General features: G+C 56.6%; 74 protein-coding genes (1 of these 74 cut by a window edge). 13 read left to right on the top strand and 61 right to left on the bottom strand.

The window, feature by feature from the left end:
* Positions 1–261: 261 nt before the first annotated feature.
* A complete protein-coding gene (locus ACRAWE_RS22020) occupies positions 262–804 on the top strand; it encodes a gamma carbonic anhydrase family protein (protein WP_004929699.1) in 543 nt (180 codons plus the stop codon).
* A 38-nt stretch (positions 805–842) separates the two neighbouring features.
* Here the strand turns inward: ACRAWE_RS22020 and aroE are convergent, their stop codons facing one another.
* The 5 genes from aroE to dprA are packed head-to-tail and all read right to left on the bottom strand — an operon-like array spanning position 843 to position 4,387.
* Positions 843–1,661, bottom strand: coding sequence for a shikimate dehydrogenase (gene aroE, locus ACRAWE_RS22025; protein WP_432525891.1), 819 nt, complete (start codon positions 1,659–1,661; stop codon positions 843–845).
* Positions 1,662–1,672: 11 nt separating this feature from the next.
* On the bottom strand, positions 1,673–2,242 hold the full coding sequence (gene tsaC, locus ACRAWE_RS22030; protein ID WP_432525892.1) for an L-threonylcarbamoyladenylate synthase type 1 TsaC: 570 nt from the start codon (positions 2,240–2,242) through the stop codon (positions 1,673–1,675).
* A 7-nt stretch (positions 2,243–2,249) separates the two neighbouring features.
* Positions 2,250–2,795, bottom strand: a complete 546-nt coding sequence (locus tag ACRAWE_RS22035; RefSeq protein WP_019456195.1) for a DNA topoisomerase family protein — start codon at positions 2,793–2,795, stop codon at positions 2,250–2,252.
* A gap of 25 nt (positions 2,796–2,820) precedes the next feature.
* Complete coding sequence (smg, locus tag ACRAWE_RS22040) at positions 2,821–3,294, bottom strand: DUF494 family protein Smg (protein ID WP_025160381.1); 474 nt, start codon at positions 3,292–3,294, stop codon at positions 2,821–2,823.
* Entirely contained in the window at positions 3,266–4,387 is a 1,122-nt protein-coding gene (gene dprA / locus ACRAWE_RS22045; RefSeq protein ID WP_432525893.1) for a DNA-protecting protein DprA, read from the bottom strand. Before dprA ends, smg begins: the two co-directional genes overlap by 29 nt.
* Before the next feature lie 133 nt (positions 4,388–4,520).
* Here dprA and def point away from each other — a divergent pair, with 133 nt between their 5' ends.
* The 5 genes from def (at position 4,521) to mscL (ending at position 9,341) form a co-directional block, all read left to right on the top strand.
* A complete protein-coding gene (gene def / locus ACRAWE_RS22050; protein ID WP_015379260.1) occupies positions 4,521–5,030 on the top strand; it encodes a peptide deformylase in 510 nt (169 codons plus the stop codon).
* A 17-nt stretch (positions 5,031–5,047) separates the two neighbouring features.
* The gene (gene fmt / locus ACRAWE_RS22055; protein ID WP_432525894.1) at positions 5,048–5,992 is read left to right on the top strand and encodes a methionyl-tRNA formyltransferase; all 945 of its coding nucleotides are present in this window, start codon (positions 5,048–5,050) and stop codon (positions 5,990–5,992) included.
* Between the two features lie 72 nt (positions 5,993–6,064).
* A complete protein-coding gene (gene rsmB / locus ACRAWE_RS22060; protein ID WP_063918413.1) occupies positions 6,065–7,354 on the top strand; it encodes a 16S rRNA (cytosine(967)-C(5))-methyltransferase RsmB in 1,290 nt (429 codons plus the stop codon).
* A 55-nt stretch (positions 7,355–7,409) separates the two neighbouring features.
* The gene (gene trkA / locus ACRAWE_RS22065; protein ID WP_004929716.1) at positions 7,410–8,786 is read left to right on the top strand and encodes a Trk system potassium transporter TrkA; all 1,377 of its coding nucleotides are present in this window, start codon (positions 7,410–7,412) and stop codon (positions 8,784–8,786) included.
* A 138-nt stretch (positions 8,787–8,924) separates the two neighbouring features.
* Positions 8,925–9,341 carry a large-conductance mechanosensitive channel protein MscL gene (gene mscL / locus ACRAWE_RS22070; RefSeq protein ID WP_015379263.1) on the top strand — a complete coding sequence of 139 codons (417 nt, stop codon included), beginning with the start codon at positions 8,925–8,927 and terminating at the stop codon, positions 9,339–9,341.
* Between the two features lie 57 nt (positions 9,342–9,398).
* Here the strand turns inward: mscL and ACRAWE_RS22075 are convergent, their stop codons facing one another.
* From ACRAWE_RS22075 to fkpA, 42 genes are all read right to left on the bottom strand, one after another.
* Positions 9,399–9,605 (bottom strand): alternative ribosome-rescue factor A, encoded by a 207-nt coding sequence (locus ACRAWE_RS22075; RefSeq protein ID WP_004929720.1) that lies wholly within the window; start codon positions 9,603–9,605, stop codon positions 9,399–9,401.
* 75 nt (positions 9,606–9,680) lie between these two features.
* Positions 9,681–10,112: a Zn(2+)-responsive transcriptional regulator gene (gene zntR, locus ACRAWE_RS22080; protein WP_016930321.1), complete on the bottom strand. Its 432-nt coding sequence runs from the start codon at positions 10,110–10,112 to the stop codon at positions 9,681–9,683.
* Positions 10,100–10,486: a DUF1992 domain-containing protein gene (locus ACRAWE_RS22085; RefSeq protein WP_432525895.1), complete on the bottom strand. Its 387-nt coding sequence runs from the start codon at positions 10,484–10,486 to the stop codon at positions 10,100–10,102. The genes zntR and ACRAWE_RS22085 overlap by 13 nt, the downstream gene beginning before the upstream one ends.
* Before the next feature lie 149 nt (positions 10,487–10,635).
* Positions 10,636–11,025, bottom strand: a complete 390-nt coding sequence (gene rplQ / locus ACRAWE_RS22090) for a 50S ribosomal protein L17 (protein WP_004929726.1) — start codon at positions 11,023–11,025, stop codon at positions 10,636–10,638.
* A 40-nt stretch (positions 11,026–11,065) separates the two neighbouring features.
* Positions 11,066–12,055 carry a DNA-directed RNA polymerase subunit alpha gene (locus tag ACRAWE_RS22095; RefSeq protein ID WP_002919219.1) on the bottom strand — a complete coding sequence of 330 codons (990 nt, stop codon included), beginning with the start codon at positions 12,053–12,055 and terminating at the stop codon, positions 11,066–11,068.
* Between the two features lie 25 nt (positions 12,056–12,080).
* A complete protein-coding gene (gene rpsD, locus ACRAWE_RS22100; protein ID WP_004929729.1) occupies positions 12,081–12,701 on the bottom strand; it encodes a 30S ribosomal protein S4 in 621 nt (206 codons plus the stop codon).
* Between the two features lie 30 nt (positions 12,702–12,731).
* Entirely contained in the window at positions 12,732–13,121 is a 390-nt protein-coding gene (gene rpsK / locus ACRAWE_RS22105) for a 30S ribosomal protein S11 (protein ID WP_004929731.1), read from the bottom strand.
* Positions 13,122–13,137: 16 nt separating this feature from the next.
* Positions 13,138–13,494 (bottom strand): 30S ribosomal protein S13, encoded by a 357-nt coding sequence (gene rpsM / locus ACRAWE_RS22110; protein WP_004929734.1) that lies wholly within the window; start codon positions 13,492–13,494, stop codon positions 13,138–13,140.
* A 148-nt stretch (positions 13,495–13,642) separates the two neighbouring features.
* Positions 13,643–13,759 (bottom strand): 50S ribosomal protein L36, encoded by a 117-nt coding sequence (gene rpmJ / locus ACRAWE_RS22115; protein WP_002227352.1) that lies wholly within the window; start codon positions 13,757–13,759, stop codon positions 13,643–13,645.
* A gap of 33 nt (positions 13,760–13,792) precedes the next feature.
* Positions 13,793–15,124 (bottom strand): preprotein translocase subunit SecY, encoded by a 1,332-nt coding sequence (gene secY / locus ACRAWE_RS22120; protein ID WP_004929740.1) that lies wholly within the window; start codon positions 15,122–15,124, stop codon positions 13,793–13,795.
* Positions 15,125–15,131: 7 nt separating this feature from the next.
* Positions 15,132–15,566 carry a 50S ribosomal protein L15 gene (gene rplO, locus ACRAWE_RS22125; protein WP_004929742.1) on the bottom strand — a complete coding sequence of 145 codons (435 nt, stop codon included), beginning with the start codon at positions 15,564–15,566 and terminating at the stop codon, positions 15,132–15,134.
* A gap of 3 nt (positions 15,567–15,569) precedes the next feature.
* A complete protein-coding gene (gene rpmD, locus ACRAWE_RS22130) occupies positions 15,570–15,749 on the bottom strand; it encodes a 50S ribosomal protein L30 (protein ID WP_048232028.1) in 180 nt (59 codons plus the stop codon).
* Between the two features lie 6 nt (positions 15,750–15,755).
* A complete protein-coding gene (rpsE, locus tag ACRAWE_RS22135; protein ID WP_004929747.1) occupies positions 15,756–16,256 on the bottom strand; it encodes a 30S ribosomal protein S5 in 501 nt (166 codons plus the stop codon).
* A 14-nt stretch (positions 16,257–16,270) separates the two neighbouring features.
* A complete protein-coding gene (gene rplR / locus ACRAWE_RS22140) occupies positions 16,271–16,624 on the bottom strand; it encodes a 50S ribosomal protein L18 (RefSeq protein WP_004929748.1) in 354 nt (117 codons plus the stop codon).
* 9 nt (positions 16,625–16,633) lie between these two features.
* Positions 16,634–17,167: a 50S ribosomal protein L6 gene (gene rplF / locus ACRAWE_RS22145; RefSeq protein WP_004929751.1), complete on the bottom strand. Its 534-nt coding sequence runs from the start codon at positions 17,165–17,167 to the stop codon at positions 16,634–16,636.
* 14 nt (positions 17,168–17,181) lie between these two features.
* A complete protein-coding gene (gene rpsH / locus ACRAWE_RS22150) occupies positions 17,182–17,574 on the bottom strand; it encodes a 30S ribosomal protein S8 (protein WP_004929753.1) in 393 nt (130 codons plus the stop codon).
* A 30-nt stretch (positions 17,575–17,604) separates the two neighbouring features.
* The gene (rpsN, locus tag ACRAWE_RS22155; protein WP_019456186.1) at positions 17,605–17,910 is read right to left on the bottom strand and encodes a 30S ribosomal protein S14; all 306 of its coding nucleotides are present in this window, start codon (positions 17,908–17,910) and stop codon (positions 17,605–17,607) included.
* Positions 17,911–17,923: 13 nt separating this feature from the next.
* Positions 17,924–18,463 (bottom strand): 50S ribosomal protein L5, encoded by a 540-nt coding sequence (gene rplE, locus ACRAWE_RS22160; protein WP_004929756.1) that lies wholly within the window; start codon positions 18,461–18,463, stop codon positions 17,924–17,926.
* Positions 18,464–18,477: 14 nt separating this feature from the next.
* Positions 18,478–18,792 carry a 50S ribosomal protein L24 gene (gene rplX / locus ACRAWE_RS22165; RefSeq protein WP_019456185.1) on the bottom strand — a complete coding sequence of 105 codons (315 nt, stop codon included), beginning with the start codon at positions 18,790–18,792 and terminating at the stop codon, positions 18,478–18,480.
* 9 nt (positions 18,793–18,801) lie between these two features.
* Complete coding sequence (gene rplN, locus ACRAWE_RS22170) at positions 18,802–19,173, bottom strand: 50S ribosomal protein L14 (RefSeq protein ID WP_000613954.1); 372 nt, start codon at positions 19,171–19,173, stop codon at positions 18,802–18,804.
* Between the two features lie 172 nt (positions 19,174–19,345).
* Positions 19,346–19,600 carry a 30S ribosomal protein S17 gene (gene rpsQ, locus ACRAWE_RS22175; RefSeq protein ID WP_004929760.1) on the bottom strand — a complete coding sequence of 85 codons (255 nt, stop codon included), beginning with the start codon at positions 19,598–19,600 and terminating at the stop codon, positions 19,346–19,348.
* Positions 19,601–19,792 (bottom strand): 50S ribosomal protein L29, encoded by a 192-nt coding sequence (gene rpmC / locus ACRAWE_RS22180; protein WP_004929762.1) that lies wholly within the window; start codon positions 19,790–19,792, stop codon positions 19,601–19,603.
* A complete protein-coding gene (rplP, locus tag ACRAWE_RS22185) occupies positions 19,792–20,202 on the bottom strand; it encodes a 50S ribosomal protein L16 (protein WP_004929764.1) in 411 nt (136 codons plus the stop codon). The genes rpmC and rplP overlap by 1 nt, the downstream gene beginning before the upstream one ends.
* A 12-nt stretch (positions 20,203–20,214) precedes the next feature.
* The gene (gene rpsC, locus ACRAWE_RS22190) at positions 20,215–20,913 is read right to left on the bottom strand and encodes a 30S ribosomal protein S3 (RefSeq protein ID WP_004929766.1); all 699 of its coding nucleotides are present in this window, start codon (positions 20,911–20,913) and stop codon (positions 20,215–20,217) included.
* Between the two features lie 17 nt (positions 20,914–20,930).
* Positions 20,931–21,263: a 50S ribosomal protein L22 gene (gene rplV, locus ACRAWE_RS22195; RefSeq protein WP_002223844.1), complete on the bottom strand. Its 333-nt coding sequence runs from the start codon at positions 21,261–21,263 to the stop codon at positions 20,931–20,933.
* A gap of 14 nt (positions 21,264–21,277) precedes the next feature.
* The gene (gene rpsS, locus ACRAWE_RS22200) at positions 21,278–21,556 is read right to left on the bottom strand and encodes a 30S ribosomal protein S19 (RefSeq protein ID WP_004929772.1); all 279 of its coding nucleotides are present in this window, start codon (positions 21,554–21,556) and stop codon (positions 21,278–21,280) included.
* A 14-nt stretch (positions 21,557–21,570) separates the two neighbouring features.
* A complete protein-coding gene (rplB, locus tag ACRAWE_RS22205; RefSeq protein WP_004929775.1) occupies positions 21,571–22,395 on the bottom strand; it encodes a 50S ribosomal protein L2 in 825 nt (274 codons plus the stop codon).
* An 18-nt stretch (positions 22,396–22,413) separates the two neighbouring features.
* Positions 22,414–22,716 (bottom strand): 50S ribosomal protein L23, encoded by a 303-nt coding sequence (gene rplW / locus ACRAWE_RS22210; protein WP_004951179.1) that lies wholly within the window; start codon positions 22,714–22,716, stop codon positions 22,414–22,416.
* Positions 22,713–23,318, bottom strand: a complete 606-nt coding sequence (gene rplD, locus ACRAWE_RS22215) for a 50S ribosomal protein L4 (protein ID WP_004929779.1) — start codon at positions 23,316–23,318, stop codon at positions 22,713–22,715. The genes rplW and rplD overlap by 4 nt, the downstream gene beginning before the upstream one ends.
* Before the next feature lie 10 nt (positions 23,319–23,328).
* Positions 23,329–23,958 carry a 50S ribosomal protein L3 gene (rplC, locus tag ACRAWE_RS22220; protein WP_015379265.1) on the bottom strand — a complete coding sequence of 210 codons (630 nt, stop codon included), beginning with the start codon at positions 23,956–23,958 and terminating at the stop codon, positions 23,329–23,331.
* Positions 23,959–23,990: 32 nt separating this feature from the next.
* Positions 23,991–24,302 (bottom strand): 30S ribosomal protein S10, encoded by a 312-nt coding sequence (gene rpsJ, locus ACRAWE_RS22225; protein WP_001181005.1) that lies wholly within the window; start codon positions 24,300–24,302, stop codon positions 23,991–23,993.
* Between the two features lie 381 nt (positions 24,303–24,683).
* Positions 24,684–25,160 carry a bacterioferritin gene (gene bfr, locus ACRAWE_RS22230; protein WP_432525897.1) on the bottom strand — a complete coding sequence of 159 codons (477 nt, stop codon included), beginning with the start codon at positions 25,158–25,160 and terminating at the stop codon, positions 24,684–24,686.
* 73 nt (positions 25,161–25,233) lie between these two features.
* Positions 25,234–25,428: a bacterioferritin-associated ferredoxin gene (gene bfd / locus ACRAWE_RS22235; RefSeq protein WP_071532885.1), complete on the bottom strand. Its 195-nt coding sequence runs from the start codon at positions 25,426–25,428 to the stop codon at positions 25,234–25,236.
* Positions 25,429–25,560: 132 nt separating this feature from the next.
* Positions 25,561–26,745: an elongation factor Tu gene (tuf, locus tag ACRAWE_RS22240; RefSeq protein ID WP_057523900.1), complete on the bottom strand. Its 1,185-nt coding sequence runs from the start codon at positions 26,743–26,745 to the stop codon at positions 25,561–25,563.
* A 70-nt stretch (positions 26,746–26,815) separates the two neighbouring features.
* Positions 26,816–28,930: an elongation factor G gene (gene fusA, locus ACRAWE_RS22245; RefSeq protein ID WP_025159914.1), complete on the bottom strand. Its 2,115-nt coding sequence runs from the start codon at positions 28,928–28,930 to the stop codon at positions 26,816–26,818.
* 93 nt (positions 28,931–29,023) lie between these two features.
* Positions 29,024–29,494, bottom strand: coding sequence for a 30S ribosomal protein S7 (gene rpsG / locus ACRAWE_RS22250; RefSeq protein WP_004956203.1), 471 nt, complete (start codon positions 29,492–29,494; stop codon positions 29,024–29,026).
* 96 nt (positions 29,495–29,590) lie between these two features.
* On the bottom strand, positions 29,591–29,965 hold the full coding sequence (rpsL, locus tag ACRAWE_RS22255; protein WP_004930426.1) for a 30S ribosomal protein S12: 375 nt from the start codon (positions 29,963–29,965) through the stop codon (positions 29,591–29,593).
* A gap of 143 nt (positions 29,966–30,108) precedes the next feature.
* Positions 30,109–30,396, bottom strand: a complete 288-nt coding sequence (gene tusB / locus ACRAWE_RS22260) for a sulfurtransferase complex subunit TusB (RefSeq protein WP_019456119.1) — start codon at positions 30,394–30,396, stop codon at positions 30,109–30,111.
* 9 nt (positions 30,397–30,405) lie between these two features.
* Positions 30,406–30,765 carry a sulfurtransferase complex subunit TusC gene (gene tusC, locus ACRAWE_RS22265; RefSeq protein WP_063918427.1) on the bottom strand — a complete coding sequence of 120 codons (360 nt, stop codon included), beginning with the start codon at positions 30,763–30,765 and terminating at the stop codon, positions 30,406–30,408.
* A 7-nt stretch (positions 30,766–30,772) separates the two neighbouring features.
* Positions 30,773–31,162: a sulfurtransferase complex subunit TusD gene (gene tusD, locus ACRAWE_RS22270; RefSeq protein ID WP_019456121.1), complete on the bottom strand. Its 390-nt coding sequence runs from the start codon at positions 31,160–31,162 to the stop codon at positions 30,773–30,775.
* Positions 31,162–31,884, bottom strand: a complete 723-nt coding sequence (locus ACRAWE_RS22275; protein ID WP_019456122.1) for a helix-turn-helix transcriptional regulator — start codon at positions 31,882–31,884, stop codon at positions 31,162–31,164. The genes tusD and ACRAWE_RS22275 overlap by 1 nt, the downstream gene beginning before the upstream one ends.
* Before the next feature lie 347 nt (positions 31,885–32,231).
* The gene (gene fkpA / locus ACRAWE_RS22280) at positions 32,232–33,071 is read right to left on the bottom strand and encodes an FKBP-type peptidyl-prolyl cis-trans isomerase (protein WP_019456123.1); all 840 of its coding nucleotides are present in this window, start codon (positions 33,069–33,071) and stop codon (positions 32,232–32,234) included.
* Between the two features lie 356 nt (positions 33,072–33,427).
* Between fkpA and ACRAWE_RS22285 the strand changes: the two genes are divergently transcribed.
* Entirely contained in the window at positions 33,428–33,655 is a 228-nt protein-coding gene (locus tag ACRAWE_RS22285; RefSeq protein ID WP_019456124.1) for a protein SlyX, read from the top strand.
* Between the two features lie 15 nt (positions 33,656–33,670).
* Here the strand turns inward: ACRAWE_RS22285 and ACRAWE_RS22290 are convergent, their stop codons facing one another.
* The 7 genes from ACRAWE_RS22290 to kefG all read right to left on the bottom strand — a co-directional run bounded on the left by ACRAWE_RS22290 (position 33,671) and on the right by kefG (position 40,808).
* The gene (locus tag ACRAWE_RS22290) at positions 33,671–34,843 is read right to left on the bottom strand and encodes a MalY/PatB family protein (RefSeq protein ID WP_432525898.1); all 1,173 of its coding nucleotides are present in this window, start codon (positions 34,841–34,843) and stop codon (positions 33,671–33,673) included.
* Position 34,844: 1 nt separating this feature from the next.
* The gene (gene nhaC / locus ACRAWE_RS22295) at positions 34,845–36,284 is read right to left on the bottom strand and encodes a Na+/H+ antiporter NhaC (RefSeq protein ID WP_063918411.1); all 1,440 of its coding nucleotides are present in this window, start codon (positions 36,282–36,284) and stop codon (positions 34,845–34,847) included.
* A 122-nt stretch (positions 36,285–36,406) separates the two neighbouring features.
* Entirely contained in the window at positions 36,407–37,435 is a 1,029-nt protein-coding gene (locus tag ACRAWE_RS22300; protein ID WP_019456127.1) for a LacI family DNA-binding transcriptional regulator, read from the bottom strand.
* A 92-nt stretch (positions 37,436–37,527) separates the two neighbouring features.
* The gene (slyD, locus tag ACRAWE_RS22305; protein ID WP_004930407.1) at positions 37,528–38,115 is read right to left on the bottom strand and encodes a peptidylprolyl isomerase; all 588 of its coding nucleotides are present in this window, start codon (positions 38,113–38,115) and stop codon (positions 37,528–37,530) included.
* 112 nt (positions 38,116–38,227) lie between these two features.
* Positions 38,228–38,431: a YheV family putative zinc ribbon protein gene (locus ACRAWE_RS22310; protein ID WP_015379274.1), complete on the bottom strand. Its 204-nt coding sequence runs from the start codon at positions 38,429–38,431 to the stop codon at positions 38,228–38,230.
* A gap of 14 nt (positions 38,432–38,445) precedes the next feature.
* On the bottom strand, positions 38,446–40,254 hold the full coding sequence (gene kefB / locus ACRAWE_RS22315) for a glutathione-regulated potassium-efflux system protein KefB (RefSeq protein WP_019456128.1): 1,809 nt from the start codon (positions 40,252–40,254) through the stop codon (positions 38,446–38,448).
* Between the two features lie 2 nt (positions 40,255–40,256).
* Positions 40,257–40,808, bottom strand: coding sequence for a glutathione-regulated potassium-efflux system ancillary protein KefG (gene kefG / locus ACRAWE_RS22320; protein ID WP_025159909.1), 552 nt, complete (start codon positions 40,806–40,808; stop codon positions 40,257–40,259).
* 129 nt (positions 40,809–40,937) lie between these two features.
* On the opposite strand from kefG, the gene ACRAWE_RS22325 reads away from it, so the two are divergent.
* Positions 40,938–42,851, top strand: coding sequence for an ABC transporter ATP-binding protein (locus tag ACRAWE_RS22325; RefSeq protein WP_019456130.1), 1,914 nt, complete (start codon positions 40,938–40,940; stop codon positions 42,849–42,851).
* 3 nt (positions 42,852–42,854) lie between these two features.
* Here the strand turns inward: ACRAWE_RS22325 and tauD are convergent, their stop codons facing one another.
* The 6 genes from tauD to ACRAWE_RS22355 form a co-directional block, all read right to left on the bottom strand.
* A complete protein-coding gene (gene tauD / locus ACRAWE_RS22330; RefSeq protein ID WP_063918410.1) occupies positions 42,855–43,703 on the bottom strand; it encodes a taurine dioxygenase in 849 nt (282 codons plus the stop codon).
* A complete protein-coding gene (gene tauC, locus ACRAWE_RS22335) occupies positions 43,700–44,536 on the bottom strand; it encodes a taurine ABC transporter permease TauC (RefSeq protein WP_019456132.1) in 837 nt (278 codons plus the stop codon). Before tauC ends, tauD begins: the two co-directional genes overlap by 4 nt.
* Positions 44,533–45,300, bottom strand: a complete 768-nt coding sequence (gene tauB, locus ACRAWE_RS22340) for a taurine ABC transporter ATP-binding subunit (RefSeq protein ID WP_019456133.1) — start codon at positions 45,298–45,300, stop codon at positions 44,533–44,535. Before tauB ends, tauC begins: the two co-directional genes overlap by 4 nt.
* A 9-nt stretch (positions 45,301–45,309) precedes the next feature.
* Positions 45,310–46,305 carry a taurine ABC transporter substrate-binding protein gene (tauA, locus tag ACRAWE_RS22345; RefSeq protein ID WP_432525899.1) on the bottom strand — a complete coding sequence of 332 codons (996 nt, stop codon included), beginning with the start codon at positions 46,303–46,305 and terminating at the stop codon, positions 45,310–45,312.
* A gap of 114 nt (positions 46,306–46,419) precedes the next feature.
* Positions 46,420–47,202, bottom strand: coding sequence for a PhzF family phenazine biosynthesis protein (locus ACRAWE_RS22350; RefSeq protein ID WP_019456135.1), 783 nt, complete (start codon positions 47,200–47,202; stop codon positions 46,420–46,422).
* 10 nt (positions 47,203–47,212) lie between these two features.
* A complete protein-coding gene (locus ACRAWE_RS22355; RefSeq protein ID WP_019456136.1) occupies positions 47,213–47,815 on the bottom strand; it encodes a LysE family translocator in 603 nt (200 codons plus the stop codon).
* A gap of 119 nt (positions 47,816–47,934) precedes the next feature.
* On the opposite strand from ACRAWE_RS22355, the gene ACRAWE_RS22360 reads away from it, so the two are divergent.
* From ACRAWE_RS22360 to ACRAWE_RS22370, 3 genes are all read left to right on the top strand, one after another.
* Entirely contained in the window at positions 47,935–48,915 is a 981-nt protein-coding gene (locus ACRAWE_RS22360) for a hydrolase (protein WP_432525900.1), read from the top strand.
* A complete protein-coding gene (locus ACRAWE_RS22365; RefSeq protein WP_019456138.1) occupies positions 48,912–49,145 on the top strand; it encodes a YheU family protein in 234 nt (77 codons plus the stop codon). Before ACRAWE_RS22360 ends, ACRAWE_RS22365 begins: the two co-directional genes overlap by 4 nt.
* A gap of 151 nt (positions 49,146–49,296) precedes the next feature.
* A complete protein-coding gene (locus ACRAWE_RS22370) occupies positions 49,297–50,166 on the top strand; it encodes a phosphoribulokinase (protein WP_004930374.1) in 870 nt (289 codons plus the stop codon).
* A 38-nt stretch (positions 50,167–50,204) separates the two neighbouring features.
* On the opposite strand, the gene ACRAWE_RS22375 is transcribed toward ACRAWE_RS22370, so the two are convergent.
* Positions 50,205–50,612 carry an OsmC family protein gene (locus ACRAWE_RS22375; protein WP_004930372.1) on the bottom strand — a complete coding sequence of 136 codons (408 nt, stop codon included), beginning with the start codon at positions 50,610–50,612 and terminating at the stop codon, positions 50,205–50,207.
* A gap of 382 nt (positions 50,613–50,994) precedes the next feature.
* On the opposite strand from ACRAWE_RS22375, the gene crp reads away from it, so the two are divergent.
* Together crp and ACRAWE_RS22385 are read left to right on the top strand one after the other, a co-directional pair.
* Complete coding sequence (gene crp, locus ACRAWE_RS22380) at positions 50,995–51,627, top strand: cAMP-activated global transcriptional regulator CRP (protein WP_004090925.1); 633 nt, start codon at positions 50,995–50,997, stop codon at positions 51,625–51,627.
* 49 nt (positions 51,628–51,676) lie between these two features.
* Positions 51,677–52,525: the beginning of a YccS/YhfK family putative transporter gene (locus tag ACRAWE_RS22385; RefSeq protein ID WP_432525901.1), read on the top strand. Its footprint extends 1,230 nt past the window's final position; 849 of the gene's 2,079 nt are visible here — the first part of the coding sequence; it begins with the start codon at positions 51,677–51,679; its stop codon lies beyond the right edge, outside the window.

A 52,525-nucleotide genomic window follows, 5' to 3' on the forward strand; every position in this document is an offset into this window, starting at 1 on the left:
GGATTTTTTCTCTTTCTTCCCGGCCGCTGTGTGAAGTGAATCACTTGCGCCGTGTCGATGGAGGCGCATTATAGGGATCCGAGTTTTTTGCACAACCCCTTTTTTGATCTTTTCTTTCTGTTTGCACACTTTTCAGCCCTTCCGGGTGGATCTTGTGCGATCAGGGCCATTTTCCGCAGGATCCGGCGCTGCCGTTGGTTGTAATTCCATCGCCAGAGTCTAGTATTGCCGGTAAATATGATCCCGACGTGAGGCAGCACTATGTCCGATGCAGTACGTTCTTATCTTCAATACACCCCCAAACTCGGTCAGCGCGTGCTGATCGATCCTTCCAGCGTCGTGATCGGCGACGTCGATCTGGCGGATGACGTCAGCATCTGGCCGCTGGTCGCTATCCGCGGCGACGTCAATGCGGTAAAGATCGGCGCACGCAGCAATATTCAGGATGGCAGCGTGCTGCATGTGACTCACCGCTCCGAACATAACCCCGATGGTTATCCCCTGTTAATTGGCGAAGACGTTACCGTGGGCCATAAAGCGATGCTGCACGGCTGCGCCATCGGCAACCGGGTGCTGGTCGGGATGGGATCGATCCTGTTGGACGGTGTAGTCGTAGAAGACGACGTAATGATTGGCGCCGGCAGTTTGGTGGCGCCGGGCAAGCGTCTGGCGAGCGGCTATCTTTATATGGGTAGCCCGGCACGCCAGGTTCGGCCGCTGACCGCCGCCGAGTTGGAGGGATTGCTTTATTCTTCTAACAACTATGTACGCTGGAAAGACGAATACCTGTCGGAAGATATCTGATGGGCGCCCCGTTCCCTATAAAGAGAACGGGGTAGGATTTATGCCGCCAGCTCGCTGCGCAGCTGGCGCAAGACCGGTTCTATCTCTGGCATCACGCCGTGCCACAGCAGGAAAGCATGCGCCGCCTGCCCCACCAGCATACCCAGCCCATCGGCGTATTCCGTTGCGCCCTGCAGCTGCGCCCAGGCCAGAAATGGCGTAATGCCTTGCTGATAGAACATGTCATAGCAACGGGTTTGCGCGTTCACCACGCCTGCAGGCAACGCCGGGATCTCCCCGCTGATGCCGGACGCCGTCGCATTGATCACCAGATCGAACGCTTGCTGATCCAGTTGATCCATCGGCGCCGCCGAGATCTCCCCCAGATGCCGGAAAGCGTCGGCCAATTCCTGGGCCCGGCTGAAGGTACGATTGGTGATGGTGAGTCGGCAGCCGAAAGACAGCAGCGGCAGGATCACGCCGCGTGCCGCACCGCCGGCGCCCACCAGCAGAATGCGATCCTGCGGCCGAATCAATTGCTGGCGCTGCAGATCGGTCAACAAACCGATGCCGTCGGTGTTGTCCCCCAGCAGTTCGCCATTCGGCAATACCTTCAGGGTGTTGACCGCGCCGGCCATCGCCGCGCGCTCACTCAGTTCAGAGGCGGCCGTGTAAGCACGCTCTTTGAAGGGCACCGTAACGTTCGCCCCCAGCCCTCCGGCACGGATAAACGCCCGCAGGCTGGTTTCAAAACCGTCCAACGGCGCCAACACCGCGCCATAAGGGTGCTCAATGCCGGTCTGAGCAGCAAACAGCGCATGAATTCGCGGCGACTTGCTGTGGCCAATAGGGTTGCCAAATACCGCAAACTTCTCCATGCCCATTACCTCTAGCCCTGACGGATCTGTTCGCCGGTCAGTGCATCTCTGATCTCGGAAGGATTAAGACGGCCGCCCACCTCACCGGCCAATACCGGGAAAGCGTCGCCGAATTGCCGCGTGACTTCATCCGCACTGCGGCACGGCTCCAGCCCGCTGAGATTGGCGCTGGTCGACACGAGCGGCTTGCCGTACTGCCGACACAGCTGCTGCACCAACGGATGATCGCTGACGCGCACCGCCAGCGAGCTGAAACGCCCGGTCAGCAAACGTGGCGTCTCCGGCCGAGCGGGCAACACCCAGGTTACCGGCCCTGGCCAGCTGGCAAACATCGTCGCGCGCTGCTGTTCGCTGAGCACACTGTCATCGATATATGGCTTAAGCTGTGCATAGTCGGCGGCGATCAGAATCAGCCCCTTTTCCCACGGCCGCTGTTTCAACGCCAGCAGCGCATTGACCGCCTGTTCGCTGTCGGGATCGCAACCCAGGCCGAATACCGCTTCGGTGGGATAGGCAATAACCTGCTGTTGATGCAAAGCATCGATGATAGATAAAAGGTTCGGGCTTAATTCTGAGTTCATGATGTGATTATTCTGTAGTCGCGACGGGTTTGCCGCACAGCTTGCTGGCACAGCACAGGACGGGGCCCTTTGCCGTGCGCTTTTCCATCAGCAACGGGTAATGGCAGTAGGCGCATTCACCGGCGACGGGTTTAACATTGAGGGCGAACTGGCATTCCGGGTAACGATCGCAGGAATGAAAAACCTTGCCGTAGCGCGACTTACGCTGCAACAGCTTGCCTTGCCCGCACTGCGGACAGGTAATGGCGGTTTCGTCAGGCTTGTCGATCACTTCAGTGTGGTCGCACTGCGGATAATCGCTGCAACCGATAAACATGCCGTAGCGCCCCTGGCGCAGCACCAACGTCGCCTGACACTTCGGGCACTGTTGCCCATCCAACACCTTAACGATATGCCCATCGGCCTGTGCTTTCAGCGGCCGAATATATTGGCATTCAGGGTACTGGGAACAACCGAGGAAGGGGCCGTGGCGACCGCTACGGATCACCAGCTCGGCCCCGCATTCCGGACAGGGTTCATTTTGCCTGGCGGCAAAAATCGCGTTTTTTGTCATAACGTCTTCTATGCGCGTTATCGGCTCAATGCAGATAACCTTCGTTCACTTCAAACAACAGTTCTTCCATTTGCTGATAGGCGCTTTCATATCCGGGGATATTAAACAGCACCATCAACACGACCCATTTCAGATCTTCGAGATCGAATTCCGCATTATCCAAAGCCATAACGCGGTCGATAACCATTTCACGGGTTTCGAGGTTCAATACCTGAATCTGTTCCAGGAACAGGAGAAAACCACGGCAGCCGGCGTCCAAACGCGCACCTTCCTCTTCGGTGTAAATCCGCATCGCCAGCGGATCGGCATCCATAAAGTAAGGGGCATTCTGACCTTCTTGCAGGTCAGCCAACTTCTCAAGCCAATTCAACGCGTTGTAGATATCATCCCGATGAAACCCCGCCTGAGCGAGATCATCAGTCAGTTGATCCTGATCGACGCGCATCTCTGGTTCATTGTGGATATAAGTTTCAAACAAGTACATGAGTACGTCGAACATGGCTTGCCCTCCTTATTCGGACATAGCCGCCGGGTACAGCTGCGATCCACCCTGCTAACTCCAGCTCGAGTAACTTGATTACCACCACTGGCACAGGTTGGCCGGCACGTTCAGCGACGACGTCAACAGGTGTCACCTCATCTCCTACGTTAGCCAACACATCGGCAAATGGCAATTCAACTTCAGCCTGTGACGCACAAATAGTTGTATTTTCGTTCAGCGGCAGCCATTGAAGACCGCTTTCCAGCAATTCGGCGATATCTTTCGGCCCGGTGACCAGATGCGCGCCCTGTTGGATGAGCCAATGCGTGCCCTCGCTCATCGGGTTCCCTAATGGCCCTGGCAGAGCGAACACCTCACGCCCCTGTTCCAACGCATAGCGAGCAGTTACCAGGGTACCGCTGCGCAGCGAGGCTTCTATAACCAGAACGCCCAGACTCAGCCCGCTGATAATACGATTGCGGCGCGGAAAATGGTCGGCCAGAGGCAAGTCGGTGACTAAATGATCTGAAACCACGGCGCCGCCTTGTTCGACTATCTGTTCCGCGAGCCGACTGTGCCGGCGCGGATAGATATTGGCCAGCCCGCTACCCAACACCGCGACAGTACAGCCGCCGGCCGCCAACGCCGCGCGATGGCAAATCCCGTCGATGCCAATCGCCAGACCGCTGGTGATGGCGAAACCGCAGCGCGCCAACTCAGCGGCGAAATGGTTCGCCCATCGCTCGCCGTAATGGCTGAACTGCCGACTGCCGACCATGGCGAGCTGCGGTTGCAACAGCGCCTGCGGATCGCCCTCGATCAGCAAAAACAGCGGCGCATCGTCGATCTGGGCCAGGCGATCGGGATAACCGAGCGCCCCATAGTTCACTATGCGGTGCGCCGGCTTTTCCAACCAATGCAAGGTAGCCGTAAGATAGCCGGGATCCGCCCGGTTGAACTGTGCCCGCTGCCGTTCGTTCAATCCCAGTTCACGCAGCGCGCGATTGGGTTCGCCCCCCATTTGCGATAACTGCTGCACGATCCGACTGGCCGTCGGGGTCTGTAGCCCCGTAACCCCCCGCATCCGTAAAGCGATCTCTTCCAGCCGCATCGTCTGTTCCCTCAGCAAAAACGGTGGTATTACCAATCTGAGCAATTGGTGCGCAATGCTGTCAATCAGGTCGGGAAATGTCTAGAATAGAGGTTAAACCTCGTTCATTACTCGGATACAGATCTAAAGATATATGTCAGTCTTGCAGGTATTACATTTCCCAGACGAGCGTCTGCGCAAAGTCGCAGCGCCGGTAAAAGAAGTCAATGCAGATATCCAGCGCATCGTGGATGATATGTTTGAAACCATGTACGCAGAGGAAGGCATTGGCCTGGCTGCGACTCAGGTGGATATCCATCAGCGCATTATCGTGATCGACGTCTCCGAGAATCGCGATCAGCGCCTGGTGCTGATCAACCCGGAGCTGCTGGAAAAAAGCGGCGAAACCGGCATCGAGGAAGGCTGTCTTTCCATTCCAGAGCAGCGTGCGTTAGTGCCGCGCGCCGCGCAGGTGAAGATCCGCGCGCTGGATCGCGAAGGCAAACCTTTCGAGCTGGAAGCGGACGATCTGCTGGCGATCTGCATCCAGCACGAGATGGATCACCTGATGGGCAAGCTGTTCGTCGATTACCTGTCGCCGCTCAAGCGCCAGCGCATTCGTCAGAAACTGGAAAAAATGGCCAAGCTTCAAGCCCGCGCCTAACCGATCAGGAAATCAACGTGTCTGATTCTTTACGGATTATTTTCGCCGGAACACCAGACTTTGCAGCGCGTCATCTTGACGCGCTGTTGTCATCTGAGCACCAGATTGTCGGCGTATTTACCCAGCCCGACCGCCCGGCAGGCCGCGGCAACAAGCTGACGCCAAGCCCGGTCAAAGCGCTGGCCGAACAACACCAACTGCCGGTATTCCAGCCCAAGTCATTACGCCCCGAAGAGAACCAGCGCCTGGTGGCCGATCTCAACGCCGATGTTATGGTGGTGGTCGCTTACGGGCTGATCCTGCCGCAAGCGGTGTTGGATATGCCGCGCCTGGGCTGCATCAACGTACACGGTTCGCTGCTGCCTCGCTGGCGCGGCGCGGCGCCGATCCAGCGTTCACTCTGGGCCGGCGACAGCGAAACCGGCGTGACCATCATGCAGATGGATGTCGGCCTCGATACCGGCGACATGATGCACAAGATCGCCTGCCCGATTGAGAGCAGCGACACCAGCGCCAGCCTCTACGACAAGCTGGCTCAGCTCGGCCCGCAGGGTCTGTTGACGACGCTGCGCCAAATGGCCGACGGCAGCGCCACCCGTGAGGTACAGGACGAATCGCTGGTCACCTACGCCGAGAAGCTGAGCAAAGAAGAAGCTCGCCTGGACTGGACCCTGTCCGCCGCCCAGTTGGAGCGCTGCATCCGCGCCTTCAACCCTTGGCCTGTCAGCTACTTCATCATCGACGAGCAACCGGTGAAAGTGTGGCAGGCCAGCGTGCTGGCGGAAAGCGCCAATGCAGATCCGGGCACCGTTATCCATGCCGACAAGCACGGCATTCAGGTGGCGACCGCCGACGGCATCCTCAATCTGATCCAGCTGCAGCCCGCCGGTAAGAAACCGATGTCGGCGCAGGACCTGTTAAATTCACGTCGTGAATGGTTTACCCCGGGCAACCGGCTGTAAGCCACCCCACTGCCCGGCCGTTCATCGCCGGGCCGTTATTTTCTTAATGCCGATCGTTATCAGCTTTAGCCTATGAAAAATAATTACAATCTCCGCAGCATCGCTGCCAAAGCCATCGGCCAGGTGCTGGACCAAGGGCAGTCGCTCAGCACTGTCCTGCCGGCGCTGCAAACCTCCATCAGCGACAAAGATCGCGGGTTGCTGCAGGAACTGTGCTTCGGGACGTTACGCGTGCTGCCGCAGCTCGAATGGTGCATTCAACAATTGATGGCCAAACCGCTGACCGGCAAGCAGCGCACGCTGCACTATTTGTTGATGGTCGGCTTGTACCAGCTGCTGTATACCCGCATCCCGGCGCACGCCGTGCTGGCGGAAACCGTGGAAGGTGCGGTAGCGCTGAAACGCCCGCAGTTAAAAGGCCTGATTAACGGCGTTTTGCGCCAATTTCAACGCCAGCAGGAAGAGCTGCTGCAACGCGCCGCCAATAATGACAGCCGCTATCTGCATCCCAGCTGGTTACTAAAACGCATTCAACAGGCTTATCCCGCCAACTGGGAACAGATCGTCGACGCGAATAACCAGAAGCCGCCGATGTGGCTACGCGTCAACCGCCTGCACCACACCCGCGAAGCTTATCTGCAGCTGCTGACCGACGCCGGCATCGCCGCAGAGCCTCATGCAGACTATGCAGACGCGGTGCGTTTGCTGGCGCCTTGCGCCGTGACCGATCTGCCTGGGTTCACCGAAGGCTGGGTCACCGTACAAGATGCCTCGGCCCAGGGCTGTGTCGATCTGTTGGATCCGCAAGACGGCGAGCAGATCCTCGATTTGTGCGCCGCACCTGGCGGTAAAACCACGCATATCCTGGAAGCGGCGCCGAAAGCGCACGTGATGGCCGTCGATATCGACGAGCAACGTCTGGCGCGGGTGAAAGAAAACCTGCAACGCCTGCGTTTGCACGCGGAGGTTAAACTGGGTGATGGCCGCACTCCGCAACAATGGTGCGGCGACAAGCAGTTCGACCGTATCCTTCTGGACGCACCTTGCTCCGCCACCGGCGTGATCCGCCGTCACCCCGATATCAAATGGCTGCGCCGCGATCGCGACATCGCCGAGCTCGCCGCACTGCAGGCCGAAATCCTGGAAGCCGTCTGGCCGCATCTGAAATCAGGTGGCGTGATGGTTTACGCAACCTGCTCTATCCTGCCGGATGAAAACAGCAGCCAGATTGCCGCGTTCTTGCAGCGCCACGCCGATGCCAAGCTGGTTGAAACCGGCGATGCACAGCGGCCAGGGCGACAGAATATCCCGCATCCCGAGGATGGCGATGGCTTCTTTTACGCTAAGCTGATTAAAATGTAATTCTTCAGGGCGTACGTGCGCGCCCTAAGTCTTTCAGTGTGAAGCAGAGAACACGATGAAAATAATTATTCTTGGTGCCGGTCAGGTTGGCGGGACGCTGGCGGAAAACCTGGTGGGTGAAAACAACGATATCACCGTCGTCGATACCGATTCCGGCCGCTTGCGCCAACTACAGGATAAATTCGATTTGCGGGTGGTTCAGGGACATGGTTCCCACCCTCGGGTGCTGCGCGAAGCCGGCGCAGAAGACGCCGACATGCTGGTCGCGGTCACCAACTCCGACGAAACCAACATGATCGCCTGCCAGATCGCCTATTCTCTGTTTAATACCCCTAACCGCATCGCCCGCATCCGCGCGCCGGAATATATCCGCGAGTCGGAGAAACTGTTCCTGCCGGAAGCGGTGCCGATCGACCATCTGATTTCGCCGGAGCAGCTGGTCATCGACTATATCTACAAGCTGATCGAATACCCTGGCGCCCTGCAGGTGGTCAACTTCGCCGAAGGCAAGGTCAGCATCGCCGCGGTTAAAGCCTATTACGGCGGCCCGCTGGTCGGCAATGCGCTCTCTTCGATGCGCGAACACATGCCGCATATCGATACCCGCGTCGCCGCCATATTCCGCCAGGATCGTCCGATCCGACCGCAGGGCTCGACCATTATCGAAGCCGGCGATGAAGTGTTCTTCGTCGCCGCCTCACAGCACATCCGCGCGGTGATGAGCGAACTGCAACGGCTGGAAAAACCCTATAAGCGCATCATGATCGTCGGCGGCGGCAACGTCGGCGCCGGCCTGGCCGCCAAGCTGGAAAAAGACTACAACGTCAAACTGATCGAGCGCAATCAGCAACGCGCCGCCGAACTGGCCGAACAGCTGCACGATACCATCGTGTTCTACGGCGATGCTTCGGATCAGGAACTGCTGGCCGAAGAGCACGTCGAGCAGGTGGACGTCTTCATCGCCATCACTAACGACGATGAGGCCAACATCATGTCGGCCATGCTGGCCAAGCGCATGGGCGCCAAGAAGGTGATGGTATTGATCCAGCGCCGTGCCTATGTCGATCTGGTGCAAGGCAGCGTGATCGATATCGCCATTTCTCCCCAGCAGGCAACCATCTCCGCCCTGCTGGGACACGTGCGCAAAGCGGATATCGTCAGCGTTTCGTCGCTGCGCCGCGGCGTAGCTGAAGCGATCGAAGCGATTGCCCACGGAGACGAAAGCACCTCCAAAGTGGTCGGCCGCATCGTCGAAGACATCAAGCTGCCGCCGGGTACCACCATCGGCGCTATCGTGCGAGGCGACGACGTGATCATCGCCAACGGCAACAGCAAAATCGAACAGGGTGATCACGTCATCATGTTTATTACCGACAAGAAATTCGTGCCGGACGTTGAACGCTTGTTCCAACCGAGCCCGTTCTTCTTGTAGAACGAATTTATTAGGCGATGGTCTATAATTGCGTAGTTGTTCTCTGCCTGGGGGAGGAGATAAAACTTCTCGCCATTTGTGGCAAAGGGAAATTGCTTTGTTAAACTTGAGTTATTAATTCTGCAAGGGGTGCGTTCTATGAGTATGTTGAAAGAGTTTCGCGAATTTGCCATGCGCGGCAACGTGGTCGATCTGGCCGTCGGTGTGATTATCGGTGCTGCATTCGGCAAGATTGTTTCGTCCTTCGTGGCCGATATCATCATGCCACCGCTGGGCTTACTGATTGGCGGCGTCGATTTTAAACAGTTCCATCTGGTGTTACGTGAAGCTCAGGGCGCCGTACCGGCGGTGGTAATGAACTATGGTTCATTCATCCAGACCGTATTTGACTTTGTGATTGTCGCCTTTGCTATCTTCCTGGCGATTAAACTGATGAACAAGATGCGCCGCAAGCAGGAAGAAGCGCCGGCAGCGCCGCCAGAACCAACCGCAGAAGAGAAACTGCTGACGGAAATCCGTGATTTGCTGAGCCAGCAACAGCAGCCAAAGCTGTAAAACAGCATTAGGTTACGCCAATAAAAAGCCACCTTCATCGGTGGCTTTTTTAATGCCTTAAAACCAGAAGGCCAGTGGTAAATTATCGTTTGATAGTTTGCCACTGGCCTCCCAGTTACCGCCTTTGTTGTGTTTTTCTTTACGCCGATAGCTGCCTTTGCCTTTCACATTCTTTTCCACTCGTTGGCGGAATAGCGGGTCATGCAGCAGCGCCTCAATGGCGTTATCTTGAATCTGGCCTTTAGTGTGACGATATTTCGTCATGGTAATGCTCCTGTAAAAGGTAGGGTAATAAAACGAGCCGATAATACTGCCGGCAATATAAAAATTAAAGTGCCGTCAGCAACCTTTTTTGCCTTTATCATCGCTGGCGCCCTGCTCCAGGGCTTCCAGAATAGAACAATAGTTGCTGGTATGGGCGGTGCCGCAGCAGGCGTCACTCAAGCGTTTCAACGATTCGCGCATGCGGGTCAGCTCCGCCAACTTGCTTTCAACTTCGCTCAGGCGAGCATCGACGATCGACTTCGATTCCTGGCAGGTATGGTGTTCAGGATCAACCCGGATCGACAGCAGTTCGGCGATCGTTTCCAGAGTAAAGCCCAACTGTTTGGCATAGCGAATAAAACGCAGCCGCTGCAGGTCCTGCTCCGTATACAGGCGATAACCGCCTTCGGTGCGGACATTGTGATCCATCATGCCCTGCTTTTCATAGTAACGCACGGTATCCGGCGTCACTTCGGCGAGCTTGGCCAACTGACCTATCTTGAACATGACTTCTCCTCTCGGGTGAATTTGCCGTCCAGCGCGTGCTGATATTCGCCATGCAAGAAATCCGTGCTCATCCCAGCCTGGCACAATCGATGTTCCAGCAGTGCCATGCGCTTGCTGAGATCGACATAGTCCGGATGTTCGCTATTAATCTCTTGCAGTAAGCGAGCAACGGTTAATGCCTCTTTGCGATCTTCCAGCGCCGGCGGTAGGTAACCGGCATTTTTCAGCAAACGGTAACCGGCGCGTAGCTCGGGCGGCACCGCACTGTCATCTTCCAGCGCCAGCGGCTGCCCCTGACCGGGCAGGTTGTCGAACTCGCCTTTATCCTGGGCATCAAGGATATGACGTTCCGCCCATTGATCGAGCAATCCCATGACAGACAGCCTCAGTTAGCCTAATGAATAAGCCTTAGCATAGCGGATAGGGGCGGGGATCTTAAGCACAGCAGGGGGAATTGCGCACATTTGGCTGGATTTGGACGTAAAAAAACCGGGCAAGCCCGGTTTTTTTACGCGTCTACAGATTACTCTGCAGTTGCCACTTCTGCTTGAGACTCAGCACGATCAACCAGCTCGATGTATGCCATCGGCGCGTTGTCGCCTGCGCGGAAGCCACACTTCAGAATGCGAGTGTAACCACCGGCACGGCTCGCGAAACGCGGGCCCAGCTCGTTAAACAGTTTTGCCACGATCTCGTTATCACGAGTACGGGCGAATGCCAGACGACGATTAGCTACGCTGTCGGTCTTGGCAAGAGTAATCAGCGGCTCAACAACGCGACGCAGCTCTTTTGCTTTTGGCAGGGTCGTCTTGATGATCTCATGACGAACCAAAGAGCCGGCCATGTTACGGAACATAGCCTGGCGATGGCTGCTGTTACGGTTCAGTTGACGACCACTCTTACGATGGCGCATGACCTTATCCTTCTCAGTAAAACCTTAACCTGTGATCCGGTTACTCGTCAGCAATGCTTGCCGGCGGCCAGTTTTCCAGGCGCATGCCCAGAGACAGACCACGTGAGGCCAGCACGTCTTTAATCTCGGTAAGAGATTTTTTACCCAGGTTTGGCGTTTTCAGCAACTCAACCTCGGTACGCTGTACCAGATCACCGATGTAGTGGATAGCTTCTGCCTTGAGGCAGTTAGCAGAGCGGACAGTCAATTCCAGATCGTCAACAGGGCGCAGCAAGATCGGATCGAACTCTGGTTTCTCTTCTTTAACTTCCGGCTGACGTACATCACGCAGGTCAACGAAAGCTTCAAGTTGTTCAGCCAGAATGGTGGCCGCACGGCGGATCGCCTCTTCAGGATCGATCGTGCCATTGGTCTCCATCTCGATGACCAGCTTATCCAAGTCAGTACGCTGTTCTACACGCGCAGCTTCAACATTGTAGGCGATACGCTCTACAGGGCTGTAGCAGGCGTCAACCAACAGACGACCGATTGGGCGCTCATCTTCTTCCGAATGAATTCGGGCAGAAGCCGGCACATAACCGCGACCGCGCTGAACTTTGATACGCATGCTGATAGCCGCGTTCTCATCAGTCAGGTGGCAAATCACGTGCTGAGGCTTGACGATTTCGACATCACCATCATGGGTGATGTCGGCAGCGGTCACAGGGCCAATGCCAGATTTATTCAGGGTAAGAATAACTTCGTCTTTGCCTTGAACTCTCACCGCCAGCCCTTTCAGGTTGAGCAGGATCTCCAGGATATCTTCCTGTACGCCTTCTTTGGTGCTGTACTCATGCAGTACACCATCAATCTCAACCTCGGTCACCGCGCAACCCGGCATAGATGAAAGCAGAATACGGCGCAGTGCGTTGCCAAGAGTATGGCCAAAGCCACGCTCTAAAGGCTCAAGGGTCACCTTGGCGTGCGTCGAACTGACTTGCTCGATATCTACCAGGCGCGGTTTTAGAAACTCTGTCACAGAACCCTGCATTGTGTCCTCTCTTTGGTACTAAGCTTTACTTGGAGTAAAGCTCGACGATCAGGTGTTCGTTAATGTCCGCAGACAGATCGGTACGTTCAGGCATACGCTTGAACACGCCTTCCATCTTAGCAGCATCAACTTCCAGCCAAGTCGGCTTTTCACGCTGCTCAGCCAGCTCCAGAGAAGCTTTAACACGAGACTGCTTTTTAGCTTTCTCGCGGATGCTGACTACGTCATTCGGAGATACCTGATAAGAAGCGATGTTAACAACGCGACCGTTTACCATAACTGCTTTGTGGCTAACCAGCTGACGTGACTCTGCACGAGTAGCGCCGAAGCCCATACGGTAAACAACGTTGTCCAGACGACCTTCCAGCAGCTGCAACAGGTTTTCACCGGTGTTGCCCTTCAGGCGGGTTGCTTCTTTGTAATAGTTGCGGAATTGACGCTCCAGAATGCCGTACATACGACGAACTTTCTGCTTCTCACGCAACTGAACACCGTAATCAGACAGACGCGGTTTACGCGCACCGTGCTGACCAGGTGCTTGTTCAATTTTACACTTGGAATCGATCGCGCGAACGCCAGACTTAAGGAACAGGTCTGTGCCCTCACGACGGCTCAGCTTGAGCTTAGGACCCAAATATCTTGCCATTTTCTTTCTCCAACAATCCTAAAAGCTGCGTTACACGCGGCGCTTTTTCGGCGGACGACAACCGTTATGAGGGATCGGAGTCACATCAGTAATGTTAGTGATGCGGAAACCAGCCGCGTTCAGAGCGCGGATAGTAGACTCACGACCAGGACCAGGTCCTTTAACCATAACTTCCAGGTTCTTGATACCGTATTCTTTCACTGCGTCAGCACAACGTTCTGCGGCAACCTGTGCTGCGAACGGAGTGGACTTACGAGAACCACGGAAACCGGAACCACCGGCTGTTGCCCAACCCAAAGCATTACCCTGACGATCAGTGATGGTAACGATGGTGTTGTTGAAAGAAGCATGGATATGAGCCACGCCGTCAGAGACTTGCTTTCTTACACGCTTACGTGTACGAACAGGTGCCTTTGCCATTATTCAATAACCCCGATTATTTCTTGATCGGCTTGCGCGGACCCTTACGGGTACGAGCGTTGGTCTTGGTGCGCTGACCGCGTACCGGCAGACCACGACGATGACGCAAACCACGATAGCAACCAAGGTCCATAAGACGCTTGATGCTCAGGGTAATTTCACGACGCAAATCACCCTCAACGGTGTATTTGGCAACTGCATCACGAAGCTTTTCGATTTGCTCTTCAGACAGCTCACTGATCTTAACATTTTCAGCAATACCCGTAGATGCACAGATAGCCTGTGAACGGGTTTTACCGATACCGAAGATCGACGTTAAGGCGATAACGGTATGTTTATGATCAGGAATGTTAATGCCTGCTATACGGGCCACTATGCACTCCTACTATTTTATACAGCAACACCATTCTGAAAAGCCCGTTTTCAGGATACTCAAATAATGTTGCAGTGCGACATACAAAAGATTGGCTGGCTAATCTAGCCAGCTCAACCCAACTTTGCAAGAAAAATATGCGAGATAATCAGCCTTGACGCTGTTTATGCTTCGGCTCGGCGCTGCAAATCACACGAACGACACCGTTACGCTTAACGATTTTGCAGTTACGACATAATTTCTTGACGGAAGCACGAACTTTCATTTTTACTCTCCGTAACTTCTCAAACGAATCTGACTAGCGGTTATAGCCTTTCAGATTTGCTTTCTTCAATGCAGACTCGTACTGACTTGACATCATCAGAGTTTGCACTTGAGCCATAAAGTCCATGATGACGACAACCACGATCAGTAGCGAGGTACCACCAAAGTAGAATGGTACTTTCATTGCATCACGCATGAACTCCGGGATCAGGCAGATGAAAGTAATGTACATCGCGCCCACCAGGGTTAAACGCGTCATTACTTTATCGATATACTTCGCCGTTTGCTCTCCCGGACGAATTCCTGGTACGAAGGCACCGGACTTCTTCAGGTTATCTGCTGTCTCACGCGGGTTGAAAACCAACGCCGTGTAGAAGAAACAGAAGAAGATGATTGCAGACGCATAGAGTAACACATAAAGCGGTTGCCCTGGCTGCAAATACAGCGAAATCGTAGTCAGCCAGTTCCAACCGGTACCGCCCCCGAACCATGATGCAATCGTGGCCGGGAACAGAATAATGCTGGAAGCGAAAATCGCCGGGATAACACCCGCCATGTTCACTTTCAACGGTAAGTGTGTACTCTGTGCTGCATAAACACGACGACCTTGTTGACGCTTCGCATAGTTAACGACGATACGACGTTGACCACGCTCGATGAAAACAACGAAGAAGGTTACTGCAAACACCAATACTGCAACCAACAGCAGCAGGAGGAAGTGCAGGTCGCCTTGCCGCGCTTGCTCAATAGTATGGGCCACTGCCGGCGGGAGCCCCGCTACAATACCCGCGAAGATAATGATCGAGATACCGTTGCCGATACCGCGCTCAGTAATCTGCTCACCCAGCCACATCAGGAACATTGTCCCAGTTACCAGGCTCACAACCGCAGTAAAGTAGAATGCAAAGCCTGGGTTTAACACCAGGCCCTGCATACCAGGCATATTCGGCAGACCGGTAGCAATACCGATCGACTGGAATATGGCCAATACCAGCGTACCGTAACGGGTGTACTGGCTAATCTTGCGACGGCCAGCCTCCCCTTCTTTCTTGATTTCCGCCAACGCTGGATGAACCACCGTCAGCAGCTGGATAATGATCGACGCCGAGATATACGGCATGATCCCCAGAGCAAAGATAGAAGCACGGCTGAGGGCACCACCAGAGAACATGTTAAACATTTCAATGATAGTGCCTCTCTGCTGCTCAAGCAATTTGGCAAGCACAGTGGCATCGATACCAGGAATCGGAATGAAAGAGCCGATGCGGAAGACAATCAGCGCGCCGATGACAAACAAAAGTCTGCGCTTCAGCTCGCCGAGCCCGCCTTTAGCACTTTGAAAATCTAATCCTGGTTGCTTAGCCATCTGCTACTTATTCCTCAATTTTACCGCCAGCAGCCTCGATAGCAGCACGAGCGCCTTTGGTGACACGCAGACCACGCAGGGTTACCGGACGAGCGACTTCGCCAGAAAGTACAACTTTCGCGAATTCGATCTGGACACCAACTACGTTAGCGGCTTTCAGCGCGTTCAGGTCGATAACATCGCCTTCAACCAGAGCCAGTTCAGACAGACGAACTTCTGCCGTGATCATCGCTTTGCGTGAAGTGAAGCCGAATTTCGGCAGACGACGGTACAGAGGCATCTGACCACCTTCGAAACCACGACGTACGCCACCGCCAGAACGAGACTTCTGACCTTTGTGACCACGGCCGCCGGTTTTACCCAGGCCAGAACCAATACCACGACCTACACGCTTAGGCGCATGCTTGGCACCTTCAGCCGGAGACAGAGTATTTAAACGCATCTGTTACTCCTCAACTTTAACCATGTAGGAAACCAGGTTGACCATACCGCGAACAGCAGGAGTATCCTCGCGCTCTACGGTGTGACCAATACGACGCAGACCCAGACCGAGCAGAGTAGCTTTATGCTTCGGCAGACGGCCAATTGAGCTGCGAGTTTGTGTAACTTTAATAGTCTTAGCCATGGTCAATTACCCCAGAATGTCGGCAACGGATTTACCACGCTTAGCAGCGACCATTTCAGGAGACTTCATATTCGCCAGAGCGTCGATAGTTGCACGAACCACGTTGATCGGGTTGGTGGAACCATAAGCTTTAGCCAATACGTTGTGCACCCCAGCAACTTCGAGAACGGCGCGCATTGCACCACCCGCGATGATACCGGTACCTTCATGAGCAGGCTGCATGAACACGCGAGAACCCGTGTGAGCGCCCTTAACAGGGTGCTGCAGGGTGCCGCTGTTCAGCGCGACGTTCATCATGTTGCGACGGGCTTTTTCCATCGCTTTCTGGATCGCTGCTGGAACTTCGCGTGCTTTGCCGTAGCCAAAACCAACGCGACCGTTACCATCACCAACTACAGTCAGTGCGGTAAAGCTGAAAATACGGCCACCTTTTACGGTTTTAGATACGCGGTTTACCGCGATCAGCTTTTCCTGCAGTTCGCCAGCTTGTTTTTCGATGTGAGCCATCTTAAACCTCTTCCTTAGAACTGAAGGCCAGCTTCACGGGCAGCATCTGCCAGTGCCTGGACTCGACCATGATATTGGAAACCGGAACGGTCAAAGGATACTTTCGCAATCCCTTTTTCCAACGCGCGCTCAGCCAGAGCTTTACCTACGGCTGCTGCTGCGTCTTTGTTACCGGAATACTTCAGTTGCTCCGCGATAGCTTTTTCTAAAGTAGAAGCGGCTACCAGTACTTCAGAACCGTTTGGAGCAATCACCTGTGCGTAAATGTGACGCGGGGTACGATGTACCACCAGGCGGGTTGCACCCAGCTCTTGGAGCTTGCGGCGTGCGCGGGTCGCACGACGGATACGAGCAGATTTCTTATCCATAGTGTTACCTTACTTCTTCTTAGCCTCTTTGGTACGCACGACTTCGTCGGCGTAACGAACACCCTTGCCTTTGTAAGGCTCAGGACGACGGTAAGCGCGCAGATCTGCTGCTACCTGGCCAATTACCTGCTTATCAGCGCCTTTCAGCACGATTTCAGTTTGGCTTGGGCATTCAGCAGTGATACCTGCCGGCAGCTGGTGATCGATAGGGTGAGAGAAGCCCAGGGCCAAATTCACCACGTTGCCTTTAACGGCAGCACGATAACCAACACCTACCAGTTGAAGCTTTTTGGTGAAGCCTTCGGTAACACCAACAACCATTGCGTTCAGCAGAGCGCGCGTGGTACCCGCTTGAGCCCATGCGTTAGCAAAACCTTCGCGCGGAGCGAAAGTCAGTGCGTTAGCTTCTTGCTTCACTTCAACGGCGTCGTGGATAGTACGAGTCAACTCGCCGTTTTTACCCTTAATCGAAATAACCTGACCGTTGAGTTTTACCTCTACGCCGGCAGGAATGACGACGGGTGCTTTTGCAACACGAGACATTCTTTCCTCCCGAATTAAGCTACGTAGCAGATAATCTCGCCACCCAGACCAGCCTGGCGAGCTGCACGATCGGTCATAACACCTTTAGAGGTAGAAACAACAGCGATACCCAAACCGGCCATAACTTTTGGCAGCTCATCTTTTTTCTTGTAGATGCGCAGACCTGGACGGCTGATACGTTGAATGCTTTCTACCACAGCTTTGCCCTGGAAGTACTTCAGTACCAGTTCCAGAACAGGCTTGGCGTCGCCTTCGATTTTGAAATCTTCAATAAAACCTTCTTCCTTCAGCACGTTGGCAATTGCCACTTTCAGCTTGGAGGAAGGCATGGTGACCGCAACTTTGTTCGCGGCTTGACCGTTACGGATACGGGTCAGCATATCCGCGATCGGATCTTGCATGCTCATCTGTCTTTACTCCCGTGATTCAATTGGTAATTACCAGCTAGCCTTTTTCAAGCCTGGTACTTCACCGCGCATAGCGGCTTCACGAAGCTTAATACGGCTCAACCCGAATTTGCCCACATAACCATGTGGACGGCCAGTTTGGCGGCAGCGTTTACGCTGACGAGACGGGCTGGAATCACGCGGCAGAGTTTGCAGCTTGAGAACGGCATCCCAACGATCTTCATCGGACGCGTTCACATCAGAGATAATAGCTTTCAGTTCAACGCGTTTTGCAAAGAACTTGTCAGCTAATTTCACGCGCTTGACTTCGCGTGCTTTCATTGATTGCTTAGCCATCAGTAACCCTGCCTTACTTGCGGAACGGGAAGTTAAAAGCAGCCAGCAGCGCGCGGCCTTCATCATCAGATTTCGCAGTAGTGGTAATGGTAATATCCAAACCACGAACGCGATCGACTTTGTCGTAGTCGATTTCTGGGAAGATGATTTGCTCACGCACGCCCATGCTGTAGTTGCCACGGCCATCGAATGACTTGGCGGACAGGCCACGGAAGTCACGGATACGTGGAACAGCAATGGAGATCAGACGCTCAAAGAACTCCCACATGCGTTCGCCACGCAGAGTTACTTTACAGCCGATCGGATAGCCCTGACGGATTTTGAAGCCTGCAACAGATTTGCGGGCTTTGGTGATCAACGGTTTTTGACCGGAGATGGCTGCCAGGTCCGCTGCGGCGTTATCCAGCAGTTTCTTGTCAGCAATCGCTTCACCAACACCCATGTTCAGGGTGATCTTCTCGACCCGAGGGACTTGCATGACAGAGTTGTAATCAAACTGAGACATCAGTTGTTTGACTACCTCGTCTTTGTAGTAATCATGCAGTTTCGCCATCGTATTACTCCAAATTACTTGATAGTTTCGCTGTTAGATTTGAAGAAACGGACTTTTTTGCCCTCTTCGAATCTAAAGCCTACACGGTCAGCCTTGCCGGTAGCCGCGTTGAAGATAGCAATGTTAGAAACCTGAATTGCAGCTTCTTTTTCAACAATGCCGCCTGGTTGGTTCAGAGCCGGAACCGGCTTCTGGTGTTTCTTAACCAGGTTGATGCCTTCAACAATGACCTTGCCAGCAGACAGGACATTTTTTACTTTACCGCGCTTACCTTTGTCTTTCCCGGTAATCACGATAACTTCGTCATCACGACGGATCTTCGCTGCCATGTTCGCTCCTTAGAGTACTTCTGGTGCCAGAGAGATAATTTTCATGAACTTCTCATTACGCAGTTCACGAGTTACCGGCCCAAAAATACGCGTACCGATAGGCTGCTCGCTGTTATTGTTCAAAATAACGCATGCATTGCCATCGAAGCGAATGACAGAACCGTCCGGGCGACGTACACCCTTCTTGGTGCGCACCACTACCGCCTTCAGAACATCGCCTTTCTTCACCTTACCGCGAGGAATTGCTTCCTTGATGGTAATTTTGATGATGTCGCCGACGCCTGCGTAGCGACGGTGCGAGCCACCTAGAACCTTGATACACATTACGCGACGTGCACCGGAGTTGTCGGCGACGTTCAGCATAGTCTGTTCTTGGATCATTTTAGTGCTCCGCTAATGTCAACTACTACTTTAAAGACCCAAGTAAAAATTAGGCCGTTGAAAAGCCCCATAACCGAGGGCGCAGCATTATAACACCGCTTACTTGGTATGGGTAGAAAAAATAAACGGCTCATTTTCTGAGCCGTTTATTAAGTGAGAGCCAGCTACTCTATTACAGAATCGCTTTCTCTACAACGCGAACCAACGTCCAGGACTTAGTCTTGGACAGTGGGCGGCATTCGCGGATTTCTACCACGTCGCCGGTACCACATTCGTTGTTCTCGTCATGTACGTGCAGCTTGGTCGTACGTTTGATGAATTTCCCGTAGATCGGGTGCTTCACAGTACGCTCGATAGCAACAACGATGGATTTCTCCATTTTGTCGCTAACAACACGACCCTGCAGGGTACGGATAACTTCAGTCATTTACACACCCGCCTTTTGAGTCAGTAAAGTCTTAACGCGTGCGACGTCACGACGCACTTGTTTCAACAGGTGAGTTTGTTGCAGCTGGCCACTGGCCGCCTGCATGCGCAAGTTGAATTGCTCACGCAGCAGGTTGAGCAGCTCGGCATTCAGCTCTTCAACGCTTTTTTCACGCAGCTCTTGTGCTTTCATTACATCACCGTCTTAGTTACAAAGGTGGTTTTGATCGGCAGTTTCGCTGCTGCCAGTTTGAATGCCTCGCGGGCAACCTCTTCTGGCACGCCGTCCATTTCGTACAGGACCTTACCAGGCTGGATCAGGGCAACCCAATACTCCACGTTACCCTTACCTTTACCCATACGCACTTCCAGCGGCTTCTCGGTGATCGGTTTGTCCGGGAATACACGGATCCAGATCTTGCCTTGACGCTTAACTGCACGAGTCATTGCACGACGAGCTGCTTCGATTTGACGAGCAGTCAGACGGCCACGGCCAACAGCTTTCAGACCGAAAGTGCCGAAGCTAACATCCGTACCTTGCGCCAGACCACGGTTGCGGCCCTTGTGCACCTTACGGAATTTTGTACGCTTTGGTTGTAACATCAGCGACTCTCCTTACTTGCGGCCTTTACGCTGCTGCTTTTTAGGTTGAGCAGCCGGTTCCGGTTGTTCAACTGCAGCCATACCACCCAGGATCTCACCTTTGAAGATCCATACCTTAACGCCGATTACACCATAAGTGGTGTGCGCTTCAGATGTGTTGTAGTCGATGTCCGCACGCAGAGTGTGCAATGGAACACGACCTTCGCGGTACCATTCGGTACGTGCGATTTCAGCGCCGCCAAGACGGCCGCTTACTTCAACTTTGATACCTTTAGCGCCAAGACGCATTGCGTTCTGTACAGCACGCTTCATAGCACGACGGAACATAACGCGACGTTCCAGCTGAGAAGTGATGCTGTCAGCAACCAATTTAGCGTCGAGTTCCGGTTTACGGACTTCGGCGATGTTGATCTGTGCAGGAACGCCAGCGATGTCCGCTACGACCTTGCGCAGTTTTTCGACGTCTTCACCTTTCTTGCCGATAACGATGCCTGGGCGAGCAGTGTGAATGGTCACACGGATGCTCTTCGCAGGACGCTCGATAACGATGCGAGAAACGGAAGCTTTCGACAGTTCCTTAGTCAGGAATTGACGAACTTTAAAGTCGCTGTCCAGGTTGTCAGCGAATTCTTTGGTATTCGCATACCAAGTAGAGTTCCAAGGTTTGACAATACCCAGGCGAATACCATTAGGATGTACTTTCTGACCCATTGCTAGTCTCCAGAGTCTCAGCGATCGGACACAACCACAGTAATGTGGCTGGTGCGCTTCAGGATGCGATCTGCACGACCTTTTGCACGCGGCATAATGCGCTTCATGCTTGGGCCTTCGTCTACGAAGATTTTCGTAACTTTCAGATCATCGATGTCAGCGCCATCGTTGTGTTCTGCGTTAGCAATGGCAGACTCCAGCACTTTCTTAACCAGACCAGCAGCTTTCTTGTTGGTGTAGGTCAGAGTTTCCAGAGCTTGCGACACTTTCTTACCGCGAATCAGGTCAGCAACAAGGCGAACCTTCTGAGCAGAAGAACGAGCGTGGCGATGTTTAGCGATAGTTTCCATCTCTTCCTCCTACCTTAGCGCTTTTTAGCTTTTTTATCAGCCGCATGGCCGCGATAAGTACGAGTCGGCGCGAATTCACCCAGTTTGTGACCGACCATTTCATCGGAAACGAACACTGGTACGTGCTGACGACCATTATGGACAGCGATGGTCAAACCGATCATGTTAGGAAAGATCGTTGAACGACGGGACCAAGTGCGCAAAGGCTTCTTGTCACCGCTTTCCACCGCTTTCTCTACCTTCTTCAGCAAGTGCAGGTCAATAAAAGGACCTTTCTTGAGAGAACGTGGCATGGCTTATCCTCTAATTATTTTTTGCTACGGCGACGTACGATGAACTTATCAGTACGCTTGTTGCTACGGGTCTTCTTACCTTTGGTCTGAACGCCCCACGGAGTTACCGGGTGCTTACCAAAGTTACGACCTTCACCACCACCGTGCGGGTGATCTACCGGGTTCATCGCCGTACCGCGAACGGTAGGACGAACACCACGCCAACGTGCAGCACCTGCTTTACCCAGAACGCGAAGCATGTGTTCAGCGTTACCGACTTCACCCAGGGTGGCGCGGCAATCAGCTGGAACTTTACGCATTTCGCCGGAGCGCAGACGCAGAGTTACGTAGGAACCATCACGAGCAACGATCTGAACGTAGGCACCAGCGGAGCGAGCCATCTGGCCGCCTTTACCTGGTTTCATTTCTACGTTGTGAACCGTTGAACCAACTGGAATGTTGCGCATCGGCAGGGTGTTACCCGCTTTGATTGCAGCATCAACGCCAGATTGAATCTGGTCACCAGCTTTCAGGCCTTTCGGCGCCAGGATGTAACGGCGTTCGCCGTCTTTGTACAGAACCAGCGCGATGTTCGCGGAACGGTTCGGATCGTACTCCAGACGCTCAACCACAGCAGGGATACCGTCTTTGTTGCGCTTGAAGTCAACCAGACGATAGTGTTGCTTGTGGCCACCACCGATATGACGGGTGGTGATACGGCCATTGTTGTTACGACCACCGCTTTTGCTCAGTTTTTCCAGCAGCGGGGCATAAGGTTTACCCTTGTGCAGCTCAGGGTTAACCACTTTAACAACGTGGCGACGACCCGGAGATGTAGGTTTACATTTAACAATTGCCATTGTTCTTACTCCTCCGACTTACTCTGCGCCGCCGATGAAGTCCAGATTCTGGCCTTCTTTCAGGGTGACGTAAGCTTTTTTCCAGTCGCTACGACGACCAACACGCTGACCGTGACGTTTCACTTTCCCTTTAACTACCAGGGTGTTCACGTCTTCGACTTCGACTTCAAACAGTTTCTGCACTGCAGCTTTGATTTCTGCTTTGGTCGCGTCTTTGGCAACTTTGAGAACGATGGTGTTGCTTTTTTCCATCGCAGCGGATGCTTTTTCAGATACGTGCGGTGCACGCAGCACTTTCAGCAAACGTTCTTCACGGATCATGCCAGCATCTCCTCAACTTGCTTCACAGCATCAGCAGTCATAACCACTTTGTCGAAGGCGATCAGGCTAACCGGATCGATACCTGCTACATCGCGCACGTCAACCTTGTACAGGTTGCGAGCTGCCAGGAACAGATTCTCATCCAGTTCACCGGTCACGATCAGCACGTCTTCCAGAGCCATATCTTTCAGTTTCTGTGCCAGCAGCTTAGTTTTAGGCGCTTCTACAGAGAACTTCTCGACAACGATCAGACGATCTTGACGTACCAGCTCGGACAGGATGCTTTTCAGCGCGCCGCGGTACATCTTTTTGTTTACTTTCTGACTGTGGTCCTGTGGCTTAGCAGCAAAGGTCACGCCGCCTGAACGCCAGATCGGGCTCTTTACAGAACCTGAACGCGCACGGCCGGTGCCTTTCTGACGCCATGGCTTTTTGCCGGAACCAGTTACTTCAGCACGGGTCTTCTGAGCACGGGTACCTTGACGGGCACCTGCTGCATAAGCAACAACAACCTGGTGTACCAGCGCTTCGTTGAAATCACGACCGAAGGTAGTTTCGGAAACAGTCAGCGCGCTTTGCGCGTCTTTCAATACTAATTCCATTGCTATCCCCTTACGCCTTCACAGCTGGTTTAACGATCAGGTTGCCACCGGTTGCGCCCGGTACAGCACCCTTAACCAGCAGCAGGTTGCGCTCAGCGTCAACACGTACTACGTCCAGGCTCTGAACGGTTACGCGCTCATCACCCAGGTGGCCAGCCATTTTCTTGCCTTTGAACACTTTGCCCGGAGTCTGGTTCTGACCGATAGAACCCGGAACGCGGTGAGACAAGGAGTTACCGTGGGTAGCGTCTTGGGTACGGAAGTTCCAGCGCTTAACAGTGCCAGCAAAACCTTTACCTTTAGAAGTACCGGTAACATCGACTTTTTTAACGTCAGCGAAGATTTCTACGCTAATTTCCTGACCTGCAGCGAACTCTTGACCTTCTTCAAGGCGGAATTCCCACAGACCACGGCCAGCTTCAACGCCAGCTTTAGCGAAATGGCCCGCTTCCGGCTTGGTTACGCGGTTAGCTTTTTTGCTACCGGTGGTAACCTGAACGGCACGGTAACCGTCGGTGTCCAGGCTTTTAACCTGAGTCACGCGGTTCGCTTCAATTTCAATTACGGTTACTGGGATAGAAACGCCATCTTCAGTGAAGATACGGGTCATACCCACTTTTTTACCGACTAAACCAATCATTGTTTCAACCTCTCAATCGCTCAATGACCTGATTAACCCAGGCTGATCTGCACGTCTACACCGGCAGCCAGATCCAGACGCATCAGAGCATCAACGGTTTTCTCGGTTGGCTCAACGATGTCAACCAGACGCTTGTGAGTGCGAATCTCGTACTGATCGCGCGCGTCTTTGTTGACGTGCGGAGAGATCAGAACGGTAAAGCGCTCTTTGCGAGTTGGCAGCGGGATCGGACCACGGACTTGCGCACCAGTGCGCTTTGCAGTCTCGACGATTTCCGCGGTTGATTGATCGATCAGACGATGATCAAACGCTTTCAGGCGGATACGGATTCTTTGGTTCTGCATGAGACCAGAGCTCCAATTATTTATAAACGTAAATAATTACTCCTCACACCCATTTCGATTGATGGGGGAGTGTAATCGTCAACATATAACCCCCATATCGGGAGTATTGTTCGAAAGGCAAAAAAGGCCTGCCAATCGACTGATTCGCTAAAATCAGGCTTACCAAGATTAGGTAAGCCCGCGCATTATACGCAAAATGGCCCAGGAAGCAAGCCGCAGTTGGAAATATGCTCAGGAAATCGTCATTTTTGCGCCTTCAGCGACGGTCGCGGGATGAAGGTGGCGATCAAGGTATGAATTATGCTTGGCGGGTAGCTCCCCTGCCCCACCGTAAAAACGGTTGCCGGCAGGAGAGGCGATGACGAACGGAAGGCAGGCTTACTATTTGCGTTCTAAAATCTGGGCCTGGGCATAGTTTTGAATGCCGAGGCGAGCGATCAGATCCAGCTCGGTTTCCAGCCAGTCGATATGCTCTTCTTCATCGGCCAGAATGTCGATCATCAAATCGCGGCTGACATAATCGTGAATCGAGTCGGCGTAGACGATACCTTCGCGCAGATTCTTGGCGCCCGCCAATTCCAGCGCCAGATCGGAACGCAGCATCTCTTCAATGTCTTCGCCGATGTTCAACTTACCGAGGTCTTGCAGGTTAGGGAGCCCTTCCAGGAACAGGATACGCTCGATGTAGCGATCGGCATGTTTCATTTCGTCGATCGACTCGTGGTATTCCTTATCGTTGAGGCGCATTAAACCCCAATTCTTGAACATGCGGGCGTGCAGGAAATATTGATTGATGGCAACCAGCTCGTTGCCGAGCAGCTTGTTGAGGTGAGCAATGATCTTTTTATCGCCTTTCATAGGTAACTCCTCCTGGCCAGTTCTAAAAGTGTAGAACCTGTAAGCCAAGAGTCAAAAATAACCTTACCCTTTGTTAGGCAACTTCATGCATTGGGATGATAGCTCCGCGTTCCTCCACCATAATTTGTCTTGCCTGACGAATGCACTTTCCACAATCGGTACCAATCGGCACAAGTTCACGCAGCTGCTTCATGGTGTGGGGATTGTGCTGACGCACCGCATTACGGATCGCTTTGTCAGTCACCGCATTACACAGACATACATACATAGAGAGACTCACTTCTTAACCAATGCATTGAGTCTAAATAGGAATGGTTTTTATTTCAATTAAGATTTGTACAAATTGCATAAAAAAAGGGCACCGAAGTGCCCTTTTTTGTGTCGAAAAAATTATTCGCGATTAAGCGATAACTTTAGCAACAACACCAGCGCCTACAGTACGGCCGCCTTCACGGATTGCGAAACGCAGACCGTCGTCCATCGCGATTGGGTGAATCAGGGTTACAATCATGTTCACGTTGTCGCCTGGCATTACCATCTCTACGCCTTCTGGCAGTTCGATGGTACCGGTCACGTCAGTAGTACGGAAGTAGAACTGTGGACGGTAGCCTTTGAAGAATGGAGTGTGACGACCACCTTCATCTTTGCTCAGGATGTACACTTCAGATTCGAACTGGGTGTGCGGCTTGATAGAGCCTGGCTTAGCCAGTACCTGACCACGTTCGATTTCTTCACGTTTGATACCACGCAGCAGAACGCCTACGTTCTCACCAGCACGGCCTTCGTCCAGCAGTTTGCGGAACATTTCAACGCCAGTACAGGTAGACTTAACGGTGTCTTTGATACCAACGATTTCAACTTCTTCGCCAACTTTGATGATACCGCGCTCAACACGACCGGTAACAACGGTACCACGACCGGAGATGGAGAATACGTCTTCGATTGGCAGCAGGAACGGCTTGTCGATTGCACGCTCTGGCTCTGGGATGTAGCTGTCCAGGGCTTCGGCCAGTTCGATGATTTTCGCTTCCCACTCAGCTTCGCCTTCCAGCGCTTTCAGCGCGGAACCGCGGATTACTGGCAGGTCGTCGCCTGGGAAGTCGTAAGCGGACAGCAGTTCGCGAACTTCCATTTCTACCAGTTCCAGCAGCTCTTCATCATCAACCATGTCGCATTTGTTCATGAATACGATGATGAAAGGAACGCCAACCTGACGACCCAGCAGGATGTGCTCACGGGTCTGAGGCATTGGGCCGTCAGTCGCAGCTACTACCAGGATCGCGCCGTCCATCTGAGCAGCACCGGTGATCATGTTTTTCACGTAGTCGGCGTGCCCTGGGCAGTCAACGTGCGCGTAGTGACGAGTCGGGGTGTCATACTCAACGTGAGAGGTGTTGATGGTGATACCACGAGCTTTTTCTTCTGGCGCGTTATCGATCTGGTCGAAAGCACGTGCAGAACCGCCGTAGGTTTTAGCCAGAACGGTGGTGATCGCTGCAGTCAGGGTAGTTTTACCGTGGTCAACGTGGCCGATAGTACCAACGTTAACGTGCGGTTTTGTACGTTCAAATTTTTCTTTAGACACGGCTATATTCCTTACTATAGCGCTCTCCCCTTCTGGAGAGAGCACGGGACTTTGGTTTTAACCCTGCGGCTTATTTGCCACGGGCTTCGATTACGGCCTGAGCGACGTTGTTCGGTGCATCATCATACTTCAGGAATTCCATGGTGTATGATGCGCGACCTTTAGTCAGAGAACGCAGCTGAGTTGCGTAGCCGAACATTTCGGACAACGGTACTTCAGCGTGGATCTTAACGCCAGTCACTTCAGATTCCTGACCGCGCAGCATGCCGCGACGACGGCTCAAGTCACCGATAACGTCACCGGTGTTCTCTTCTGGAGTCTCAACTTCAACCTTCATGATAGGCTCAAGCAGAACTGGTTTCGCTTTCTTAAAGCCTTCTTTAAAGGCGATAGACGCGGCCAGTTTAAACGCCAGTTCAGAGGAGTCAACGTCGTGGTAAGAACCGAAGTGCAGACGAATACCCATGTCTACTACCGGGTAACCAGCCAACGGACCAGACTTAAGCTGCTCCTGGATGCCTTTATCAACGGCAGGGATGTATTCGCCAGGAATTACACCACCTTTGATGTCGTTGACGAACTCGTAACCTTTCGGGTTAGAGCCCGGCTCCAGTGGGTACATGTCGATCACAACGTGACCGTACTGACCGCGACCACCAGACTGCTTGGCGTGCTTACCTTCAACATCGGTAATCTTCGCGCGAATCGCTTCGCGGTAAGCTACCTGAGGTTTGCCCACGTTAGCTTCAACGTTGAATTCACGCTTCATGCGGTCAACGATGATGTCGAGGTGCAGTTCACCCATACCGGCGATGATGGTCTGGTTAGACTCTTCGTCAGTCCATACGCGGAATGACGGGTCTTCTTTAGCCAGACGGCCCAGAGCCAGACCCATTTTTTCCTGGTCAGCTTTGGTTTTTGGTTCAACGGCGATAGAGATTACCGGCTCAGGGAATTCCATACGCTCCAGGATGATTGGAGAGTCTGGATCACACAGGGTGTCCCCGGTGGTCACGTCTTTCAGACCGATCGCAGCGGCGATGTCGCCTGCGCGAACTTCTTTGATCTCTTCACGCTTGTTGGCGTGCATCTGAACGATACGGCCGAAACGCTCGCGCGCAGCCTTAACGGAGTTCAGCACGGTGTCGCCGGAGTTAACAACGCCGGAGTACACGCGGAAGAAGGTCAGGTTACCCACGAACGGGTCGGTAGCGATTTTGAACGCCAGCGCAGAGAACGGCTCGTCATCACTTGCGTGACGCTCAGCCGGAGTGTCTTTGCCATCGTCCAGGATACCGTTGATCGCAGGAACGTCAGTTGGTGCCGGCAGGTATTCGATTACCGCATCCAGCATCGCCTGTACGCCTTTGTTCTTGAACGCAGAACCACAGGTAACCAGGATGATTTCGTTGTTCAGCACGCGCTGACGCAGAGCGGATTTGATTTCTTCCTCGGTCAGCTCTTCGCCGCCCAGGTATTTTTCCATCAGCTCTTCGGAAGCTTCCGCAGCGGACTCGATCAGGTTCTGGCGCCATTCTTCAGCCAGGTCCATCATGTCAGCCGGCACGTCTTCGTATTCGAAGGTTACGCCTGCATCTTCTTCGTTCCAGTTGATCGCCTTCATTTTCACCAGGTCGATAACGCCGGTGAATTTGTCTTCTGCGCCGATAGCCAGCTGCAGAGGAACAGGGTTGGCGCCCAGACGAGATTTGATCTGGCCTACAACTTTCAGGAAGTTAGCACCCATACGGTCCATTTTGTTAACGAACGCGATACGTGGCACTTTGTATTTGTTAGCCTGACGCCATACGGTTTCAGACTGTGGCTGAACACCACCAACAGCACAGTAAACCATTACCGCGCCATCCAGCACACGCATGGAACGTTCTACTTCGATGGTGAAGTCAACGTGCCCTGGGGTGTCGATGATGTTTACGCGGTGCGGTTCGAACTGCTTGGCCATACCAGACCAGAAGGCAGTAGTCGCTGCAGAAGTGATGGTAATACCACGCTCCTGCTCCTGTTCCATCCAGTCCATGGTGGCAGCGCCGTCATGAACTTCACCGATTTTGTGGTTTACACCGGTGTAGAACAGAATACGTTCGGTAGTGGTGGTTTTACCGGCGTCGATGTGAGCACTGATACCGATGTTACGGTAGCGTGCAATGGGTGTTGTACGAGCCATTTGATTCCTCTATTCCTAGGGCGTTCAAGTTCAGTTAACCCAAGCGGGCCGATTTGACGCGCCCGCTTGGTTAGCATAACTATCGCGTGGTGATTACCAGCGGTAGTGGGCGAACGCCTTGTTGGCTTCGGCCATACGGTGAACGTCTTCACGCTTCTTAACAGCAGAACCTTTGTTCTCTGCTGCGTCAGACAGCTCGTTCGCCAGGCGCAGAGCCATGGATTTATCACCGCGTTTACGTGCAGCATCAACGATCCAACGCATTGCCAGAGCATTACGACGAACCGGGCGGACTTCAACTGGTACCTGATAAGTAGAACCGCCAACGCGACGCGACTTAACTTCTACAGTCGGGCGAACGTTGTCGAGAGCGACTTCGAAAGCTTCCAGGTGATCTTTACCAGAACGCTGAGCCAGGGTCTCCAGCGCGGTATAGACGATTGCTTCTGCAGTAGATTTTTTACCGTCTACCATCAGGATATTTACAAATTTGGCCAGCAGCTCAGATCCGAACTTAGGATCTGGCAGGATTTTACGTTGGCCGATTACGCGACGACGTGGCATGGAAATACTCCGTTGTTAATTCAGGATTGTCCAAAACTCTACGAGTTTATTTTGACATTAAAGTTAAAACGTTTGGCCTTACTTAACGGAGAACCATTAAGCCTTTGGCTTCTTCACGCCGTACTTGGAACGAGCTTGCTTACGGTCTTTAACACCGGAGCAGTCAAGTGCACCACGGACGGTGTGGTAACGCACACCTGGCAAGTCTTTTACTCGACCGCCACGGATCAGGATTACGGAGTGTTCCTGCAGGTTGTGGCCTTCGCCACCGATGTAGGAAGTTACTTCGAAACCGTTGGTCAAACGCACACGGCAAACTTTACGCAGTGCGGAGTTTGGTTTTTTCGGGGTAGTGGTATATACGCGGGTGCATACGCCACGTTTCTGCGGGCAGGCTTCCAGCGCTGGAACGTTGCTTTTAGCAGCCTTCACAGAGCGTGGTTTGCGAACCAGCTGGTTAATTGTTGCCATTAAAAAAGCTCCTGGTTTTTGCTTCGTACTAGCTTCGTAAACATGTGATAAATCCCCTCGTATGCACTACTGGCAAAGTACGAGGACGCAGAATTTTATGGCTGACCAGTATGGGTGTCAAGAAATATACAACATCACTCTCATCACCAGGCCATTTGGCTGCGGTGTTGTTCGGTTAATTCAACGAAGTGATTATAGCCGACGACAGTGATTTTGTGCGAAAAATGACCAACCAATCCCCGGGCTTCCAGGTCGTCCTGCAGCGCATAAAGGGATATGGGGGCGGCGAGCAGCAATTCAAGATGAGCGCTGCCGGCAAGGCCTGCCAGCACGCCATCCTGCAGCAGCAATAGCGCGTCGCCTTCCGCCGTCAGGCGCAGCAGCGCAGGCAGGTCACATTGGTTTGGCGAATGGCTCAGGGTATACAGCATCAGAAGATCCTAAAACGTCATCACGGTATCGTAGCCGGCCAGTTCGCGGCGCAGTTCGTCCGGCGCCAGCACCTCGGCGTCCAGCACCCAATCGGTCACCTGGCCCAGCCCGCGCTCCTGCAGCGAAGCCTGGCACAGATAGCACCGTTCCACGTCATACAGCGGCAGCACGCCGAAGGTGGCGATGTAATTGCGCGCCAAAATTTTTTCCGGCTGTTGGCCCGGCAACAGCTGCAGCACGCCGTCACCAACAAAAAACACCCCTAGATCTTCACTGAGCGCCGACGTGGCGAGCAGCGCGTCCAGCCCTTCCCTGCCGCCGGCGCCGCCATGCGGCCCGTGGGTGAAAACAAAAGCGACTCGTTTCATCATATCCTCAGAACTGCACCAGACGGTCGCAACTCAGCGACGCTTCGGCCAGGGAACCCAGCCCGCTCAGGATAAAACCTGGCTGCAGGTTGGCGTTTGCCAGCCCCTGTTGCGCCGCCTCCTGCTCATCGGAGACGCCGCGGCGCAACGCGGCGGCCACGCAGACGTTGAGCGCCACGCCGTGTTGCTGCGCCAGCTGCGCCCAAGCGCGCACCAGATCGAACTCATCGCTGGCGGGCGCGGTCAGTTGGTTGGCGTTCAGCACCCCTTCACGGTAGAAAAAGACGCTGGAAAGACGGTGCCCTTTCGCCAGCAAAGCCTGAGCGAACTGATAGGCGCTGCTGGCCTGCTGCGTGCCGTAAGCCGGGCCGGTGACCAACAGACAATAATCGAGCATCAACGGTCGCTTCCCGACAGATCGCCGCTCTTGAACTGGCGGATGTACAGATAGACGGTGTGTTTGGAGATATTCAGACGATCCGCCACCTGGTTGATCGCATCCTTGATGTCGAAGATGCCTTTCTCATAGAGGTTGAGCACCACCTGACGGTTCTTGGCGTTATTGGACACCGAGCGGTCGGCGTTCACCTCTTCGATGGTGAACTCCAGCGTCTGCGCCACCAGATCGTCGACAGAAGAGGCGAAATTCACCGACGACGGCACGTCTTGCGTGGCCGGCGGCATAAAGGTCTGCATGATCTGTGAGAACGGCACATCGAGGTTCATGTTGATGCACAGTAGGCCGATCACCCGTTGTTCGCGATTGCGAATGGCGATGGTCACCGACTTCATCAGCACGCCGCTCTTGGCTCGCGTGAAGTAGGCTTTCGACACGCTGCTGTCGTCGCCGGCCATGTCGTGCAGCATGCGCAGCGCCAGGTCGGTGATCGGCGAGCCGATTTTGCGCCCGGTGTGTTCCCCGTTGGCGATGCGCACCGCCGAACTGTTCAGGTCTTCCAGCGCGTGCAATACGATCTCGCAGTGGCCGCCGATCAGCATCGCCAGCCCGTCGACCACCGCTTCATAGGATTTCAGGATTTCATGATCCGTTTGAGTAAACGGACGTTCATTCAGCAAATCAAGTTCGCTGGCTTCGCTGGATAAAAGCGAATTCGACATCGAAGATACCACCCTCATAGATCGCCTGTGCCAGGGGGCGCAGCTAAAATCGCTCGGACCGGCTCGCGGCCGTCGTCAGACATGCGCAGCGCAGTTGGCTGAGATCGACATGAAGCGGCCGGGAACAATTTTAGGTACACGCCCTAAGGGGCAGACGCATGACTGATAAGTCAGAATTATTAGTCTAGCAAAGCGGCCGGAGCAAAGTCCTTGCGTTTGCGCGTGGTATTGACGTTAAGCCCGATGCCCGGCAGGCGTCAAGCGTTCAATGGAGAGAGAGGCGGCGGCGGCCGAAATGAAAACCGCCGCGGAGGGCATCCGCGGCGGTGGCAAACAGAGCGACGAGATTATTTCGCTTTGGCGCCTGCTTTCGCGTCAGCCGGTTTCTCGGCTTTAGCGTCGGCTTTCGGCGCCGCTTTCACGTCCAGCAGCTCAACGTCGAACACCAGCGTGGAGTTAGCCGGGATGCCCGGAACGCCGGTTTTGCCGTAGGCCAGCGCCGGTGGGATCACCAGCTTGATTTTGCCGCCTTTCTTGATGTGCTTCAGACCTTCGGTCCAGCCTGGGATCACGCCGTCCAGACGGAACGACAGCGGCTCGCCGCGGGTGTAGGAATTATCGAACTCGGTGCCGTCGGTCAGGGTGCCTTTGTAGTTCACCACTACGGTGTCGCTGTCTTTCGGCGCTTCACCTGCGCCCGGCTTCTCTACCTGGTACAGCAGACCGGATTCGGTTTTCTTCACGCCTTTTTCTTTGGCGAAGCTGTCACGGTACTTGGCGCCTTTGGTTTCGTTGTCCTTGGCGTCCTGTTCCATCTTCGCCTGAGCGGAAGCCTTCACGCGCGCTTCGAAGCCCTGCAGGGTCTTCTCGATATCGGCGTCGTTCAGCTTGCTCTTGTTGGCGAACGCGTCCTGGACGCCGGCGATCAGCTGATCTTTGTCCAGCTTGATGCCCAGCTTCTCTTGCTCTTTCAGAGAGTTGTCCATGTAACGGCCGAGAGAGGCGCCCAGTGCGTAAGCCGCTTGCTCGTCGTCGTTTTTGAACTTGCCGGTGCTTGGCGCTGCTGCCGCGTCCGCTGGTTTAGCGGCTTCTGCCGGTTTGGCGGCATCGGCTGCCATGACCTGGGTCGCATTCAGAGCAAAAGCCATGGTGGTTGCCAGAAGCGTGACTTTAAACAAAGATTTCATCCATTTCTCCAGTGTCTGAAGCAATGCCCCAAACAATCATTAGGTAAGATAACCGGGCTACTATAGCTGCCTGAAACAAAACAAAACAGTCGCACAGGTAACCAATCGAGTCAAAGTGTGACTCCCACTTTGCCAAGAAGTTTCCCATCCCGCGCTACTCACATGATAAATCAGATTTTTCTTGCAGAATATTCGGCGAGGTTAGCAAAAAACGGCATATCGAGCGCATAACTTTTCAGCACTTTACACTGCCGATCGCAACGTTGCGCGCCGACCAGAGAAATAGCGCGAGCAAACCCGGCGCCAGCTGTTACCATAGCGCCGAATCAGGATTTTATCGCGTCAGAGGTAGCCTCATGCACAATCACGACATTCAAGGTCTGCTACAGCGGCTTGAAGAACTGGAAAGCCGTCAGGCCTTTCAAGAGCTCACCATCGAAGAGCTCAACCAAACGGTCATTCAGCATCAAATGGAAATGCTGAAGATGCGCGAACACCTGCGCATGTTGACCGACAAGCTGCGTTCGACCCAAACCTCGATGATCGCCTCGCAATCGGAAGAAACGCCTCCACCGCACTATTGATAGCCCGCCATGCGCTCATTTCAGGCGCGCCAGCCCGGCGACGGCGCGCTCGAGATACTGGCGCGGGCATCCCAAATTGATGCGAATGAAGCCGCTCCCCTGCGGGCCGAAACCGCAGCCCATCGACGGTGCCAGCTTCGCCTCCTCCACCAGCGCTCGCTGCAATTCCACATCGCTCAAACCCAGAGCGCGGCAATCCAGCCAGGCGAGATAGGTTCCTTCGGCCCGGGTCAAGGTGCACCAGGGGGCGGCGGCCGCGAGCGCCTGCGCAAACCAGCGCCGATTTTCCGCCAGATAGCCGAGCAGCTCGTCAAGCCAAACCGCGCCACGTTGATAAGCCGCAGTCGCCGCCACCATCGACAGCGCGTTGAACACATCAAGGCCGTGAGCGTTCAGTCGATCAACAAACGCCTGCCGCAGCCGGGCGTTGGGGATCAGGAAATTCGAAATGCGCAGCGAGGAGAGGCCAAAGGTTTTGCTGGCGGACGTCGCCACAATCACCCTTTCGCGATAGTCCTCGTTCAGATGCAATACCGAGGTAAACGTCTCGCCGGGCAGCAGCAGGTCGGCCCAGATTTCATCGGAGATCACCGTGACGTCGTGGGCGTGACAAAGCGCCATTAACCGCTCCAGCTCATCGCGGGTCCAGCAACGGCCGGTCGGATTGTGCGGATTACACAACAGCAGCAGCGGCGGCTTACGCTGCGCCAGGCAGGCGGCCAGCCGGTCAAAATCTATCCGGTATCCCAGCGGGGTTTCCTGCAGCGGATTTTCAAGCACTTCTCGGCCGTTCATGGTGATTATCTTGGCGAACGAGCCATAGTACGGCCCCTGCACCACCACGCCGTCCCCCGGCTGGCTGAGCAGTTGGATCAGCATCGCCAACCCGGGCACCACCCCTTCAACCGAGGTGAACCACTCGCGCCGCAGCGGTAAATCGTGCCGCCTGGCGAACCAGTCGATCGCCGCCTGGTAGTAGGCGTCGTCGCGCTCGCTGTAGCCAAAGACGCCGTGTTCCACCCGCTGATGCAGCGCCTGCTGCACCTCCGGCGGGCACGGAAAGTCGAAATCGGACACCCACATCGGCAGCAGCTCGCTGCCGTCCAGTTGCAAATAGCGGTCGATGAAGTCCCACTTCACGGAGCCGGTGTTGTGACGGTCGATAATGGCGCTGAAATTAGTCGTCATGTCAGGCTTCCTTACGCTGCAAATCGTTCTGAGGCTGGAGTTTGGCGATACCGAAGCCGGTGAAGCCATAAATCAGGGCGAACACCACCGCGGCATAACATTGAATCGCCCACGGCAGCAAATCGAGCGTGCTCACTCCCAGCGTGGTCGCCATGTAGATGCCGGCGGCCGTCCACGGGATCAGCGGTTCAATGACGGTGCCCGCGTCCTCGACGGTGCGCGACAGGTTTTTATTGTCCAGCCCCATGCGACGATAGGCCCCTTTGAACAGCTCCGCCGGGATCAGCAGCGCCAGCTTGCCGTCGCTGGTCGCACCGGTCACCAGGATGGTGGTGGCAACGGTAGCGGCGATCAGTTGACCGGTGGTGTGCACCACTTTCAGCAGTCGGCTGATGATCACCGTCAGCGCGCCGGTCAGCGTCAACGCGCCGGCGAAGGAGAAGGCGCAGAACACCAGCAGGATCGTGCTCATCATCGAGAACATGCCGCCACGGTTAAGCAGGCGCGGCACGTCGGCGACGATCCCCTCGACGTTGTGGCCCTGGGCGGCGAACATCGACAGATTGAAACCGTCCATCAACGCATTCAGCCCCTGCTGCAGGCTAAAGCCCTGCAGCGCGACGCCGATGGCGATCGCCAGCGCGCAGGCGGCCAGCATGACGGGGATCACCGGCCGTTTGGTCACCGCGCCCCACAGCACCAGCACCGGCGGCAGGATCAGCAGCAGATTGAAATGGTACAGCCCCTCGAGCGCGCTGACGATTTCGGTCACTTTTTCCGGCGTAGCCACGCTGGCCACCGCGCCGGTGTGCCCGGCGATCAGGTACACCACGGCGGCCAGGATGAAGCTCGGCAACGTCGTGTACATCAGATGCTGGATATGGCTGTAGAGATCGGTATCCGCGACGATGGCCGCGAAGTTCGTCGAGTCGGACAGCGGCGAGATTTTGTCGCCGAAGTAAGCGCCGGACACCACCGCCCCAGCTGCGGCGGCCAGCGGCACGTCCAGACCTGCGGCCACGCCCATCAGCGCCACGCCCACGGTGCCGGCCGCTCCCCAGGAGGTGCCGGTGCATACCGAGATCACGCTGGTGATGAAGAACGCGGCGATCAGAATATATTGCGGGCTGATCAGCTTCAGCCCCCAATACACCATGTAAGGGATAGTGCCGCTGATCATCCAGGTGCCGATCAGGCCGCCCACGCAGATCAGGATCATGATCACCGGCATGGCCTTCGCCAGTTTGGCCACGATGGCCTCGATGATGTCGTCCCAGCGGTAGCCTTGCCACCAGGCCAACGCGGCGGCGATAGCGGCGGACACCAGCAGCAGCGGTTCAATGCGCAGGCCAAACTGGCCATAGCCGATGATGAGCAGCAACAGCATGGCCACAATCGGCAGCGTCGCCAACCCAAGGTTGAGCGTTTTCTTATTATCCATATACGGCTCCTGTTGAAGATGGGGTACTGCAACAGCGTAATGGCTTCGATCACCGGAGGATGTGAGCGCAGACAACTGCCCATGTAATCGGTTTCATGCAATAAAATTGTGTGAGCCGCCTCTCATTCACCGCGCTTGCTTTGCTCATGCGGCTCGCCCGCAGCCACGGAGTCTCGCAGGATAAGTTCGGCCGAAAAGCGGTTGTTCTGCGGCGCAACGCCGCTGCCGCTGTGGATCTGTAGCGCCAGGCGCGCGGCGCGGCGGGCCATTTTTTCGATGGGGTAATGCACGGTGGTCAACGAGGGGTGGAGATATTTCGCCAGGGCAATGTCGTCAAAGCCGACGATCGACAGCGCCTCAGGCAGCTGAATTTGCCGTTGGTGGCAGGTGCGCATCATGCCGGCGGCCATCACGTCGTTGAACGTCACCGCCGCGGTAAAGCGTTGATCGCTGCCCAAAACGCGCTCGGCCGCCAGTTCGCCCCCTCTTTCGTTGAAGGGCACGCTGATGATCCAAGCACCCGGCACCTCAATGCCGGCGGCCGCCATGGCCTGGCGGTAACCCGTTAACCGCTGTGCGCGATCGTCGATCGGCAGATCCGCCGTCACGCAGGCAATTCTTCGATGCCCCTGACGAATAAGCAATTCGGTCGCCGCCTGCGCCGCATTGGCGTTGTCGAGCCAGATGCAACGGTTGGCGATGGCGGGCAGGTAGCGGTTGATCAGCACCAGCGCGGGCGTGTGAGCAGCGTAACGCAGCAGTTCGTCCTCCCTCATGCGCGTGACGTGTGCCACGATGGCCTCACATCCCTGGTTGATGAGAAAGTCGAGGCCGCTTTTTTCCAGCTCCGCCTGATGTCCGCCGCTGCACAGCATCAGGCGCACGCCGGCCTGCCGCGTGATGTCTTCCACGCCTCGCGCCAGGCGCGAGAAAAACGGATCGTCGAGGTTGCCGGTCAGCAGCCCCAGCATATTGCCGCTTCTTTTCGCCAACGCCAGCGCGGCGGCGTTACGGTGGTAGTTAAACTCGCGCATCGCCTTCTCGACACGCTCGCGGGTCACCGGCTCAACATAGGCGGTATTATTGATCACCCGGCTGACGGTGGCCGTGGAAACGCCGGCGCGGCGCGCAACGTCTTTCATGGTGGCCATGACATGTCCTGTCGTGCTGTTCGGCGCCCGGTGCGCCGCGCATAAAAAAGGGCAGCCGATGGCCGCCCTCTTGTCTCGTGATCGCGTTCTGCTTAGTGGCAGCCGCAACCGCCGTTACCGCAACCGCCTTTACCGTGGTCGTGACCATGGTCGTGATCGTGGCTGTGGCCGTGACCGCCGCAGCAGCCTTCACCGTGTTCGTGGTGATGGTCGTGCTCGCCGTGTACGTGACCGTGTGCCAGTTCTTCTGCGGTCGCTTCGCGGATCGCGACAACTTCCACGTTGAAGTTCAGGTTTTGGCCGGCCAGCATGTGGTTGCCGTCAACCACAACGTGGTCGCCATCAACTTCGGTGATTTCAACCGGTACCGGACCCTGATCGGTGTCAGCCAGGAAACGCATGCCGACCTGCAGTTCGTCAACGCCCATGAAGACGTCTTTCGGTACGCGCTGCACCAGGTTTTCGTCGTAGTTGCCGTACGCGTCGTTCGCGCCGACGTGAACGTCAAAACGATCGCCAACGTCGTGGCCTTCGAGTGCTTTTTCCAGACCTGCGATCAGAGAACCATGCCCGTGCAGATAGTCCAGCGGTGCGCTCACCGGAGACTCATCAACCAAAACACCGTCTTCTGTACGTACTTGGTAAGCCAGGCTGACCACCAAGTCTTTTGCTACTTTCATGATATCTCCTACCGTTGGCTACTAGGACGCACACCGTTATCGGGATGCGCGCCTTTTCCGGACAGATTGTAACGGAAATCTGTCGCGCTGTACCCTCCGGGATAAAAAAACGCTACTTCGGCTGGAAAATGCCGATCACCTGCTCTTGCGGGCGAACGTGTTTTTCTACCTGTTGTTCGGTCTGGCGCTGATGATGGCCGCACTTGACGCACTCCACCACTTCCACCTGATCCTCCCGCCACACCGCCAGCGTATCCATGGCGCTACAGCTCGGGCACACCGCCCCGGCGATAAATCTCTTACGTGTTGCAGACATCGTTATGCTCCCGCTTATTCATATTCATCCCAGCCGTCGAACTGGCGACTTTCTTTTTGCATTTCGCGATGGAACAGCTCTTCCAACTCGCGCCGCGCCTCTTTCACGCGGGAAATTTGCGCCACGTCGCCCTGATGCGGCGGCATCAGTTCACGCAGCATGCGCATATCCAGGCGGCGGAAATGCTGCTGGGCGCGGAAGGCCTGATGCGGGTGCATGCCCAACTCCATCAGCGCCTTGCGCCCCAGTTCCAGCGCGCTGGAGAAGGTCTCGCGGCTGAACTGTTTCACCCCCGCCTGCAGCAACTCATGCGCCTCCACGCGGCCGCGCGCACGCGCCAGAATGCTCAGGTTCGGGAAGTGCTGCTGGCACAGCCGCACGATCTCCATGGTGTCTTCCGGCTCATTGCAGGTGATCACGATCGACTTGGCCTTCTCGGCGCCCGCCGCGCGCAACAGCTCCAGCTCGGTGGCGTCGCCGTAATAAACCTTGTAGCCGTAGCGCCGCAGTACGCCAACGGCGCTGACGTCGCGCTCCAGTACGGTAATGCGCATCTTGTTGGCCATCAGCAGGCGGCCGATCACCTGGCCGAAACGCCCGAAGCCGACGATGATCACCTGCGGATCGTCGTCTTCCACGTACGGCGTTTCCTCATCCTCGTCCTTGGCGTTGTAGCGGCGCGCCAAAATGCGGTCGATGGCCTGCATCAGCAGCGGCGTGGTCATCATCGACAGCGTCACCACCACCAGCAGTAAAGAGAGTTGATCCGGCTGCAGCACCTTTTGGGCGCCCGCCGCAGAAAACAACACGAAGGCGAACTCACCGCCCTGGCTGAGCACGCCGGCGAACTGCAGGCGCACCGAGCTGCGCAGGCCGAACAGGCGCGACACGCCGTAGAGCACGCCGGATTTGACCGCCACCAGCGCCAGCACGCCGATCAACACTTCGGCCAGGTGGGTGTAGAGCACGCCGATATTCAACACCATACCCACCGAGATAAAGAATAACCCCAGCAGCAGCCCTTTAAACGGCTCGATGGAAATTTCCAACTCGTGGCGGTATTCGCTCTCCGCCAGCAGCACGCCGGCGATGAAGGTGCCGAGCGCCATCGACAGGCCGAGCGTCTCCATAAACAGCGCCGAGCCGAGCACCAACAACAGCGCCGCGGCGGTGAAGATTTCGCGCACGCCGGAAGCGGCGATATAGCGGAACAGCGGCCGCAGCAGGAAGCGGCCGCCGATCAGCATGCCGCCGAACGCCGCCACCTTGAGCGCGATTTTCGCCCAATCGTCGCTGGTGCCGCCCGCGCCGGCCAGAATCGGGATCAACGCCAGCGCCGGGATCACCGCCATATCCTGGAACAGCAGCACCGAGAAGCCGAGCTGCCCCCCTTCGTTGCGGTTCATGCCCTTCTCGCGCATCAGCTGCAGCGCCATCGCGGTGGAGGACATCGCCAGACCGACGCCGCCGATCACCGCCGCCTGCCAGGCAAAGTGCGTCAGGTACAGCAACGCGCCCAGCACCGCCGCGGTGATCAACACCTGGCCGGCGCCGGCGCCGAAGATCGAGCGCCGCAGTTCCCACAGCTTGCTGGGGTTCAGCTCCAGGCCGATGATGAACATCAGGAACACCACGCCCAGTTCGGAGAAGTGCAGGATCTCGTCAACGTCGCGAATGAAGCCCAATCCCCATGGGCCGATGGCGATGCCGGCGATCAGATAGCCCAGCACCGCGCCGATCCCCAGGCGACGAGCGATCGGCACCGTCACCACCGCGGCGAACAGGAACAGTAAAATGGCGGTCAGTAAGGTTGATCCTTCCATGCTCACCGCCCTCCGTGCGGCAGCGGGTGGCTCAGCCACTCGCCGTAGGCGTCCGCATGGCTGCGCAGCACCTCCGGCTTCTGCCGCCGCGCCCAATACACCACGAACGGCGTCAACCAGTGCATATGGCACATTCCGGCGGTCAACTCGAACGGCCGCAGGATATCTTCCATCGGATAATGGTTATAACCGCCGGTGCGATAGGCGCCTTCCGGCTCGCCGGTGGTGATCACCGAGCGCCAGTATTTGCCCGCCAACGCATTGCCGCCCACCCCGCTGGCGAAGCCGCGCGACAAGACCCGATCCAGCCACTCCTTCAGCAGCGCCGGGCAGCTGTAGGTATAGAGAGGATGCTGAAACACGATGACCTGATGCTCACGCAGCAGCTGTTGTTCGTGATGGATATCGATAAAAAAATCAGGATAGTGCGCGTAAAGATCGTGCACGGTGACATGTTCCAACTGCTGCGCCGGTCGAAGCAAAACCCGGTTCGCCACCGAGTCATGGGATTCCGGATGGGCATACAGCAGCAAGACCTTGGGCGGCTGCGACATCATTCCCCTCCAAAGCGTCGTCAGGGTAGCGGTTTTCCGTTACCATGCATCGCAAAGACAAAAACAGCGCGCGGTGCGCGTTCTGTTACCTTAATGATAATTTAACATACTCTGAACATACGGCGCTTTATGATTGTATTCTCCTCGCTACAAATCCGACGCGGCATTCGCGTCCTGCTGGACAACGCCACGGCGACGGTTAATCCCGGTCAGAAGGTCGGCCTGGTGGGCAAAAACGGCTGCGGCAAATCCACGCTGCTGTCGCTGCTGAAGGGCGAGATCGCGGCGGACGGCGGCAGTTTCACCTTCCCCGGCAACTGGGCGCTGGCTTGGGTCAACCAGGAGACGCCGGCGCTGGACGTGCCGGCGATCGAGTATGTTATCGACGGCGACCGCGAGTTTCGCCAGCTTGAAGCCGAACTGCAGGCGGCCAACGACCGCAACGACGGCCACGCCATCGCCACCCTGCACGGCAAGCTGGACGCCATCGACGCCTGGACCATCCGTTCCCGCGCCGCCAGTCTGCTGCACGGCCTCGGCTTCTCCAACGAACAGCTGCAAAGCCCGGTACGCGACTTCTCTGGCGGCTGGCGCATGCGCCTTAACCTGGCACAGGCGCTGGTGTGCCGTTCGGATCTGCTGCTGCTCGACGAACCGACCAACCACCTGGATCTCGACGCGGTGATCTGGCTGGAGCGCTGGCTGAAAAGCTATCCCGGCACGCTGGTGCTGATCTCACACGACCGCGACTTCCTCGATCCGATCGTCGACAAGATCCTGCATATCGAACAGCAGACGATGAACGAGTACACCGGTAACTATTCTTCGTTCGAACGCCAGCGCGCCACCAAACTGGCGCAGCAGCAGTCGCTGTATCAGCACCAGCAAGAGAAAGTGGCGCACCTGCAAAGCTATATCGACCGTTTCCGCGCGCAGGCCACCAAGGCCAAGCAGGCGCAGAGCCGTATCAAGATGCTGGAGCGCATGGAGCTGATCGCTCCGGCGCACGTCGACAATCCGTTCACCTTCAGCTTCCGTCCGCCGGAAAGCCTGCCGAACCCGCTGCTGCGCATGGAAAAGGTCAGCGCCGGCTATGGCGAGAAAGTGATCCTGAAGTCAATCAAGCTGAACCTGGTGCCCGGATCGCGCATCGGTCTGCTCGGCCGCAACGGCGCCGGTAAATCGACGCTGATCAAACTGCTGGCCGGCACCCTGGAACCGCTGAGCGGCGAGATCGGCCTGGCGAAAGGCATCAAGCTGGGTTACTTCGCCCAGCACCAGCTGGAATTCCTGCGCGCCGACGAATCGCCGCTGCAACATCTGAGCCGCATCGCCCCAAGGGTGCTGGAGCAACAGTTGCGCGACTATCTGGGCGGTTTCGGCTTCCAGGGCGACAAGGTCAGCGAAATGACCGAACGGTTCTCCGGCGGCGAGAAGGCGCGGCTGGTGCTGGCGCTGATCGTCTGGCAGCGCCCGAACCTGCTGCTGCTCGATGAACCGACCAACCACCTGGATCTCGACATGCGCCAGGCGCTGACCGAGGCGCTGATCGATTTCGAAGGCGCGTTGGTGGTGGTATCGCACGACCGTCATCTACTGCGCTCCACCACCGACGATCTGTATCTGGTGCACGACGGCCAGGTCGAGCCTTTCGAGGGCGACCTCGACGACTACCAGCAGTGGCTGATCGATCTGCAGCGTCAGGAAAGCCAGCAGGACGCACCGGAAAAAGAGAGCGGTGGCAACAGCGCACAGGCGCGCAAGGATCAAAAACGCCGCGAGGCGGAATTCCGCACCCAGACCCAACCGCTGCGCAAGCAGATCGCCAAACTGGAACAGCAGATGGAAAAACTGGGCGCCGAACTGGCGGCGGTGGAAGAGCAGTTGGCGGACTCCGCACTGTACGACATCAGCCGCAAGGCCGAGCTGACCGACTGCCTGCAAAAGCAAAGCCAGGCCAAATCCGCGCTGGAAGAGACGGAAATGACCTGGCTGGATGCGCAGGAACAGCTGGAGCAGCTAACGCAGGCGTTCGACGCCTAAGCCTCAGGCCTTGTAAAAAGGTTTATCCCCCAGAATGGTCGCGCGGTGCATGATGCGCCGCTGCGGCAGATAATCCGCGTTGGCGTAGTGTTGCGTCACGCGGTTATCCCAGATCGCCACGTCATTCTCCTGCCAGCGCCAGCGCACCTGAAACTCCGGTTTGGTGATGTGAGCAAACAGGAAATTCAGTAAAGCGTCACTCTCCTTCGGCGCCAGATCGACGATCCGCGTAGTGAATCCTTCATTGACGAACAGCGCCTGCCGGCCGCTGACCGGGTGGGTGCGCACCACCGGATGCAGCAGCGGCGGGTTTTTCTGCACCGCCTGTTGCCAGCGCTGATGTTCCTCGTCACTGCCGCGATGCTTGTGCTCCGGGAACGACTTGGTGAAGTCATGCTCCGCGCGCAGCCCCGCCAACAGCGTTCTGAACGGCGTCGACAGCGCCTCGTAGGCGGCGATGCCGCTGGCCCACAGCGTATCGCCACCGGTGGAAGGCAAGGTCTTGGCCGCCAGGATCGCTCCCAGCGGCGGGTTCTCGATAAAGGTCACGTCGGTGTGCCAGTTATCGTTGTCCGGCGGGTTGTCGTCGTGGGTATCGAGCACGATGATCTCTTCCACGTCGGTGGCGTGCGGATAGACCGGATGAATATGCAGATCGCCGAAGCGGCCGGCCAGATCGCGCTGCTGCAGCGGCGTGATCGGCTGATTGCGGAAGAACAGCACCTGATGCTTCAGCAGCGCATGATAGAGCTGTTCAAACTGGCCGTCACCCAGCGGCCGGGCTAATTCGACGTTTTCCACCAGCGCCCCGATGTAAGGCCCCAGCGGGGTGATATTCAGACGTTCATTCATTGCTGTACTCCATGCCACGGGGTCAATCGACGCTGCAGGGCGCGCAGCCCCAGCTCCAGACCAAAAGCAATCACCGCAATCACGCCGATGCCGGCCAACACTACGTCGGTCGCCAGAAACTCACCGGCGGATTGCACCATAAATCCCAGGCCGCGCGTGGCGGCGATCAGTTCGGCGGCCACCAGCGTCGACCAGCCGACGCCCAGCCCGATGCGAATGCCGGTCAGGATCTCCGGCAGCGCGCTCGGCAACACCACGAAACGCAGCACCTGCCAGCGCGTAGCGCCCAACGCGCGGGCGGCGCGCACCCGCACCTGCGCCACGCTGCGCACACCGGCCACGGCGGAGAGCGTCACCGGTGCGAAGATAGCCAGATAAATCAGCAAGATCTTCGAGGTTTCGCCGATGCCGAACCAAATCACCATCAGCGGCAGATAGGCCAGCGGCGGCACCGGACGATAGATCTCAATCAGCGGATCGAGGATGCCGCGCACCGTGTCGTTCAGCCCCATGGCGATGCCCACCGGAATGCCGACGATCACCGCCGCCAACAGCGCCACCAAAATGCGTCCCAGGCTGGCCGCCAGATGCTGCCACAGCGTGGCGTCCATAAAGCCCTGCGGGCTGGCGATGGTGATCAGCTGGTGCAGCACCTGCTGCGGCGCCGGCAAAAACAGCGGGCTGATCAGCTGCAGCGCCGTCACGCCCCACCAGACGATCAATACCGTCAATAGCGTGGCGCCGCTCAGCCAAACGTTGCGCGGTACGCTGAAACGGCGTACCGGCTTGTCCTGCGGCTGCGCCGCGGCCTTCAGAGTGGAATGCAGGCTCATAGCAAGGCCTCGCGCTGTTGGAAAACTTTGCCCAGCACGTATTCGCGCTGCGCGATAAATTCAGGATCGGACTTAATCGCGCGGCAGGCTTCGCCGTCGGCATAGCGTTGGCCGAAGTTCAGCGACAGCCGCTCCACCACCTGCCCCGGCCCCGGCGACAGCAGCAGCAGCTCGCTGGCGAGGAACACCGCCTCTTCGATATCGTGGGTAATCAGCAGCACCTGCTTGCCGGTGTCGCGCCAGATGGTCAGCAACAGCTCCTGCATCTGCTCGCGGGTGAACGCGTCCAGCGCGCCGAACGGCTCGTCCAGCAACAGCAGGCGCGGATCGGCGGCCAGGGCGCGGGCGATGCCGACGCGTTGGCGCATGCCGCCGGAAAGCTGCCAGATAAAATGCCGTTCGTAACCGGCCAGCCCCACGCGCTGCAGCATCTGCTCTGCTACCTGGCGACGCTGCGCCTTGCCGACGCCGGCCAACTGCAGGCCAAATTCGACGTTGTCCACCACGTTGCGCCACGGCAGTAAGCCCTCATGCTGGAACACCACGCCCCGCTCGGCGCTCGGGCCGTGAACGGGCGTTCCATCCAGCGTGATGCTGCCAGCTGAAGGCTCGATAAACCCGGCGATCAAATTCAGCAGCGTGGTCTTGCCGCAGCCCGACGGGCCGAGCACCACCACCAGTTGCCCGGCGGCGATCTGGAACGACACGTCGCGCAGCGCCGGCCGCCCCTGATACTCTGCTGAAAGATGATTGACGTTTAGCATCCTGCTTCCTTACGACTGCGGCGCAGCCTGCACCTGTTTCACAAAACGGTCGGTCACATACGCGCTGTAGTCGCTGTCGACCTGCGGGATCTTGCCCTGCTGCTTGAGGAATTCGGCGGTATCGCGGATCGCCTTATCCACCGGCTGGCCGAGCTGGGCAACCTGATCCGCCACCGGCAGATAACAGTTCCCCTTCACCAACTCCGGCACCTGCGCTTGCGGCACGCCGCTCAGGCGCGCCAGCGTGCTGAGATGGTTCGGATCTTTCAGCCACTGTTCCGGCGCCGCCAGGTAGGCCTGTTGCGCCTGCAGCGCGCTGGCGGCAAAGGCGGTCACCACGTCGGGATGTTTCTCGGCGAAGTCCTTGCGCACCACCCACACGTCCAGCGTCGGCGAGCCCCATTCGCCTACCTGCGCGGAGTCGGTCAGCACCTTGCCCTGTTTGGCCAGTTCATTGACCACCGGCGCCCAGACGTACGCGCCGTCGATGTCGCCGCGCTGCCAGGCGGCGGCGATGGCCGGCGGCTGCAGATTGAGGATCTTCACCTGCTCAGGCTTGATGCCCCAATGTTTGAGCGAAGCCAGCAGGCTGTAATGGGTGGTGGAGATAAACGGCACCGCGATGCGCTTGCCGATCAGATCCTGCGGGCTTTTGATGTCATTCTTCACCACCAGCGCTTCGGAGCTGCCGAGCTGCGAGGCGATGAGGAACACTTCGATGGGGAGTTTTTGGCTGGCGGCCACCGCCAGTGGGCTGGAGCCGATATTGCCGATCTGCACGTCGCCGGAGGCCAGCGCGCGCAGCACGCTGGAGCCGCTGTCGAACTTACGCCAGTCGACGGTCGCGCCGGATTTTTTGGCGAAGCTGTTTTCCGCCTGCGCCACCTTGGCCGGTTCCGCCGACGTCTGATACGCCACGGTCACGTCCACCGCGTAGGCGCTGGCCGCGCTGAGCGACAACGCCAACAGCGCCGCGTTGCGTAAGGAAAAGAGTTTGCCCGCCATGTTCCGCTCCGTTGATAAAAATCTGTTCAGTTGCTGACAGTTTTATCTGAGCGATGACGGGCGATAAAAGAATAAAAAAGTCTTCTTTATTACCTTAAGTAATATTAGGGTAAATTACAGCGCGATCGTCCCGCGCAAGAACACGTGAGCATAGCCCCCAAGCAGCGTGCGGTCCCCTTGCAGTTCACAGAACAGCTCACCGCCGCGCGCCGAGATCTGCCGGGCATGCAAGCGATGGCGGCCGAGACGCGCCGTCCAGTAAGGCATCAGCGTGCAGTGTGCGGAGCCGGTGACCGGATCCTCGCCGCCGTCGAGGGTGAAATAGCGCGACACAAAGTCCACCGCGTCACCCGGCGCGGTGACGATCACCGCCCGCCCGGCCAGTGCGATCAGCGCGGGAATGTCCGGCCGCAGCGCGCGCACCTGCGCCTCGTTTTCCACCACCACCAGCAGCGCTTTCGCCTGCCACACTTCTTGCGGTTGCACGCCCAACAGCGCCGAAAGGCCCGCCGGCTCGGCGACTTTCTGCGGCGGCCGGGCGGGGAAATCAAGCACCAGCCGCTCCCGGTCCTGCGCATCGCGCTTGACGAACAGCTCGCCGCCGGCCGAACGGAAACGAATATCCTGCAGCGCCGGGTTAACCGCGCTGAACATCACATGCGCCGCCGCCAGCGTGCCGTGGCCGCAAAGATCGACCTCGCGTTCCGGGGTAAACCAGCGAATGGCGGTCATGTCGCCATCATCCCAGACAAAGCTGGTTTCCGGCAGACCGATCTCGTTGGCGATCGCCTGCAACCGCTCCGTCGGCAGCGGCTGCGTCAGCAGACAGACCCCGGCCGGGTTGCCGCGCAGCCCTTCGCCGGTAAAGGCGACCACGTGATAATAGTTTTCCGCCATCGTTCGCTCCTTAATGCCAGATCAGTAACACACAGGCTGCAGTCAACAACCCCATGGAAACGTTGAAGATAACCCAGGCTTTTTTGCTGTACAGCAGGCGGCCGATCACGGTGCCGAACGCCAGCCAGATAATGCCGGCGACGATGTTCACCGCCAAAATGCCCAGCGCAATCGCCGCAATGGAACCGTTATACCTGTCGCCCGCCAGGCTGAAACTCGCCACCGCGCCCAACGCCATCAACCAGGCTTTCGGGTTGAGGAACTGCAGCAGCCAGCCCTGATAAAGCCGCACCGGCTGCGGCGGCGCCACCTCGGTTTCCAGCTTTTCATAGGCGGCGGTGGCCACTTTCCACGCCAGCCACAGCAGGTACAGGCTGCCGAGGATTTTCAGGATCAGGTGCAGCGACGGATAGACCAGGATCAGGCTGCCGACGCCGAAGGCTACCAACAGCAAAATGCTTTGCATGCCGAGCATGATGCCGATCATCAGCCCCAGCGATCGCATAAAGCCAAAGTTCGCGCCGGAGGTGGTCAGCAGCAGGTTATTGGGGCCGGGCGTGATGGCGGCCACCCACAGGAAGCCCAGCATCGACAGGAATAAACTCGGTTCCATGGCACGGGTGCTCCTCACCCAAGGCGCTTTTTTGCAGTATCATTGTTAGTTATTGGTATTGAAGCTAACAGTGCGTCTGGGATCTCACAATAGTCGCCAACAACATTTTTACTCAACCTATGCATGACGTCTTTCGCCCCCTGACCGGGGCCAGTAACCCGCACCTGCAAACGCTGTTGCCGCGGCTGGTGCGCCGCCGCGTGTTATTGAAACCGCATTGGCAACGGCTGGAATTGCCCGACGGCGATTTCGTCGATCTCGCCTGGAGCGAGGATCCGGCGCAGGCGCGCGACAAACCGCGCGCAGTGCTGTTTCATGGCCTGGAAGGCAGCTTCTACAGCCCCTACGCGCACGGCCTGCTCAACGCCTGGCGCGAGCGCGGCTGGCTCGGCGTGGTGATGCACTTTCGCGGCTGCAGCGGCGTGCCCAACCGCAAGCAGCGCATCTACCACTCCGGTGAAACCGAAGACGCGCGCTTCTTCCTGCGCTGGCTGCGCGACAGCTACGGCGAGGTGCCGACCGCGGCAGTAGGCGTTTCGCTCGGCGGCAACATGCTGGCCTGCTATCTGGCGCAGCAAGGCGCCGACAGCCTGCTGCAGGCGGCGGTGGTGGTCTCGGCGCCGCTGATGCTGGAGCCCTGCGCCTATCGCATGGAGCAAGGCTTCTCTCGCGTTTATCAGCGCTACCTGCTGGGACAGTTGAAACAAAACGCCACCCGTAAGTTGTTGCACTACCCGGACACCCTGCCGCTCAAGCTGTCACAGCTTAGCGGCCTGCGGCGCATCCGCGAATTCGACGACGCCATCACCTCGCGCATTCACGGCTTCAGCGACGCTATCGACTATTATCGCCGCTGCAGCGCCCTGCCGCTGTTGCCGGCTGTCCAGACGCCGCTGCTGATCATCCATGCGAAGGACGATCCCTTCATGACCCATGAGGTGATCCCCGACGTCGCCGGCCTGCCGCGCAATATCGAATACCAGTTGACCGAGTACGGCGGCCACGTCGGCTTCGTCGGCGGCACGCTGAAAAAACCGCACATGTGGCTGGAGCATCGCATTCCGGCCTGGCTTTCCCCTTATCTGGACATCCCGACGTGATCATTCCCTGGCAAGAGCTGACAACCGATACCCTGAACAGCCTGATCGAATCCTTTGTGCTGCGCGAAGGCACCGATTATGGCGAGCACGAGCGCTCGCTGGAGCAGAAGGTGGAGGACGTGCGCCGCCAGCTGAAAAACGGCGACGTGGTGCTGGTGTGGTCGGAACTGCACGAGAGCGTCAACATCATGCCACGCGGCCAGTTCCGCGCCGGGCAAGAAGAAATTTAGTGGCGCTCGGTTCTATGACTGACGGAAAAAATCAGGTAACAATGGGGCATTGCAAACCAGCGCGCACCATTTTTTCCTGACATAGAGAGCGTCAACAAGAGCCACAATAATCCCCTGACGCCGGCGCATTCAACACGGAGTGACAACCACCATGTCTGCCAAACATCCCGTTATCGCGGTGACCGGTTCCAGCGGCGCCGGCACCACCACCACCAGCGTGGCGTTCCGCAAAATCTTCCAGCAGCTCAACATTCGCGCCGCCGAGCTGGAGGGCGACAGTTTCCACCGCTACACCCGGCCGGAAATGGACGCGGCGATCCGCAAGGCGCGCGATCTGGGCAGACACATCAGCTATTTCGGCCCCGAGGCCAACGACTTCGGCCTGCTGCAACAAAGCTTTATCGACTACGGCAAGAACGGCACCGGCCGTTCGCGCAAGTACCTGCACACCTACGACGAAGCGGTGCCGTACAATCAGGTGCCGGGCACCTTCACCCCGTGGGAGCCGCTGCCGGCGCCGACCGACGTGCTGTTCTACGAGGGGCTGCACGGCGGCGTGGTCACCGAGCACCATGACGTGGCCAAACATGTCGATCTGCTGGTCGGCGTGGTGCCGATCGTCAACCTGGAATGGATCCAGAAGCTGATCCGCGATACCGGCGAGCGCGGCCACTCCCGCGAAGCGGTAATGGATTCGGTGGTGCGTTCGATGGAAGACTACATCAACTACATCACGCCGCAGTTCTCGCGCACCCACATCAACTTCCAGCGCGTTCCGACGGTGGACACCTCCAACCCGTTCGCTGCCAAGGCCATTCCGTCACTGGATGAAAGCTTCGTGGTGATCCACTTCCGCGGGCTGGATCAGATAGACTTCCCCTATTTGCTGGCGATGCTGCAAGGATCGTTTATTTCGCACATCAATACGCTGGTGGTGCCGGGCGGCAAGATGGGGTTGGCGATGGAGCTGATCATGGCGCCGTTGGTGCAGCGGCTGCTGGAAGGCAAGAAGATCGAATAAGCGCATTGAGCGCGGCGGCTGGCCGCGCTCCGTCTCGATTACGCCGGCTGGCGGATCTCGAAGCTGTGGGTCACCGTGGCGGCTTTGTTGAGCATCAGCGCCACCGAGCAGTATTTCTCCGCCGACAGGTTCACCGCTCGCTCTACGATCTTGTCGGTCAGATCCTGACCGGTGACGATGAAGTGCAGGTTGATATGGGTGAACAGCCGCGGGGCTTCTTCGCGGCGCTCGGAGGTCAGCTTCACCTCACAATCGCGCACGTCATTGCGCCCTTTTTGCAGGATGGACACCACGTCGATCGCGCTGCAGCCGCCTACCGACATCAGCACCATCTCCATCGGGCTGGGCGCTTTATCGCCGGCGTTGCCGTCCATCAGTACCTGATGGCCGGAGGCCGATTCACCCAAAAACGTTAACCCTTCCACCCATTTAACTCTTGCCTGCATTCTGGTCACTCCGGTTGATTTCTTAAAATCAGAGTACGCTTTCGCATAGAAACAGGCAACGTAACCTGATGCTAATCATGCTGAAGCGAGACAACACGAGACACCCGCCTTACTCTGTGCTACAAACAGAGCCGCAATAAATCTTTCCGGGACACTGCATTTCAGGGAAACGCCCAGAGAAAGGCTCCTTTACCGGTATGTTAACAGAATGTAGCTTGCAGCGCTTACGGCAAGTTAATATGCTAGAGCGACAGCGTATTTTTATGACACGCCTCAAAACTTGCCGGTAGCCCTCGCTCATAACAGCGGCTACAGGCGGGTTTTACAGGGAACTCTGACCCCTGTGACACAAGGCAGCGATAACAACAGAGGATAACAGCGAATGGTTCTCGGCAAACCGCAAACAGACCCTACTCTCGAATGGTTCCTGTCTCATTGCCATATCCACAAATATCCATCGAAGAGTACGCTGATTCACCAAGGTGAAAAGGCCGAAACGCTTTACTACATCGTGAAAGGCTCCGTCGCGGTGCTGATCAAGGATGAAGAAGGTAAAGAGATGATCTTGTCCTACCTCAACCAGGGGGATTTCATCGGCGAGCTCGGATTGTTCGAAGAGGGCCAGGAGCGCAGCGCCTGGGTTCGCGCGAAAACCGCCTGTGAAGTGGCCGAAATTTCCTACAAGAAATTCCGCCAGCTGATCCAGGTGAACCCGGACATCCTGATGCGTCTGTCCGCCCAAATGGCGAGCCGCCTGCAGGTCACTTCCGAAAAAGTGGGCAACCTCGCCTTCCTGGACGTTACCGGCCGCATCGCGCAAACCTTGCTGAATCTGGCGAAGCAACCCGACGCCATGACTCACCCGGACGGCATGCAGATCAAAATCACCCGTCAGGAAATCGGCCAGATCGTCGGCTGCTCGCGCGAAACCGTTGGCCGTATTCTGAAAATGCTGGAAGACCAAAATCTGATTTCCGCCCACGGCAAAACCATTGTCGTCTACGGCACCCGTTAATCCCTGAAAAAACGGCGCAATCTGCGCCGTTTTTTATCTGCTCGCTGCCATGTGGCGTCGTCTGATCTACCACCCGGAAGTCAATTACGCACTGCGACAAACGCTGGTGTTGTGCTTGCCGGTGCTGTTCGGCCTGCTGATCGGCCAACTGCAGCTCGGCCTGATGTTCTCTCTGGTGCCCGCCTGCTGCAATATCGCCGGTCTCGACACGCCGCATAAGCGCTTCTTTAAACGGCTGATCGTCGGCGGTGCGCTGTTCGCCCTTAGCAGCCTGCTGCTGCAACAGACCCTGCTGTGGCATCTGCCGCTGCCGGCGCTGATGCTGGGTCTGGCGCTGTTGCTCGGCGTCACCGGCGAAATCAGCCCGCTGCACGCCCGGCTGTTGCCGGCGGCGCTGGTGGCCGCCATCTTCGCTCTCAGCATGGCTGGCACGGTACCAATCTGGCAGGCGCCGTTGTTGTACGTCATCGGCACCGCCTGGTACGGCTTATTCACCTGGTTCTGGTTCAAACTGTGGAAAGAGCAGCCGATGCGCGAGACGTTGAGCCAGCTTTATCTGGAACTGGCGGACTACTTCGAAGCCAAGTATTCGCTGCTGACCCAACACACCGACCCGCAAACCGCGCTGCCGCCGTTGCTGGTGCGCCAGCAAAAGGTGATGGATCTGATCAGCCTACTGTACCAACAGCTTAATTTCCTGCCACACGCCAACAACCTCGATCAAAAGCGCCTGCAGCGCGCCTTTCAGGTGGCGATGGACCTGCAGGAGCACATCACCGTCAGCCTGCATCTGCCGGAAGAAGTGCAGAAGCTGATGGAGCAGAGCCAGGCCGAAGCGATCATTCGCCGCAACGCCCAGGTGATCGCCGGCCGGCTGCGCGTGGTGGCGCACGATATT

The organism is Serratia sp. BFP-2025, from assembly GCF_050880365.1.
Classification (GTDB): Bacteria; Pseudomonadota; Gammaproteobacteria; order Enterobacterales; family Enterobacteriaceae; genus Serratia; species Serratia surfactantfaciens.

Coding starts and splice junctions, on each gene's coding strand:
- def (WP_015379260.1), top strand. CDS start 4,521: ATGTCAGTCTTGCAGGTATTACATTTCCCAGACGAGCGTCTGCGCAAA.
- rplQ (WP_004929726.1), bottom strand. CDS start 11,025: ATGCGCCATCGTAAGAGTGGTCGTCAACTGAACCGTAACAGCAGCCAT.
- smg (WP_025160381.1), bottom strand. CDS start 3,294: ATGTTCGACGTACTCATGTACTTGTTTGAAACTTATATCCACAATGAA.
- kefG (WP_025159909.1), bottom strand. CDS start 40,808: ATGTCGCAGCCGCCCAAGGTCTTGCTGCTGTATGCCCATCCGGAATCC.
- rplD (WP_004929779.1), bottom strand. CDS start 23,318: ATGGAATTAGTATTGAAAGACGCGCAAAGCGCGCTGACTGTTTCCGAA.
- ACRAWE_RS22020 (WP_004929699.1), top strand. CDS start 262: ATGTCCGATGCAGTACGTTCTTATCTTCAATACACCCCCAAACTCGGT.
- nhaC (WP_063918411.1), bottom strand. CDS start 36,284: ATGGATAATAAGAAAACGCTCAACCTTGGGTTGGCGACGCTGCCGATT.
- dprA (WP_432525893.1), bottom strand. CDS start 4,387: ATGCGGCTGGAAGAGATCGCTTTACGGATGCGGGGGGTTACGGGGCTA.
- ACRAWE_RS22275 (WP_019456122.1), bottom strand. CDS start 31,884: ATGTCGAATTCGCTTTTATCCAGCGAAGCCAGCGAACTTGATTTGCTG.
- ACRAWE_RS22325 (WP_019456130.1), top strand. CDS start 40,938: ATGATTGTATTCTCCTCGCTACAAATCCGACGCGGCATTCGCGTCCTG.
- rpsG (WP_004956203.1), bottom strand. CDS start 29,494: ATGCCACGTCGTCGCGTAATCGGCCAACGTAAAATCCTGCCAGATCCT.
- ACRAWE_RS22035 (WP_019456195.1), bottom strand. CDS start 2,795: ATGACAAAAAACGCGATTTTTGCCGCCAGGCAAAATGAACCCTGTCCG.
- rplP (WP_004929764.1), bottom strand. CDS start 20,202: ATGTTACAACCAAAGCGTACAAAATTCCGTAAGGTGCACAAGGGCCGC.
- ACRAWE_RS22350 (WP_019456135.1), bottom strand. CDS start 47,202: ATGGCGGAAAACTATTATCACGTGGTCGCCTTTACCGGCGAAGGGCTG.
- rpsH (WP_004929753.1), bottom strand. CDS start 17,574: ATGAGCATGCAAGATCCGATCGCGGATATGCTGACCCGTATCCGTAAC.
- rpsK (WP_004929731.1), bottom strand. CDS start 13,121: ATGGCAAAGGCACCTGTTCGTACACGTAAGCGTGTAAGAAAGCAAGTC.
- ACRAWE_RS22095 (WP_002919219.1), bottom strand. CDS start 12,055: ATGCAGGGTTCTGTGACAGAGTTTCTAAAACCGCGCCTGGTAGATATC.
- rpmJ (WP_002227352.1), bottom strand. CDS start 13,759: ATGAAAGTTCGTGCTTCCGTCAAGAAATTATGTCGTAACTGCAAAATC.
- rplE (WP_004929756.1), bottom strand. CDS start 18,463: ATGGCGAAACTGCATGATTACTACAAAGACGAGGTAGTCAAACAACTG.
- rplW (WP_004951179.1), bottom strand. CDS start 22,716: ATGATCCGTGAAGAACGTTTGCTGAAAGTGCTGCGTGCACCGCACGTA.
- rpmD (WP_048232028.1), bottom strand. CDS start 15,749: ATGGCTAAGACTATTAAAGTTACACAAACTCGCAGCTCAATTGGCCGT.
- bfd (WP_071532885.1), bottom strand. CDS start 25,428: ATGTATGTATGTCTGTGTAATGCGGTGACTGACAAAGCGATCCGTAAT.
- tusB (WP_019456119.1), bottom strand. CDS start 30,396: ATGCTGTATACCCTGAGCCATTCGCCAAACCAATGTGACCTGCCTGCG.
- tauC (WP_019456132.1), bottom strand. CDS start 44,536: ATGAGCCTGCATTCCACTCTGAAGGCCGCGGCGCAGCCGCAGGACAAG.
- mscL (WP_015379263.1), top strand. CDS start 8,925: ATGAGTATGTTGAAAGAGTTTCGCGAATTTGCCATGCGCGGCAACGTG.
- secY (WP_004929740.1), bottom strand. CDS start 15,124: ATGGCTAAGCAACCAGGATTAGATTTTCAAAGTGCTAAAGGCGGGCTC.
- tsaC (WP_432525892.1), bottom strand. CDS start 2,242: ATGAACTCAGAATTAAGCCCGAACCTTTTATCTATCATCGATGCTTTG.
- trkA (WP_004929716.1), top strand. CDS start 7,410: ATGAAAATAATTATTCTTGGTGCCGGTCAGGTTGGCGGGACGCTGGCG.
- rplC (WP_015379265.1), bottom strand. CDS start 23,958: ATGATTGGTTTAGTCGGTAAAAAAGTGGGTATGACCCGTATCTTCACT.
- tauD (WP_063918410.1), bottom strand. CDS start 43,703: ATGAATGAACGTCTGAATATCACCCCGCTGGGGCCTTACATCGGGGCG.
- zntR (WP_016930321.1), bottom strand. CDS start 10,112: ATGTTCAAGATAGGTCAGTTGGCCAAGCTCGCCGAAGTGACGCCGGAT.
- aroE (WP_432525891.1), bottom strand. CDS start 1,661: ATGGAGAAGTTTGCGGTATTTGGCAACCCTATTGGCCACAGCAAGTCG.
- rplR (WP_004929748.1), bottom strand. CDS start 16,624: ATGGATAAGAAATCTGCTCGTATCCGTCGTGCGACCCGCGCACGCCGC.
- rpsC (WP_004929766.1), bottom strand. CDS start 20,913: ATGGGTCAGAAAGTACATCCTAATGGTATTCGCCTGGGTATTGTCAAA.
- rplX (WP_019456185.1), bottom strand. CDS start 18,792: ATGGCAGCGAAGATCCGTCGTGATGACGAAGTTATCGTGATTACCGGG.
- rpsS (WP_004929772.1), bottom strand. CDS start 21,556: ATGCCACGTTCTCTCAAGAAAGGTCCTTTTATTGACCTGCACTTGCTG.
- fusA (WP_025159914.1), bottom strand. CDS start 28,930: ATGGCTCGTACAACACCCATTGCACGCTACCGTAACATCGGTATCAGT.
- rplB (WP_004929775.1), bottom strand. CDS start 22,395: ATGGCAATTGTTAAATGTAAACCTACATCTCCGGGTCGTCGCCACGTT.
- rplV (WP_002223844.1), bottom strand. CDS start 21,263: ATGGAAACTATCGCTAAACATCGCCACGCTCGTTCTTCTGCTCAGAAG.
- ACRAWE_RS22290 (WP_432525898.1), bottom strand. CDS start 34,843: ATGACGACTAATTTCAGCGCCATTATCGACCGTCACAACACCGGCTCC.
- crp (WP_004090925.1), top strand. CDS start 50,995: ATGGTTCTCGGCAAACCGCAAACAGACCCTACTCTCGAATGGTTCCTG.
- tauB (WP_019456133.1), bottom strand. CDS start 45,300: ATGCTAAACGTCAATCATCTTTCAGCAGAGTATCAGGGGCGGCCGGCG.
- rpsN (WP_019456186.1), bottom strand. CDS start 17,910: ATGGCTAAGCAATCAATGAAAGCACGCGAAGTCAAGCGCGTGAAATTA.
- rpsQ (WP_004929760.1), bottom strand. CDS start 19,600: ATGACTGAAGTTATCCGTACCCTGCAGGGTCGTGTTGTTAGCGACAAA.
- rpsJ (WP_001181005.1), bottom strand. CDS start 24,302: ATGCAGAACCAAAGAATCCGTATCCGCCTGAAAGCGTTTGATCATCGT.
- ACRAWE_RS22285 (WP_019456124.1), top strand. CDS start 33,428: ATGCACAATCACGACATTCAAGGTCTGCTACAGCGGCTTGAAGAACTG.
- tusD (WP_019456121.1), bottom strand. CDS start 31,162: ATGCTCGATTATTGTCTGTTGGTCACCGGCCCGGCTTACGGCACGCAG.
- slyD (WP_004930407.1), bottom strand. CDS start 38,115: ATGAAAGTAGCAAAAGACTTGGTGGTCAGCCTGGCTTACCAAGTACGT.
- ACRAWE_RS22310 (WP_015379274.1), bottom strand. CDS start 38,431: ATGTCTGCAACACGTAAGAGATTTATCGCCGGGGCGGTGTGCCCGAGC.
- rpsD (WP_004929729.1), bottom strand. CDS start 12,701: ATGGCAAGATATTTGGGTCCTAAGCTCAAGCTGAGCCGTCGTGAGGGC.
- rplO (WP_004929742.1), bottom strand. CDS start 15,566: ATGCGTTTAAATACTCTGTCTCCGGCTGAAGGTGCCAAGCATGCGCCT.
- ACRAWE_RS22370 (WP_004930374.1), top strand. CDS start 49,297: ATGTCTGCCAAACATCCCGTTATCGCGGTGACCGGTTCCAGCGGCGCC.
- rsmB (WP_063918413.1), top strand. CDS start 6,065: ATGAAAAATAATTACAATCTCCGCAGCATCGCTGCCAAAGCCATCGGC.
- rplF (WP_004929751.1), bottom strand. CDS start 17,167: ATGTCTCGTGTTGCAAAAGCACCCGTCGTCATTCCTGCCGGCGTAGAG.
- tusC (WP_063918427.1), bottom strand. CDS start 30,765: ATGAAACGAGTCGCTTTTGTTTTCACCCACGGGCCGCATGGCGGCGCC.
- tauA (WP_432525899.1), bottom strand. CDS start 46,305: ATGGCGGGCAAACTCTTTTCCTTACGCAACGCGGCGCTGTTGGCGTTG.
- ACRAWE_RS22075 (WP_004929720.1), bottom strand. CDS start 9,605: ATGACGAAATATCGTCACACTAAAGGCCAGATTCAAGATAACGCCATT.
- ACRAWE_RS22085 (WP_432525895.1), bottom strand. CDS start 10,486: ATGGGATTGCTCGATCAATGGGCGGAACGTCATATCCTTGATGCCCAG.
- bfr (WP_432525897.1), bottom strand. CDS start 25,160: ATGAAAGGCGATAAAAAGATCATTGCTCACCTCAACAAGCTGCTCGGC.
- ACRAWE_RS22360 (WP_432525900.1), top strand. CDS start 47,935: ATGCATGACGTCTTTCGCCCCCTGACCGGGGCCAGTAACCCGCACCTG.
- ACRAWE_RS22355 (WP_019456136.1), bottom strand. CDS start 47,815: ATGGAACCGAGTTTATTCCTGTCGATGCTGGGCTTCCTGTGGGTGGCC.
- rpmC (WP_004929762.1), bottom strand. CDS start 19,792: ATGAAAGCACAAGAGCTGCGTGAAAAAAGCGTTGAAGAGCTGAATGCC.
- rpsE (WP_004929747.1), bottom strand. CDS start 16,256: ATGGCTCACATCGAAAAACAAGCTGGCGAACTGCAGGAAAAGCTGATC.
- rplN (WP_000613954.1), bottom strand. CDS start 19,173: ATGATCCAAGAACAGACTATGCTGAACGTCGCCGACAACTCCGGTGCA.
- rpsL (WP_004930426.1), bottom strand. CDS start 29,965: ATGGCAACAATTAACCAGCTGGTTCGCAAACCACGCTCTGTGAAGGCT.
- kefB (WP_019456128.1), bottom strand. CDS start 40,254: ATGGAAGGATCAACCTTACTGACCGCCATTTTACTGTTCCTGTTCGCC.
- ACRAWE_RS22375 (WP_004930372.1), bottom strand. CDS start 50,612: ATGCAGGCAAGAGTTAAATGGGTGGAAGGGTTAACGTTTTTGGGTGAA.
- fkpA (WP_019456123.1), bottom strand. CDS start 33,071: ATGAAATCTTTGTTTAAAGTCACGCTTCTGGCAACCACCATGGCTTTT.
- ACRAWE_RS22300 (WP_019456127.1), bottom strand. CDS start 37,435: ATGGCCACCATGAAAGACGTTGCGCGCCGCGCCGGCGTTTCCACGGCC.